The following is a 53,600-nucleotide window of genomic DNA, read 5'->3' as shown; positions in this document are numbered from 1 at the left end:
CTCAGTTCACCTATGAGCGATGCTCCTATTATCTATTTTGACAACTGGGTTTTATCTGATTATCAGGAAGAAAGCAGTTTAGTTATATGATAGGTTACTTGGCTGACCTTGTCATTTGCTCAATCTGATCCCACATTTCTTCAGGAACCATCTCCAACCCATTAAATTGTCCGGCACCTTTGATCCACTCTCCGCCATCTATGGTTATGATTTCGCCATTTACATAAGCTGAAAAATCGGAAACCAGATAAGCACAAAGATTGGCCAGTTCCTGATGTTCTCCATTTCTTCCCACAGGAACCTTTTGTGCAGGATCGAATTTTTTCTGCAAATTTTCGGGCATCAATCTGTCCCAAGCACCTTTGGTAGGAAAAGGACCTGGCGCAACAGCATTCAACCGGATTTTGTATTTTCCCCATTCGGCAGCCAGGGAGCGCGTCATTGCAAGCACTCCTGCTTTGGCACATGCAGAGGGTACTACATAGGCACTTCCTGTAAAGGCATAGGTTGTTAATGTATTGAGTACCGTTCCGGCTTGTTTTTCTTTTATCCAGTGTTTGCCAAATGCAAGGGTATAATTAATTGAACCCTGCAAAACGATTCCAATAATAGATTCAAAAGCGCGATGCGACAATCTTTCTGTAGGGCTGATAAAATTTCCGGCAGCATTGTTCACAAGCACATCTACTTTTCCAAATTCAGCAATGGCAGCATCTCTTACTTTTTCTACCTCTTCATAGTTGCGCACATCCGATTGCAGAGGCAAAACTTTACCACCGGTTTCTTTTTCCATTTCTTTGGCAGTTTCTTTCAAACGGTCAAGCTTTCTGCTGGTAATAACCAAGTTTGCACCCAGTTTTAAAAAGTAAGTCCCCATAGATTTTCCGAGGCCGCTGCCTCCACCTGTAATTAAAATTGTTTTGCCTTTTAGAGCATCATCTCGCATCATGGGTTGCTGATAAGTGTTCATTGTTTTACATTTTTTAGTGTTAATTCAGTATCTATCTTTTGTTTTTATAAACTCAAAAGCGAGCAAAGCTGCAAGTCTTGCTGTTCGGTCGTCAATATCGTATTTGGGATTGAGTTCGTATATCCCCAAAGAAAGCACTTTTTCTTCAGAAGCTGCAATGGCTGTCATTTGCAAAACTTCTGAAGGGGTAAAACCTTCTGCTGCAGGGGCTGATACGCCAGGAGCGTATGCTGCCTGTATAGCATCTAGATCAATACTGAGCACAATTTTATCCACCCTTTTAGAAAGTGCTTTTAAGACTTTATTAAACTGTAAAACTTTATTGGCTTGTCTTAACTCAGGAAATGTATGCACTTCTATATTTTTAGCCTCTGCATAATCCCAAAGCTCCTGCCCATTACAGTGTTCTCCAATACCAAACTCCACTAAGTTTTCACCTTTAATTACTCCCTTTTCTATTGCCATATAAAAAGGAGAACCGCTTAAAATTTCAGGGCTGGGTTTTCGAAGATCAAAATGCGGATCGATATTGATACAGCCCAGTTCGCCACTGATAGAATTTTTAACTCCTGATAAATGTGGGTATGCATAATCGTGACCACCCCCGATAAAAATACTGTATGGAGATTTTTGATGTCCTCTACTAAGCTCAGTCGCTACTTTTATATGGGTTGAAGCAATATCTTTTTCAGGGCTTATTAAATTTAATTCAGCCAATACTTCGGGCCATTTCCCTCTGCTTTTTGTCTTTTTAAAAAAATGTTGAAATATTTCCGGTCCTTTTGCTGCCCCAATTCGTCCATTATTGTTAGCAACTGCTCTGTCATCTTCACAGCCAAGAAGGAAAAATGATTGCATGATTTTTTTTGCTAAAACTAATAAAAAAGCCCATTGATCTTTAGCATGATTTTTATTTAGTTAAATTTTAGTTAAAAAACTGTTAACTTCATTTTTCTAAAAAAAAGGGTTTGCCCTTTTTACTTTATTTACTAATAACTCAAACCAAAGGTGAAATGAACCAAACAAAAAACCTGTTGATTTGGATTTGCTGTGTTTTATTATGTCTTAACAACTCTACAGCCCAAGTCAACCTTAACGGACAACTCGATAATATCGAGGAATTTTCTACAATTATTACCAAGGATGTTGTGATGCCGGATGGCACTGTTTTAAAGACTGATGTCTTTGTGCCTGTATTGCAGGATTGCCTTACTGTAAGCTTTGAAGCTTCAGAATTTCCATTGCCAATTCCTGATTTAGACCCTGTTGTTACATTTGAAGTAATCAAGCGCGGTACACAATTGTTTATTTATGAGGATTTCAATGGGCAACCAGTAGATTCGGTTGAAGATAGAAATGCTTACCAGTTGCCTTTTATCTTCACAAGAACACCTTATAACAAAAAAGGAGATATTACAGGCAGGATTATTTCCATTATGGGTTATGCCTATGCTTTACAGGATATGCGCGGGCGCTATTCTTCAGAGGGAGTTTATATGCCTATGCTTTCTGACGGGTGGAATAAAAATGCCTATCACAACAATTATGGGCATGTTTTGGACCGTACAGACTTAGCCGACAAAAGAAATGGCAACAAACATGAAGACGGATACTGGAGTATTCAATACATTTTGAATGATCTGGAGAGGTTTTACGATGTGGACAGGGATGGTGTTATGGATACATTTAAATTTTGCAATGGAAGTGTTGGGATGTTTGGGGCATCAGCCCTTGGGAATACCCAATACCAAGCAGCTGCAGCGCATCCTATTAATCCAGATACTGCTGGCTTAAAATGTTTATTGCCAATTGTAGCCACAAATGAACATTACAAATATACAGGCTTTCAAAATGGTGTTTTAAGGGAAAGAATTGTTACAGGATGGATAAGAGGTCAAATTTTTGATGTAGAAGATGATTCTATTCAATTTGACAATGACGAGTTTAATGATTTACATACTCCATTTGACTACGGGCTTCCCAATAAATTTGATGCAGCTAACCTGGCAATTGATCACTTTATAAGTGTTCGGTATGAATCTGGTGATGGTAATGGTCTCGGCCCTGCTGGTTATTACCCCAATTCACCCGGTCGTACTGAAATGGATGCAAGTTTTGCTCCTGTAAATGCCCAAGGAGAATCTGTTGTGGGTGCACTTAATCCAAATGGATACGAAGGCATTCAAGAACCCCTTCCCAATCTTAATTATTCAAGATATACCAATATGGATGTTCCTGCCTATCACTTGTCAGGTTGGTGGGATATTTTTACTGATGGACAGATAGATACCTGGCGTAAAATGAGAGAAAATATTCAAGGAAAAAATAAAGGTCTGCAAAAACTTGTAATTGGTCCCTGGGCACATCAAACTATTGGTGGTACAGAAACTGGAGACATGGTATATAAAGACAATGTTGCTGATATCATGGGGTTTGATCTTAGTGATATCGATATAGACAAGATTGAAGTTGATAAAGTACTTCAATCCGAACTTATCTCCTGGTTTAGATACAATCTTAATTATAATAACTATGCAAATATTGGTTTACCAACAGCTTTGATTCCCGAAAGTAATGATTGGCAAGAAATTGGAGATAGTATATATATCAGAATTCCAGCTGAAGATTATAAATTGCCATTTAATGGTTTAATCAACTTATTAATTGGAGAGGGAGAATTGCCTGGAGTTCCAATTGAATTAAATATTAAAGGCAATATTCAGAATATAAGTTATGATGTTCCTGCATTTGACGAACCACTTTTGCCTGAATTTACAGGTTCAGAAATCACATCTGCTATTGATTCTGTCGATTATGAAAGTATTGCTGATGTTAGATTTTACGTTGTGGGCCCCAATAACGATGGTAATGCTGATAACGAAGCACTTGGTAATTATTGGTTTCATACAGATACTTTCCCAATAGTTAATAATATTGAATGGAGGGATATGTATTTACATAAAAATGGTGATCTGAACACCACTTCTCCTACAGAAAATGAAGGATATAGTATTTATATACACGACCCTGATAGCCCTGTAAAAACGCATGGTGGCGGAAATATGATCGTAAGTACTCCTGATGGGGACAGAGATAGTCAGGGGCAGATGAATCTTGCCGACCCACGCTATTCACCATATACTTTAAACCATCCTGGTGTAGTTCAGTACAGTTATGAAGTAACTCAGGATTCTATGTGTATTATAGGATTTCCAAATGCCACTGTTTATGCTAAAACAAATCCCGGAGGAAAAGTATCAGGCCCTACTGATACCGATTTCTTTGTGAGAATTTTAGATGTTTATCCCGATGGCCGGGAGTACTTTGTAGTTGAAGGCTGTGTAAATGCAAGAGGTAGAGATTATGCAAGGCAATTGCTCGAGGGACCAGAAGACCCTAATATCCCTTTTACCAATATCGAGATTGGGCAAATTTATGAATACCGATTTGGACTAATGCCTATTGCTTATACCTGGGGAAAAGGACATAAAATAAAAGTGCTGATCAGCAGTAGCAACCACAATCGCTATCAAGTTAATCCCAACCTTCCTATAGAAGAAGGCGAATTTTTCAGACGACAACCCAATGATGGTAAAACATATGTTTACCAAGGCGAGGAGATGGAGCCCAGAATTGCAGTACAGCGCATTGCACATTCCCCTGAGTATCCTACTAAAATTACTTTACCTGTTTATAATAAGAATTACACAAATATTGTAGATAATGTGTATAATTCTGATTTTGAACTTGATGCAATGATTTATCCAAATCCAAGTTCAAATATGGTTAATATTTACATGAACGCCTCTGAGGAATACACCCTCATCATCAATGACCTGATGGGGAAAGTTGTGTATGAAAGCAGGTTCAGTGACAATACGAACCTTGATGTCAGCAATTTTGACAAAGGCATGTATCTGGTAGATATTCGCGATACTAGAAATCCTGAGCAAAGGGTGATGCGTAAAATTATTGTTCAATAAATAATTTTTCGCAAAGCACACTTGTCGTCTATGCTCAATTTATCAATAAATATTTTTTTTTGGAAAAAGGGGATTCCCCGAAAAAATGAACCGTTCATCATGGAGAAATTTGTTTGTATTATAGCGCTACTGTCGCTATGTTTAAGTCAATCTATTGCCCAAAATACCCTAAGAGGAAAAGTACAGGACGAGCAAACTAAAGAAGCACTTGTAGCTGTGAATGTTCTTATCGAAGGCAGTAATAAAGGAACAGTTACTGATCTTGAAGGTAATTTCGAGCTCAATATTGGAGATGTAGACCGCGTTGATATACTTATTTCTTACGTGGGTTATGAACAGAAAAAAATTACATTCACTGTGCCATTTAATGAAAATGTAACTATTAACCTGAGACCGGCTATTATTCCAGGGCAGGAAGTTGTAGTAACAGCTTCTCGAGTAAGCGAATCACTTATGGAAGCTCCCTTGGAAATTCAAAAAATGAACACTTCAGACATTAAAACTTCTGCTTCAGGTGATTTCTATGAAAGTATGGGCAGCCTTAAAGGAGTGGATATGATAATGGCCAGTGAAGGGTTTAAGGTATTTAATACTAGAGGTTTTAATACTACTGCACCAGTCCGTATTGTGCAGTTCGTTGATGGAGTGGACAATCAGGCACCGGGACTTAATTTTCCTGTAGGTAATTTGGTAGGCGCACCTGATATTGATTTGGAGAGTGTTGAGATAATTTCCGGACCCGCGTCTGCACTTTATGGCCCTAATGCATTCCAGGGTGCAATAAGTATGAAAACAAAGAATCCATTTGATTACCAAGGAGTCAGTGCCCAGGTCAAAGGAGGGAATAGAGGGTATTATGATATTCAGGCGCGCTATGCACAGGCATTTGGAGAAAAGGAAAAATTTGCTGTAAAATTAACTGCCGGTTACATGGAAATTGATGACTGGGAAGCTAATGATTCAGTAGCCAATCGTTATGGGGATATTGAAACAACTCAGGATCTTACAAAGATTTTATATGAACTTGCTGAAGATGAAACCATTGACCCCGAAGACCGCGAAACCTATATTAAATTAACTACTGGGTATCTGGACTTTGCACCTGAGGCTGCTCCCGGGAAAAAAGAAATTCACGCACCCGGATACGATGAAGTTGAAATAGCTGATTATCGTACAAAAAGTTTGAAAATTGCTGCAGCAGCCCATTATAAAATAAATGATAACCTTGAAGCATCCTATAACTATAAATTTGGTAGAGGTACAGGTATTTATCAGGGGTCAAACCGCTATAGCATCAACAATATCACTTTTCAGCAACATCAACTTGAATTGAGTGGAAAGTATTTTACAATTCGCGGTTATACCACAAAAGAAAATGCCGGGGATTCCTACGATATGGTGTTTACTGCTAATAATCTTTCCAGACAAGGTGTCCCTGAGTGGATAGGTGAATACCTCAGTACTTATTTTGAACAATTGGACACCCTTACAGATTTCGATCCTGACGAAACGGATATTGAAGATGTAGAATACGCAGACTCTGTTGCAAGAGTTGCTGCCGATGGGGCTTGGTTTCAACCCGGTACACATGAGTTTGATTCAATTTATCAAGCAACAATCAACAATCCAGATTTGCAAGAAGGATCAAAATTTGTTGATGAATCTTCTCTACAGCATATTGACCTTCAATTTAATCCTTTGGCATGGAAAGGGGAATTGTGGACAAAAGAAATTGATATTTTAATGGGGGGGTCTTTCAGAATGTATCAACCTAGATCATTTGGTACTATTTTCAGAGATACCCTGGTAAATCCTGCGGATACACTGGAAAACGGAAACCCCGACACTGATGCTGAATTTGTTAATCTTAACACCTATGAGTTTGGTATGTTTACCCAGATATCGCGTGAGTTTTTTGACGATCACTTGAAATTGATCGGTTCAATTCGCTACGATAAACACCAAAATTTCAATGGGCAATGGTCGCCCAAAGGATCTATACTTTTCAACTGGAACCAACACAATTTTCGTTTATCAGGACAGTCTGCTTTCCGGGCACCAACACTTCAAGATCAATATATTCAGCTCGATTTAGGACCAATTAAATTGCTTGGAAATATTAATGGATTTGAAAATTTGTACACATGGGAATCTGTACAGGATTTTAACGCCATGAAAGATTCAACTAAACCAAATTCTGCAGGGGTTGAAGAATATGTTGGAGAAATAGATCCTTCCTTGCTCGACTCAATAACTTTGCAGCCTGTTCAACCAGAACAAGTAAGAACTATTGAATTGGGATACAGGGGTGTATTTTTTAAGAAATTCTATGTCGATGCAACAGTATATTATAACTGGTACAAAAATTTTATCGGGGATATTCGTGTAGTTCGTCCATTAGGGGATGGAAAAGCCGGTGAGCAAAGCGGAGAAGATGCCATTATTACTGAAGAATACGAACTTTACCAGATAAAGGTAAATGCAAAAGAAACTGTTCGTTCATGGGGATTTTTGCTGGGCTTGTCTTATTATTTTGGAAAAGGCTACAGTGCATCTGCAAATTATACTTATGCAGATATCAATACTGACGACCTGACTGACCCAATTATTCCAGGGTTTAACACCCCAAAACACAAAATGAACCTGGGCGTACAGGGCAAAATGATCTGGAAAGGCTTGGGCTTTAACGTAAATTGGAAATGGGTTGATGATTATTTCTGGGAAAGTTCTTTTGGTGATGGACAGGTAGAAAGCTTCAATATATTGGATGCACAGTTGAACTATCAATTGCCAGACTATTATCTCACTTTTAGTGTTGGTGGATCAAACCTTACCAACCAAAAATACAGAACTTCATATGGTACACCTCTTATCGGTACTAGAGTTTATGCTTCAGTTTTGTTTGATATGAATTTCAAACGATAAGCTGGAACACATATAATTATCGAGCTCAGGTTAATAAGAGGGATGTCATAAAGGCATCCCTCTTTTTAGTAAATATTATTTGAGAGCATTACCAAAGTACAGGCATTTTCCGTAGTAATGCCATTTTCATTAGCCAGTTTTTCAAGCGTAGGGTTTTCTGCTCCGGGATTGAAGATGATTCTTTTGGGCTGCCATTTTAAAATTTGATCGTAATACTGCTTTTGATTTGCAGGGTTCAAATATATTGTCAAAGTATCTATATCCTGCCATTCTTTCACTGTGTTTTCAATAAAGACATCAGCTACTTTCCCTTCTCTTTTCCCCAGCGCTAGTACCGGATGATTATAGTTGCGAAGTTTTTTAATCGCTTTGTTTGAATAGCGATGTTCATTTTCAGATGCACCTAATACTAAAGTTTTCTTACCCATAATTTTTGATCTTTCCAATACCTAACAAGAAAATACGCAAAAAAGCTTAAGAAAATTGAAACAATTTCCAAAAGATAGGGTAAAAGGAAACAACAAACCAAACCAGGCATAATGGAAAATCGAACTGAACGAATGAACCGCTTATTGGATAGATTGAATGTTCAACTTGCGCTTAAAAGAAGAAATCGAAGAAAGCCAAAAACAGCTCATAAAAAAGAACAACTACAACACGCTTCTTTGATCTGTAAATTATTTAACAAATCACTTAAAGTGAAATTAAAAGCAAATTTTGCTTCCAGGGAAATGATAATTGTTGATTTCATGGTTTTAGAAAATTTTCTAATCACTCCAAATGATAATTTTATAGACCTTGTGAATATTGATGAGATTACTTTTGTATAGAATAATGCCATAGAAAAAATATTTTTTTCTAAAGACACAATGATTTATTTGGAATTATTTGTAACTTATTATGCCACTTTTCGGTATAATAAATAAAATCTTTGTGCCTATGGAAAATTTAATGATCAACAAAATTGAAAAAGAGCAAGTAAAAGAACTTGAATTTTTCAAAGAAAACACACAGCGCAACAAGATTGAGAGAAAAAAAATCCACAATTTATTGTACATGGGTATGTTGCTGGGCAATAGCTATCGGCATAAAGTAAAGATAATCTTTGAAAGTATGGACGGGCGCAAAATGGTTGAAACAACAATTTGGGCAACTACTGAAAACAACGTGATATTAAAGGGCGGCACTACAATTCCCGTTTCAGCAATTGTCGATATTCATCTTTGTTAAATTTATTAAAATCAAAGGTATTATTAACACTATCTTATTAGCGTAATACTGCCTTTTATGTTCTTAACTTCTTGGTTAGAACCAAGAAAGGAGTACACTGCGCTATAGGTATATACGCCAATATAGGATTCTGTTCCGTTTGATAAATTGCCATCCCAGGAGAATTCTGGATCATCTGATTCGAAGACCAATTCGCCCCAGCGATCAAATATTCTAAAGCTAAAAGTCCGAACAGAATTGAAATTTCCATAAATCCTGTACAAATCATTTTCACCATCGCCATTGGGGCTGAAAGCATTTGGGAAAAATAAATTTCTGCTATCGTCCACTTCTATAAAAACAGAAATATCCCTAGAGCAAATAATACCTGTTTGATTATCTGACATCACTTCTATAGCTCCCCTTAGCGAATCGGAAGCAGTAAAGTTAATACCGGGATCATTGCAATTATTACAGCTAATTTCTGTGGATTCCCAGATATAATTGGCCATTGGGTCGTAATTTGAACTGAAAAACATTTCCAAAGTCTCGCCCAGTTCCATTTCTGGATTTTCAGGTTCATAAGAATAAGCAATACTATCTGGCCGAGTCAATTCTACGGATGTACTTGAGCTACAGTTGTTTTCATCCAAAACTTCAAGGGAATAGCTTCCTGCCGGAAGATTATTTGCGGTTGTTGATGTTTGCGCATTTCCATTTACCAAAAGTTGATAAGGAGCAGTGCCACCTGAAGGATTGATACTTATTGTACCATCATTGTTTTCAAAGCAAGAAACATTTTGTGTTGAAATGGTAAATGTCAGTGAATCGGGCTCATTGATGACTACAGATACGGTATCTGCACACCCAAAAGCATCTTGTACAGTAATAGAGTATGCTCCTGGAGATAAACCATCAATGGCATTTGTGGCATTCCCAGTCTCCCACTCATAATTATAAGGCGATATGCTACCACCGCCACTAACTCTTGCTGAACCATCATTTGCGCCAAAGCATGTAATATCTTCAGACTGTGTTTCAGCACTTGGATTAAGTACTGTCAAAATAATATTCACCAAACTATCACATGCAGATTGGGAACTCAATTCATTAAGGTATTCGCCTTCAGAATCTACACTGCGGCCGTCTGGCAATATATAGTTCTCGCCTAAACAAATGGTATCAAATACATCAGTTTGAAAGACAGGCATTAATACTAGCGTAGTTACAATTAAGCTATCACAATCCTGAACAGAACTAAGCATGGTATTATAGACACCTGCGCTGTCAACAGCATTTCCATCAGGTAAAATATGCGATTCATTCTCACAAATCATAATGTCTAAACTATCGGTAAATATGGGATGAACAGTCAGATTAATTGTAATGACGCTGTCACAGCCAAATTGATTTTGAAGTGTATCTAAATAGGTATCCGATGAATCTACAATTCCTCCCGAAGGCAAGGTATAGGTTTCATTTTCGCATATTTCAGGGTTGACAATACTTGCGGAAATAGGATTTACGATAAGGTTGGTTATCACTGTACTATCACAGCCATTTATGGAACTAAAGTCACTATTATAAGTGCCTGTAGCATTGACTGGATTTCCATTTGGGAGCATAAAAGTTTCTCCCTGGCAAATGGTATCGAATAATTCTGTTGAATAAACAGGATCAATACTTAAATCTGTGACAACAATGCTGTCGCAACCATTTAAATCACTAATGGTGTCATTGTAAATACCAGCGGAATATACTACAGTACCACTTGGAAGCGAAAAACTGTCATTGGCACAAATTGAAACATTTTGATTGGAAAGCGGCCTATTGGGAATGACTATTTCCTGCAAACTAGTATCTACAATACAGGCCAAATATTTGATCAATGCTACATTATAAGAGCCGGGAATAGTGTAATTATGAGAGGGGTTAAGTTGTGTAGAAGTGTTCTGAGGGCCAGATATAGGATCGTCAAAATGCCAGCGTACAGAATCAAAAAATGTGGTATTTCCGCTAATGGTAAAATCCGTAGGCTGACCAATACAAGTACCTGAATAGTTAATGGCCAATGTAGTATCAAAAAAACTTTGTATGAATGGAGGCAGTCCTAAAATTGCATTTCTGCCTTGGAGGTTAACAGCATTAGGCTGTACATTACAACCAGGACCAACTACATTGGGGTTATTGATGGCTGTTAGAAATGGTCTGCCATAATCTGGAAGATAAAGTTTCTCATCAGGACCCTGTTGAATGGCTCCGCCTCGGTATGGAGTTCCGGTTCCTGGGACAGCCCCTAAATTTTGTGCTGAATTTATAATATCAGCTGGGGTTCCTGCCTGTAAATTCCATTGAACCAATGCCCCCCCTTGGATGGACAATCCATAGAGTAAATTATTATTTGGGGAAAAAGCAACACCGTAGCAAGATCCACCCTGACCTAAATTTATCGGATTCGATACTATCCCGGTAGATCTATCAAAATCATATAATTCAAAACCTACAGTGCGCATTGCTGAAGCTAGTTTTACTCCATTTGGCGAAGCGGTTAAATAACCCCAGCCTGGAGCCCCTTCTACTGAGCCTATATCTGAAATTACAGGGGAATTTACTCCATCACAATCTACCAGATAGGCATAATACCTGTTGTTGTTCAGTCCATGAGACAATACCCATACATCTAAGCCATTATCGTGTTTAACTGCTGTTAATTTTTCAACAGAAGGAGCAAAAAGTAACGTGTTCTTATTCGCTGCAATTACATCACCATTTCCATTATCTAAAGTCATATCTACTTCAGAATACCTAAAGCCGTTAGGGCCACCTGCGCCATCTACTGTAAATACAATAAATAAATTTGGATTTCCTGGCTGAGGCACAATTAAACCTGATTGTGCAGCCGTGGGATTTCCAAACAATCCAAAGCCATTGGGCATTTGTTGATGGTTGCGGTTGTATACAAAAATACCATCTGTATAAAAAATCAGGTTGCCATTTTTGTCAGATATCGAGGCACAACCCTCAATTGTGTTTAGTGCACCATTGGTTAAGGCTACTGGTGCTCCACCGTTAAAATCAACTCCAGCATTGCTTCCAAAATACCAGATATTTGCTTCCCCTTGAGCAAAGGTGCATTCTGAAACTAAAATCAAGAAAACAACTATGATAAATCTCATGTCTGAATATTTATTATACCTGATCACCCTTTGAATTTCATAAATTTACAACATTAAGCAGCAAATATTGAAGATTTGATACCACACAAAATCCCAATTATTGACATTGAGCCATTATTTGCCTCTAATAGTGATTCTGGATCTTACAATAAAACTATCAAGGAAATAGCCCAAGCTTGTAGGAAAAATGGCTTTTTCTATATTTCTGGCCATTCCATTTCTGGAGATCTTCAAAACAAGCTAGAAGCACTTAGCAAAGTATTTTTTGAACTTCCGCTTGAGGAGAAAATGAAAATTTCCATGCAAAAAGGTGGAAAGGCCTGGCGTGGATATTTTCCAATTGGCGATGAATTGACATCCGGCAAGCCCGACCAGAAAGAAGGTTTGTATTTTGGTAGCGAGCTGGATAGCACACACCCAAAAGTAAAAGCTGGAATTCCACTACATGGCTCAAACCTTTTTCCTGAATATCCTTCAGAGATGAAAGCGTTTGTTTTGGAATATATGTCCAAGCTCGAGCAAATTGGTCACGCTTTGATGAAAGGCATTTCGCTTAGTGTTGGACTTGAGGAAGATTTTTTTCACAGGAAATTTACATACGATCCCACTTTGTTGTTTCGTATTTTTCACTATCCTGCTCAGGAAGAAGCATCTGAAAATTGGGGTGTTGGTGAACATACCGACTATGGTTTGCTCACTATTTTAAAACAAGATACATCTGGGGGATTGCAGGTGAAAAGTAAAGGTCAATGGATAGATGCGCCTCCCATAGAGAATACCTTTATCTGCAATATTGGCGATATGCTGGATAAAATGACAGGGGGATTGTACAAATCCACACCACATCGGGTGCGGAACACTTCTGGCAAGGGTCGCCTCTCATTTCCATTTTTCTTTGACCCTTCATTTGATGCTGAAATCAAAAAAATTGTCACCCACAATCCCACACAAGATGATTACCAACAGCGTTGGGACAAAGAAGATGTGCATGCCTTTGGTGGTACTTATGGGGAATATCTATTGCAAAAAGTAGGCAAGGTGTTTCCGGATTTGAAGGATGGGTTGAATTAAAGGATTCATAGGTAGTCTGTCAAATGTAGCATCAAGGCATGCCTGTCAGAGTAGCTTGGTAGCCACAAGGCATGCCTTGTGGCTACCAAGTCTTTGAAAGAGAGTCTCTTTCTTTGCTTTCTAAATGAATATCGCAATTCAACAAATACACCAAAATACAATATTTATAAAATTATCATTACATTTATTTCTCACTAATCAATAGTGTTTTTTATAAAATGGGCAACTACAAAAACAAATATAGACCCTCTTCAGCAAGAGCCCAGTGGTGGGATTATAGCTGGGCAGCTTCTTATTTCATTACCATTTGCACCAAAGAACGGGAACATTTTTTCGGTGAGATATCAAATGGGAAAATGCAATTGTCACATGTAGGGGTAATTGCAGATATATGTTGGAATGAGATCAAGAATCATGCGAAAAACATAGAGCTTGGCAAATATGTAATTATGCCAAATCATGTGCATGGCATATTGATATTGAAAGGTAATGATATGTTGGGTAATTCTGGCCCAAAAGATATTGACCCTGTAGATCCCGTAGAGACAAGGCATGCCTTGTCTCTACGGGATCTACCAAACCAACAGAACCAAGACCTAACAAAAAAATCCATTGGACAGCAAAGATTTCAAAACCAGGGAAAGAATACCATTTCATCTATTGTAGGCGGATATAAATCTGCAGTAACCAAACATTGCAATCGTCTTGAATTTGGTTTTGCCTGGCAATCCAAGTTTCACGATCACATTATAAGGGATGAAGCGGAATTTCATAAGATCAGTATATACATCGAAAACAATCCCGCTAATTGGAAAGACGACAAGTTTTATGATTGATTTTGGAACAGAAAACTTAACCGTGTTTTATCCTATTTTCTCTACAGCCTCTCTCAAAACCTCACACTTTTTAAGTAAAGCTTCCATTTTGTCCAGGTGCAGCATATTTTTTCCATCGCTCAGTGCTTCTGCGGGATTGGGATGTGTTTCAATGAAAAGTCCATCGCAGCCAACGGCAATTCCAGCTCGGCAAATGGTTTCGATCAATTCTGGCCGACCACCCGAAACACCGCTCTGTTGATTGGGTTGTTGCAAGGAGTGAGTGGCGTCCATAATTACCGGGCAATTGAATTTCTGCATTTCAGGAATAGAGCGGAAATCCACCACCAAATCCTGATAGCCAAATGTAGTGCCGCGCTCCGTTAGCATTACTTTTTCATTACCGCTTGCCCGTACTTTTTCCAGTGCAAAACCCATTGCATCGGGTGCAGCAAATTGCCCTTTTTTAATATTCACCCATTTACCAGTTTTTCCTGCTGCTTGCAATAAATCCGTTTGTCGGCAAAGAAAAGCGGGGATTTGCAAATAATCGGCAACTTCTGCTGCTTCTGCTGCTTCATGTGCTTCATGAATATCCGTAAGAATGGGAAGTTCCAGTTCTGTTTTTACTTTTTCTAAAATCCTGAAGGCTTCATCCCTGTATATGCCGGTGAAATTTTCCAGGCGGCTGCGGTTGGCCTTTTTGTAGGAGCTTTTAAACACATATTCCCAGCCCAGTTTTTCTGCAAGTGCTTTTACATGCTCCGCTACCTGCATCACTACAGCTTCATTTTCAACCACACATGGCCCTGATATGAGTATAAATTTTTTCATTTTTTTCTTCTGATTTGCTCACCAAGATACCCCCCGTGGTGTCGTTTTTCGAAATCTGCTTTTGTAATCCCTTTTTCTTCCATCACCAGCATACAAAGCACATCACCCAGTGCCAGCATTGCAGTAGTAGAGGTAGTGGGCGCCATTTCCAGGGGACAGGCTTCTTTCATATTTCCAATATTGAGGATTAAATCTACTTCTTGCTTGATTTCGGCTTTGGGATTTGAGGTAATTCCAATCACTTTTATCTCTGGGTGCAATTGTTTTGCGAGAAAAATCAATTCCAGAATTTCCCGGGTTTTTCCAGAATTTGAAAAAACCAAAAGCAGATCCTTTCTGCCCAAAATTCCCAAATCACCATGTTGCGCCTCGCCCGGATGCAGAAAAATAGCGGGCGTACCTGTTGAGGCAAAGGTGCTCGCTACTTTTCGTGCGATAATTCCCGCTTTGCCCATGCCGCTTGCCACTACTTTCCCCTTGCAATTGCCCAGCCATTGCAGTGCCGTTTCCAAATGATCGTCAAGTGGAATGTTTTTGATCGCTTCGCTTTCCTGAAGCAGAATTTCTTTTGCCCTGTTTATTCTGGAAGCCATTTTCCTTTTTCCCAATCTCGTGAATTCACTACTTTATCATCAATAAAAACATCGTAAGGTGGTTTGGTCAGACGCAATTCATGATATTTGGCACCGGCAGCTTTTAGCTGTTTCTCTGTAAGTTCCGTCCAGTCCAGCCCGGATTTCATTCCGCGCGCAGTCCAGTAAACGATGTAATGTCCTTCATCGTACAACTTGTTCACCCTTTCAATATTTTCCTGCATGGGCGTGGATTTTTCATAGTCCGTACCTTCTGTATGCATCACCGTATTGTCAATATCTACAAATATGTCCATAATGAGCCCAAAAATAGGGCTTTTTTTTGGCAGCGGGAACCTCACTGCAGTTCCTGAACAACTTTCCAATCAAGCTATCTCCGATTTTTAGTTCAGCGAACTTTTTCTGTTTGGTTTTAAACTACCTATATGTAGCTAAACTTAAAAATCAAGCTAAATTAGAATTAGTCTAAATCAGTCATTATAATCAATTTAATATTTTGTTAAACTTTGATTGTCAAATATTAGAAAGTTATTGTTAAAAATATATAGTTAAAAAACTAAAACGTATTGTATGTGATAAATTTACGAGTATATTAATGCATTGTTCATTCATTGCTTTAGCTAAAACGAAGAAGTAGCTTTGTGTCTGTAATGCAAGAAGATGCTATAATAGAAACTGCCATTTGCTGTTATCATTGCGGTGATGAATGCAATGATGACGTTTTGTATAAAGACGAAAAAGCATTTTGTTGCAGGGGGTGTAGTACTGTTTACACCCTTTTAAAAGAACATGAATTATCCGATTATTATCAGATAGCGTCTGCTCCAGGCATAAAAAAAAGTAAGGAAAAAAGAACAGGAAAATATGCATGGCTTGATGAAGCTGATATTCGGGATGAATTGATCCGGTTCAACAATGGCACATTGTCTACTGTGGTCTTTAGAATTCCTTCCATTCATTGCTCTTCTTGCATCTGGTTGCTTGAAAATTTATACAAACTTTCAGAAGGTGTTCAGTCTTCTACCGTGAATTTTATGCGGAAAGAGATAAGCATCCGCTTTGATGAAAAAGTAATCAGCTTGCGGCAGCTGGTAGAATTGGTGGACAGCATAGGCTATGAACCTGAAATCAATATTGAAAACAAAGACAAGCAAGCAGCACATATCAACAGAGACCGAAGTCTGTTTTATAAAATTGGTATAGCAGGTTTTTGCTTTGGCAATATCATGTTGCTAAGTTTTCCCGAATATCTTGGTTTGAACCATATTGGAGGCATTGCTTTTCGCGAATTGTTTGGTTATCTGAATTTGCTGCTTGCACTTCCGGTTTTTTTCTACTGTGCAATAGATTACTATCGTTCTGCCTGGACAGGCCTTCGCCAAAAAGAACTCAATCTCGATCTGCCCATTACACTTGGAATTATAGCATTGTTCGGAAGAAGTGCTTATGAAATTTTATCCGCTACGGGCTCCGGCTATATGGATTCACTCGCGGGACTGCTCTTTTTTATGTTGATTGGCAAATGGTTTCAAAGTAGAACTTATGAGCAGTTGTCCTTTGAGCGCGATTACAAAAGTTATTTTCCAATTGCAGTCACCAGGTTGAATAATGGCAAAAAAGAAAACATTGCGATAGAGAAGGCAGAAGTAGGAGATATATTGAAGATTTATCACGAAGAATTAATCCCTGCCGATGCTTATTTACTCGATGATAAAGCAGCAATAGATTACAGTTTTGTAAGCGGAGAATCCGATCCGGTAATGATTAAAAACGGGCAAAGTATTTTTGCTGGTGGTCGCCTAAAAAGTCCTTCTATAAAAATTCGTGTAAAAAACAAAGTCAGTCAGAGCTATCTCACTTCTCTGTGGAATCAGGAATCAATTCAACAGACAAACAAGAACGAACGCTCCCTTGCCGATAAACTGAGCCGGTATTTTACTCCTGCAGTGCTTTTTATTGCTGTTCTCACAGCTATTTACTGGGGAATGGAAGACTGGGGAAAGGCCGTTTTGGCTTTTACATCTGTATTGATTGTCGCTTGTCCCTGTGCGCTTGCTTTGTCTTCACCATTTACACTGGGCAATGCTATGCGCATGTTGGGCAGAAGTCGGTTTTATCTTAAAAATCCCTGGGTAATAGAACGCATGGCAGAAGCGACCCATATTGTGTTTGACAAAACAGGCACGCTTTCACTCAGTGAAAATGCAAAAGTTGAATTTATTGGCAATGAACTAAGCTTAGAATTGAAAGCAAAAATTGCTGAACTCTGTGCACAATCAGCACATCCTGTAAGCCGCCTGATTGTCGATTATCTGGGTGTACAAAATGGTGCAGCAAGTCTCTCTCACTTTCGGGAAATTCCCGGAAAAGGCCTGGAAGCATTGTTAAACGGAGATAGAGTTAAAGTGGGGAAAGCTGCATTTGTAGGGCTTGATGACCGTAAAGCATTAAATGCCAAAAGTTATGTTTCTGTCAATGGAGCAACGATTGGTTACTTCACCCTGGCATATCAATATCGAAAAGGACTTTCAGGATTAATCCGAAAATTAAAAGACAGGTACAAACTCTCATTGCTTTCGGGTGATCACGATACGGATAGCACTCTTTTAAGAAAATGGTTTGGCGAAGAAGTGCCTTTGTATTTCAGGCAAAGCCCGCATGACAAATTCAGGTACATTGAAAGGCTTAAGGAAAAAGGAAATAAAGTCATTATGGTAGGTGATGGCCTCAATGATGCCGGTGCATTGATGAAAAGTGATGTAGGCATTGCGGTAGCGGACAGCATCAATAATTTTTCTCCGGCCTGTGATGTCATAATGGATGGAACAGAGCTAAATAAATTGGATAAATTTTTGAATTATTCGAAAAAGAGTATTGCATTGGTGAAAGTGGCTTTCATAATTTCTTTGCTCTACAATACAATAGGGATTGGATTTGCAGTTGCGGGAATGCTGTCTCCTCTTTTGGCAGCAATATTAATGCCGCTTAGCTCCATTAGCATTGTGGCATTTGGAACTTCATCAACCTGGCTTTTGGCTAAAAAACACAGATTGCAAAACCCGATAGACAAAGTGAATATAAACAAGAAATATAACACGGAAAGCAATAGAAATATTGAGCAGAAATTAATTCAACAAGTTTGAATACAATATAAATGAGTGCAATAATTGTTTTAATTCTTATAAGTATAACTGTCGCACTGGGCTTTTTAATTGCCTTTTTCTGGGCAGTAAAAGATGGTCAGTATGACGATGAATACACTCCTTCTATAAGAATGCTTTGGGATGACAATAAGCCCTCCAAATCAAAAGAAAAAGATAAAAACTTAAACGCTAATACAAAAAAGAAGCAATGAACGCAGTTGAAAAATTCCATTATGACAATAGGGTTGTCAAATACTTTGCCATAGCCACTAGTTTGTGGGGTGTTGTAGGAATGTTGGTAGGCTTGATAGCTGCCATACAGCTTATCAATCCGGCTTATAACTTTAATACAGCCGAGATCACTTTCGGAAGAATACGACCACTGCATACCAATGCTGTGATTTTTGCATTTGTGGGCAATGGCATATTCATGGGGGTGTATTATTCACTTCAGCGACTGTTGAAAGCTCGGATGTTTAGTGATGCACTGAGCTATATCCACTTCTGGGGCTGGCAGGCTATTATAGTTTCGGCTGCTATTACACTTCCTTTGGGACTTACTTCTTCTAAAGAATATGCAGAATTGGAATGGCCAATTGACATTGCCATTGCACTTATCTGGATCGTGTTTGGACTCAATATGTTTGGCACTATTTTAAAAAGAAGGGAGCGCCATTTGTATGTAGCCATCTGGTTTTATATTGCCACCTGGTGTACAGTTACCGTACTGCATGTTGTCAATTCACTGGCCATACCAGCCGAATTGTTTAAAAGTTATTCTGTGTTTGCCGGAGTCCAGGATGCACTGGTACAGTGGTGGTACGGGCATAATGCCGTAGCATTTTTCCTTACCACACCCTACCTTGGATTGATGTATTATTTTGTGCCAAAAATTGCAAATAGGCCGGTATATTCCTATCGGCTCTCGATCATTCACTTTTGGGCACTTATTTTTATCTATATCTGGGCGGGGCCACACCACCTGCTTTATACTTCATTGCCGGATTGGGCGCAGTCGCTGGGTACGGTATTCTCAATAATGCTGATTGCCCCTTCATGGGGGGGTATGCTCAATGGTCTGTTGACACTTCGCGGTGCATGGGATAAGGTACGAAGCATGCCCGAGCTCAAATTTTTGGTTGTTGCACTCACCGCTTATGGCATGGCGACTTTTGAAGGGCCGATGCTCTCGCTGAAAAGCGTCAATGCCATCAGTCACTATACCGACTGGACCATTGCCCACGTGCATGTGGGAGCCCTGGGCTGGAACGGTTTCCTCACATTTGGGGTGCTGTACTGGCTGATACCGACCATGTTCAGAACAAAACTCTTTTCTACCAAACTGGCCAATCTGCATTTTTGGATCGGTACGCTGGGTATTGTGGTTTACACGGTTCCGCTCTATTGGGCCGGGCTTACACAAAGCCTGATGTGGAAAGAATTTACAGAAGAAGGTTTCCTGAGATATCCCAATTTCCTGGAGACGGTTACACAGATATTGCCCATGTATAAAATGCGCGCTATTGGTGGTGCTATATATTTGACAGGAGCACTTATTATGCTCTATAACCTGATCAAAACAGCAAGGCAAGGCACTTTTGTAGCGAATGAAGCAGCCGAAGCACCACCACTTGAAAAAGAACACAATGTATCGAAAGGCGACCACTGGCACAGATGGATTGAAAGACGCCCAATGCAAATGTTGCTGTTCAGCACAATTTTAATTCTTATTGGTGGGATAATTGAAATGGTGCCCACATTTATGATCAAATCCAATGTGCCGACCATTGAATCGGTAAAGCCCTACACACCACTGGAGTTGACAGGCCGGGATATTTATGTTCGGGAAGGCTGTAATACTTGCCACTCTCAGATGATTCGGCCATTCCGCTCAGAAACAGAACGCTATGGTGAATATTCTAAATCCGGTGAATTTGTTTATGATTTTCCCTTCCTGTGGGGCTCAAAACGCACCGGACCTGATCTACACAGAGTTGGAGGGAAATACCCCGATTCCTGGCATTTTTATCATATGCTCGACCCGCAAAGTATTTCTCCCGGATCCATTATGCCGGCTTATCCCTGGATGTTTGACGATGAATACGATAAATCAAGTATTGCCTCAAAAATCAGGGTGATGCAGACGCTGGGAGTCCCCTACCCCGAAGGCTATGATGAAATTGCTGCTGATGAAATGGACAAACAGGCCAAAAAGATTGCCGACAACTTTGCGCTAAATGAAATAGACATTGCTTATGATAAAGAAATCATTGCATTAATCGCCTATTTACAAAGATTAGGGACAGATATTAATGCTAAAGAAGAAAGTACAAATGAATAGTTATGTATAAAGATGTATTAAGATCAATTCAAGATATAGGACTTTTTCCGGTCATATCATTTGTTTTGTTCTTTCTTTTCTTCATAATCATGATCCTGTGGGTAATGATGTATAAAAAAGATAAGATCAAAAAAATGGAAAACCTCCCTTTTGATGAAGGTCAATCAAAAAAAGAAAAGCAAAATCATGAAACGTCCAATGAAAAATAAAACCCTCTTTACTTGCTTGCTGATATTTTCAGCCTTGAATCAAGCTTTTGCACAGGCAGATAGCCCCATTCCCTTTTCTGAAAAATATGAGGAGCAAATCATATTAGGCGCTATATTGTTGGCGCTTTTAATTGTTTTTTTCACGGTAATTGTCATGTTCTCCCAGTTGATGGGTGAAATAAGTGACATGAGAGAAAAGATACTTAAAGAGCGCGGCCTGTGGAAAGAAGATGAAGTGCCTGTCGTGGATAAATTCTGGCAAAATGTAGAAGAGAAACTCACCGACATTGTTCCCGTTGAGCAAGAGCATGAAATAGAAATGGATCATGATTATGATGGCATCAGGGAACTGGACAACAACCTGCCACCCTGGTGGAAATGGCTTTTTTATGTTTCAATCATTTGGTCGGGCGTCTATTTGTTTCATTACCATGTTTCTGGCAGTGGTGATTTAATGCTGGATGAATACGAAAAGGAAATTGCACAAGCTGAGGTAGCTCGTGATGAATATCTGAAAAAAGCTGCACAAGGGGTGGATGAAACAAATGTGACTGTTCTGAATTCGACAGCAGACCTGGGCAAGGGGAAACAAGTTTATATGATCAATTGTGCGGCTTGTCACGGTGCTGAAGGCGAAGGTGGAATTGGCCCCAATCTCACGGATGATTATTGGTTGAATGGTGGAGGCGTAAAAAACGTATTTGAAGTGATAAAGTACGGAAGACCCCAGAATGGTATGATTTCCTGGCAGGCACAGCTAAAACCTTTGGAGATGCAACAGGTCGCCAGTTATATATTGAGTATGGATCCTGCAGATCCATCTATTGCAAAAGAGCCAGAGGGCGAATTGTGGGAGGAAGAGGAAGCAGAAGTGCCTGAAGAACAGGAAGCTGATGCAGCAGAAGGGGAAATTGCAGAGCCTGAGGTGGAAAAAAACAAAATAGAAAATGAGAACGAAATTTAAATAAAACTGTTCTGAATTGAAATAGCATTATGGCTGAAAATACTGAGAAGGAAGATTTCAGAGACAGTATTTCTACTGTAGATAAATCGGGAAAAAGAATCTGGGTATTCCCCAAAAAACCTTTTGGCAGATATTTTAATGCACGTGCATGGCTGAGCTATTTTCTGTTGATCTTTTTCTTCACCGCTCCTTTCATTCACATCAACGGGCAGCCCCTTTTGATGCTCAATATTTTCGAAAGAAAATTTGTCATTTTTACCTTTCCCTTTTGGCCGCAGGATTTTTTCGTATTTGTCCTGGCAATGATTACACTCATTGTATTTATAGTACTGTTCACTGTAGTTTATGGTCGTTTGTTTTGTGGCTGGGTTTGTCCGCAAACCATCTTTATGGAAATGTTTTTTAGAAGAATTGAATATTGGATAGAGGGAGATGCCAATCAACAGCGAAAATTAGACAAGCAGGAATGGAACAGGGATAAAATCATAAAAAAGGGAGGCAAACACATTATTTTTTTGGTCTCCGCTTTTGCCATCGGCAATACTTTTATGGCATACCTGGTAGGGCGGGAAAAATGGTTGCAAATCGTTACAAGTTCACCCATAGAGCATTTAGCCGGGTTCTTTGGTGTAATTGTTTTCTCCATGGCATTTTATGGTGTTTTTGCATTTTTGAGAGAACAGGTTTGCACTACTATTTGCCCATACGGACGGCTACAAGGGGTGCTGCTCGACCGCGATTCCATAGTAATTGCCTACGACTGGCTGCGCGGAGAACCCCGTGGCAAACTTAAAAAGAACGAACCCGATCCAAACCTGGGAGATTGTATCGATTGTAATTTATGTGTACAGGTTTGCCCTACAGGAATCGATATCAGAAATGGAACACAACTGGAATGCATCAATTGCACGGCATGTATTGATGCCTGTGACCATGTAATGGACAAAATCGACAAGCCTCGAGGTTTGATTCGCTATGCCTCATACAATAATATTGCAGAGAAAAAACCTTTTGCATGGTCGCCCCGAATGCTCGGATATACCGGTGTTTTAATTGTTTTGCTCTTTGTACTTACAGGGGCACTTTTGACACGTACAAGTGTGGAAACTACCTTGCTGCGTGCACCGGGAACTTTGTTTAGAGAATCTTCGGAAGGAAATATCAGCAATATATATACGCTGCAAATGGTGAATAAAACTTCACAAACTTTTGAAGTGGAATTGAAACTTGAAGGTATTGATGGAAAGGTTACTGTTGCAGGTGGAACTCCTTTGGTCGAAGCGCAATCTATGTACGATGGAGCAGTGGTGATAGAAATCCCGAAAGAAAAATTAGAAAGCAGGAAAAATAAAATACAAGTGGGTGTATATAGAGACGGGAAAAGCATCGATATTGTGAAAACGCAATTTTTAGCACCTTAAAATAAAAGTAGGGGCGAATGGCCGTGCGCCCCTACTTTTATTTTAGACGGATTTGATTTAAAAATAAGATATAATGAATTTTCACTGGGGCTATAAAGCAGCCGTTTTTTACTTGAGTTTTGTTGTGTTTATGCTTGTTTTGGTAGCGAAAGCAGTCAATCAGGATTTTGATTTGGTCACCGAAAATTATTACGACAAAGACCTTTCTTATCAGCAACAGATCGACAGGTCCCAAAACTCTAAAAACCTACAACAACCCTTGAAGATTATATTTGATAGGGACAAAGCCCAACTGACATTCACATTTCCCGAAGATATGGATGATGTAAATGGCGAAATACATTTGTACAAACCCGATAAAGCAGCATACGATCTAAAAATACCTATTGAAAAAAATGAGGCCGGAGTTCAATTCATAGATTTTTCAAAGCAGGCAGAAGGTTTGTGGCGTGCCAAGGTACATTGGTCTGCAAATGGAATTGATTATTATGACGAAAATGTTTTCGTAAAACAATAGATCATGTTTGTCTGGACAGCTTTTGTTTTTGGTTTGCTCAGCAGCGTACACTGTGCCGGAATGTGTGGCCCTATTGCCTTGGCTTTGCCGGGAAAGAAATCCGCTTCAAGAGCCCGGTTTTTCCTGGGCAGGATACTCTACAATTCAGGCCGCCTGACTACTTATACCCTTGCCGGCTTGTTGATCGGGCTTTTGGGCAAGGGCATTTCAATTGCCGGTTATCAGCAAAGCCTTTCCATTGCCATTGGTATCGTACTGTTGCTGATTGCCGTGTTTTCCATTAACCCGGAAAGCATTACCCAGAAAGCATACTGGATGCGGGGATTTTACACTTTTATCACTAAAAAGCTGGGCGGTTTGTTGAAAAACCCCAATGCCTTTTCCTACTATTCCATTGGTATTTTAAATGGCTTTTTACCCTGCGGGGTGGTCTATATTGCCCTGCTGGCCGGACTGGCAGCAGGAGGGGTGTTTGAAAGCGGGTTGTATATGTTTGTTTTTGGCCTCGGCACCTTCCCCATGATGCTTGTGCTCTCCCTTGCAGGCGGCATGGTGCAAATGAAATTCCACAAAATACTGCGCAAGGCCATGCCTTTTGCCATTGGCTTTTTTGCCGTTTTACTGATCCTCAGGGGACTCAACCTCGGCATTCCCTACATCAGTCCTGTGCTGGGAGATGGGGTGGAGGTAGAGAGGTCTTGTCATTAGGTAACGGTTCTCTGATAATATGCCATCATGATCACTTGTCACCTGCATTATTCACGTTAATTTATATATGTTGTCTTTCCAGCCCGAAGGTCTAAGGTGCACTGGAGTATATTTATGCAATTCTTCTTTCCCAAAAAAAGGAATAAACCTGGATGAGTTAGCTAGTAAATTTGCTGAGTTTTCATAACAGTAATAGCACCATGCAATTTTCGAGATTGTATGCCCTTTTTCAGTTTTGTAGTATATTTCAGTTTTCAATCTTTTATAATAGCATTTGTCAACGCCTTCAAATTCATCAAGTGCTAATATTCCCTTTTTGTCAATTTCAAATAATTCACCTTTTATCTTATAACTATTGGGATAATTCTTACTATGAATCATAAATGGAGCGTTCCATTTACCGGCCTGTAATAATGGATATTTGAATTTTGTTCTTGCATCTGCAATGTAGCAAGCTTTTGCTTTCACCATAATAGAATGATTCGGAAAGCCTCGCTTTAAAGTCCCATAACTAAATACCAGATTGTTTTCAGGATGTAAATTCATGCATGAAAATGATTATACAGACAAGACAAGTATTTACTAGATTTATAGTTCAATTACAAACACTTTATTAATTGCAGGTAACGAGTGTATAAAGACAATCGTCATCTATTTAGTGTTTGTCTATTAAGTCAGAGTCTGCTTCAGAATGTTCGAGTTCGAGGCTTGCGTAGTCCTGAAAATCAAGAGTTTACTTATGTAAATGACTGTTTTCAGGGCAAGCGTAACGAAGAAATCGGACATTATGGACAGACACTATTTAGTTCATTAATAACTAACTGCTTACAATAGTTTGTTGATCGAGTATGTCTATTAATTTTGCTTAGAAAATCTTGCTATCTACAAATGCTTACATATACCACTAAGCGTTTAATGCAGAATTAAATCAATCAACAAGTTAAGCACATGGACAAAAAAAGTCGTATCTTGCAGCATAATTCTTTCCACCACAAAAGGCATTCGCCTTTTTTTAATTTTAAAAACACTTAATGAATTTTGAAGACTTCAAGCTTAATCATGCATTGCTAAAAGCACTGGCAGATGAAGCTTACAAAACACCAACTCCTATACAGGAGCAATCCATTCCTATTGTAATGAAAGGCAAAGACCTGTTGGGTTGCGCCCAAACAGGTACCGGAAAAACAGCTGCATTTGCTGTGCCTATTTTACATTTACTGGCTAAAAATGAAAGCAAAGCGGGTTCTAAAAATATCCGCGCATTGATTGTTACGCCTACCCGTGAACTGGCAATCCAAATAGATGAAAGTTTTACAGCTTATGGCAAATACACCGGGCTGAGAAACACAGTAGTATTTGGCGGAGTAAAACAGGGACAGCAAACCCAAAAGCTCAGAAAGGGCGTAGATATCCTTATTGCCACTCCGGGCAGACTACTCGATTTGCAGCAACAGGGATTTATAAACCTTCGCAACTTGGAAATATTTGTACTCGATGAAGCAGATAGAATGCTCGACATGGGTTTTATCCACGATGTGAAAAAAATCATCAAATTATTGCCGCAGAAAAGACAAACACTGCTTTTTTCGGCCACCATGCCGAATGATATTGTGAAACTCGCGCAAAGCCTTTTAATCAATCCCGAAAGAGTGGATATAACTCCTGCTGTTTCTACAGCTGATACAGTAAAACAATACGTATATTTTGTCGATCAAAAAGACAAAAAGGCGCATTTATTGTATTTGCTGGAAAAGGAAGAAATCGGTTCGGTGCTGGTTTTTACACGCACCAAGTATGGAGCCGACAAACTGGTGAAAATTTTGCTGAAAAACAATATCAAAGCTGAAGCCATTCACGGTAACAAATCGCAAAATGCACGTCAACGTGCACTCAGCAATTTCAAGGATGGCAAAACCCGCGTACTGGTAGCAACAGATATTGCCGCTCGCGGTATTGATGTGGACGGGTTGTCACATGTTATCAATTTTGAAATCCCCAATATTTCCGAAACCTATGTGCACCGAATCGGCAGAACAGGCAGGGCGGGATTAAATGGCAAGGCGATTTCCATTTGCTCTGCCGATGAAATGGAAGATTGGATCAATATTGAAAAATTAGTGGGGCATCAAATACCAGAGTTGAAAAACCAGTCTTATCCGGTAAGCAATCCTGATGAATACGACCGCACTAAAGTGTGTCCTTCCAAAGGAAAATCAAAAACCTCTAACCAAGGAAGGTCAAAAAAGCCGAACTGGGGAAAGCGTAGAAATGCGAGACAAAGCAGGTAGGCTCAAAAAGCTATCTGTGAGTATCATAAAGATCAGTCCACCAGCGTTCCAACCCTTAATTTTTTACAAACTTATCCCGCACTAATTCCCCACCACTTATTTCCACCTGGTAGAAATAAATGCCGGGTGAAAGTTCGCTGGTGTTGATAGGGCTTTGTTTGCTGTGAATTATGTTTTTACCACCAATATCGATGATTTGGATATTTTGAATTTGATGATTTTCGGATGTCGTTTCAATATGGAGGATGTTTTGGGTGGGGTTGGGATAGACAACAATCCCTTTTCCATTTGAGCTTATGTCATTTATTGACGTACAGGTTTCTACTTTTACAAATACACTATCCTTTCTTTGATTACAACTGGAAGTTGTATTGTCATCTGTAATAGTAAGCGTGTATTTCATATTACTGTCTGGATTGGCAGTAGGTTGTGCTATACTGGAATTGTCGAGCCCCTTAGTAGGCGACCATGAATAGCTCAACCCTGCAATAGCCGGTGTACCCAATTTCACACCATTCATATAACTTTTGCAGAGCAAAGTATCATTTCCTGCATCTGCCTTGTAAATACCCGTGGGACCGAGGTTGTAATTGGGCATGTGAGGTAACGCAAGAAAAGCATAGGAACTGTCTGCTAATTCAAATTCAAATGGATTAAAATCACAGCTCGTTCCTTTTCTATTCGGAAAATTGATAAAGCTTAAATGATTATTATACTGATTAAATTTCGTTAAACGAAAATCTCTTTGGCTGTAAGAAACATAAATTTTATTGTCAGGCGCTAATTTTAATTGGGTTAATGTAAAATCATTTAGACCTATACTTGAATCTGACCAAATAGTGATTTTGTCATTGTTATTTAGGTCAAACTGCATAAGTTTTGAAGAGTAAGGACTGCTATTGGATATTATAGTATTTACGTATAAAAAATCTGAGTTTGGTGAAAACTCACAATCGTAAATCCAACTTAACTTATTACTATCTAAATTTTTATAGTTAAATAGTTCACCTTCACATCTATCAAAATCAAAAAGCTCCAAAACTTGATAATACGTGCCGTAAAAAGATAATTTGTTTCCGTATTTTGATATTGTGATACTTCCATCTGGATCGGAAGGTTTATCACAGTAAAAAGGGCCAATATCTTGACTAAATGGCCCTTTAAAGCCATCAGTAGTTAATAAAAAAGTAATGTATGTGTTTGTACACGTTCCAACTTTTGGTAGCTCTCTGGCAATTATCCACCAATCTCTTCCATTGGAATGCTTAACTGCATTTATACCTTCAAAAATGTCTTGAGTGCCCAATGGAATGTCTTTTTGTATAATCCTACTACTATCTAAGGATACATCTATTAAACTGTAATAAAGATTAGCACAAAGTGAAACCATAGGGTCACAATTAGGATTATTATACCTAGATCCTGTATAAATCAAATAGTACTGCTCTCTGTTAGTTTGATGAGGAAGAAAAAAGGCACCATTTAAATAAGAATTGCTAAGTATAATATCTGAATTGTCTATTCGTGTGCCTTCACTATCAAACATTTCAATACTAAAATCTGTTGAGTGTTTTCCTAAATACAATATCAAATTTCCTGAACTGTCAGATATTGATGCTGCTGTTGCATAACATTGATCAATATTAGTCTCAAAAACCCTTGGATTATTCAAGTCATTGAAATCTATGCCACAGTTATAACCAAAAACCCAATTTCTATCATATTTCTGGGCATAAGAAAATGAGAGGAACAATAAGCTAAAGATTACTATCCAAATAAATTTCATTGCATTGCTTGTCGAAAACCCATGATTTACCATTCAATGAATTTAAAATATTTATTGGATTATTTGAAATCTAACTCTGACAGGATTTGAACCTGCTTGCCGTTTTAGGCAAGACCCTGTTAGAGTTAGTTCTGGGCGCAAGATTTGACTTATACTCACATGCTTTTATGAAAGTGAGCCAGTATCAAAAGATAGTGATTTGTTGTACCTTTAAGTATGATCAAATCAGCATATCTGGACACATCGGTTTTTGGAGGGTATTTTGACGAGGAATTTTCAAGCAAAACGATTCCGTTTTTTGAACGGATACTTGACGAACATATTCAAAATTAACCTTCAAGAGGGATATACTCCAATTGAAATACGTACACCTAAAGAAATAGAGAGATATGATTAACCAAAAGATCAAAACGCAAAAAGGTTTGGTAAAAAAACTGAGAGCAATAAGAGACAAATTCAACAAAGAGATTCAGGACATGACATTAGAAGAGGAAAAGAAATACCTTGAAAAAATGTGTGCTAAGTGGAAAAACTCCCCTCAACATCAGATAAAATAAATGTGCTTGCCATTATAGGCAAGACACTGTCAGAGTTTGTTCTGGGCACAAAAACCTACTCCGGCAATACCAGTGTACTTATTAGTGGATAATGGTCAGAGTATGGATAGCGAAGCACATCAATACTTTTGACTTCAAATGAAGTGTCGCAAAGAATAAAATCTATGCGTACTTTGGGAAGTCGCCCTGTGATAGTACCGCCCCGATAGGTGCCGCCCAGACCAAAGCCTTTTTCCAGAAATGGATCTTTCATACCCGATTTTATATGGCGATAAGGAAATGAATTGGGCGTATCATTGAAATCACCACAAATAATGCTCTGCAATTTGTTTTGATTCAAGTCATTTTTAATGGCTTTTACTTGTTGCAATCTTTTGGTATAGGCAAGTTTTGCTTTATAGAGCAGGTTTTGTATTGCGCCCAGGTTTTGGTCGATTTCATTATTTCTGTTGAGCCTCGTAAGGTCTGCTTCTTTTACGTGATAAGAGTGTAAATGCGTATTATAAATACTGATGCTTTTTCCATTTACATCTATATCACTAACCAGGCAAAGGTTTAATCTATTGTCTGTTGTACCGATTGTGCGATTGTTTAAAATTGGATATTTGGAGAAAGTAGCCAGCCCCCAATGTTTGCCCCCTGGAAGTTCTATTCCTTTGTGAAAATAATTGTATTTGTAATGCTCCTGAAGCACTTTGTAAGTGTTGAAATTACTGAAAGCATTTTCAGTGTAAAACTCCTGAAGGCAAAGTATATCGGGGTCTTCTCTTTTAATGAGTCCCAACATAGAATCTTTGGTTGCCCTGTTATTGGTCCAATTGTAGAGATCAAAAACATTGACATTATAGGAGATGATTTTAAGTGTTTCCCCTTTGTTTTGCAATGCTGTTTTATTGGGCGAAAAAGCTACATAATGTTTGATATTTTGCCAGGAGCCAAGAATAAACAAGAGCGGAATTAATGCAAAAGGCCATTTTACAAAAAGGCAAAAAACCAGCAGAACAAATTCACCAAACAACAATACCGGAAAAGCAAGTGCCAATAAACCTGTCCACCAAACAAATTCATAAGATGAATGTACCGCAACAATAGAAATTGCAAGCAATAAGCTCCAGCTCAGGACAATAAAAAGCAAAACATATGTCAGAAAGCGCTGTAACATTATTCTTCTTTACTGACCTGGAATAAAAATGCTTTCTCTTCAGCAGTGAGACTATCATAGCCCGAACTGGAAATTTTGTCCAGAATTTCATCAACACGCTCCTGCCTGTTTTTTGAGTCTTTCTTTGCAGAGCTGCTTTTAACAGTACTGCTTTTTGGGTTTTTATAGACTACTCTGGGTTTGCGTAGTCTGCTTAGTGAGCTAAAAACCCCACTTATTTTATCCATCAAATTATTGAAAGGAATGGACCAGTCATTGCCCGTTTGCATTTGCCGCACAAAGAGATAGCCGAAAACCGCACCGCCCAGGTGGGCAATATGGCCACCGGTATTGGCCTGCGGAATACTAATCAAATCAATTAAAACAAGTACCAGGGCAATGTATTTGATGCGCACACTGCCCAAAAAAAGCAGGTGCACCGAATAATCAGGAACCAGGGTGGCCGCTCCTACAACTATGGCAAGCACACCGGCAGAAGCGCCCAGCGCCTGCACATAAGGCACAGAAGACTGTAAACCCGGAAAAATATTATAAGAAGCAATGAGTAAAATCGCCCCGGCCAGTCCGCCCATAATATAGAGCGGAAGTATTTTCTTTTGTCCTACAAATTCACTTAAAATCCGACCAAACCAATACAGCCATAGCATATTAAACAGCAGGTGAAAAAACCCGAAATGGGTGAACATGTGAGTAATCAGTGTCCAGGGGCGATAAAGCAATTGCATGAGGTCGGCAGGAAGCATTACCCACTTGAGTATATTGCTGAGAAAAAGGCCGGCAGCACTTTTTTCCTCGCTCAGCAAAAAGGCAAAAACATTGATAATATTCGCCAGTAAAAATACAATTACATTAATGAGAATCAGTCGGCTGATAATATTGCCGCTGTTCAGCTCCATTTTAAAATCTTCCCATAAACCTGTGCTCTTTCCGTACATTTATTTGCAATTGAATTGTTTGGCTTATCAGCTTTTTGCTAATAAAAACTATTGCCTTTCTTTTGCCAATATTTAATTAAAATAAAGCCAAATACCATGCCTCCAACATGCGCAAAGTGCGCAATATTACTACCTCCGCTAAAAGAGCTGAAACCCGCATAGAGTTCGAACGCACCGTATAAAAACACAAATATTTTAGCTTTAATTGGAATAGGTGGGAAAAGCAACATCAGCTGTGTATTGGGAAACAAAAGCCCAAAACCGATCAACACACCAAATACCGCTCCGGATGCTCCTACCGTAGGAATATTGATTAGACGGTACAATTCCTGGCCGGCCAACCCAGCGGCTTTTTGCTGTTCTATGTCCCAGTATGTAACTCCAGAATGCAAAGCAGCAGCACCAAGTCCGGTGAAAAAATAATAAAATAAAAAACGGCTCGAGCCCCAGGTCATTTCCAGGCGTGAACCAAACATCCACAGGGCAAACATATTGGAAAAAATATGCAGAAAGCCCCCGTGCATAAACATATGAGTGATAAATTGATAAGGCTTGAAAAATTCAGACTGCAAGGAATGCAAACCCAAAATTCTAATTAGGCTGATATCAAAACCTTCTGCTACAACAGTGCCCAGGAATAATAACCCGTTTATAATTAATAGGTTTTTGACTACGGGAGGTATGGAATTATACATAGTTTATGCTTTAGGCTGTGCCTGTTGTGTTTATGATTCAAATCTTTTTTCGAGTTCCTGAAAATCTAAAGTAATAAAAGTCTTTTTACCATTGGGTGCCAGGTAGGGTTGTTCGCATGCAAAAAGCTCATCAACCAATTGTTTCATCTCTTCAGCTTCCATGAGTTTGCCCTTCTTTATGGCCGATTCATGCGCAAGTGAACGCGCCAGGCTTTCTCTCTTGTCCAGTTTCAATTCTTGCAGATTTTGTTTGTAATTTTCTATCAATTCTTCCAGCACAACTTGTTCTTCATTGGTTCCAATATCTGCCGGCACTCCGTGAACCACAAAAGTATTTTTTCCAAACTCCTGAATGTCAAAACCCAGCGCATTAATATCGTTCAGCAATTCCAATACCAGCGAGCTGTCTTGTGCTGAAAAAGTAACCGTCTGTGGGAACAATTGTTTTTGTGTGGCTACTTTTTTCTGCTCAAAAGATTGCATCAGTTTTTCGTAAAGAATGCGCTCATGTGCCAGGTGCTGATCGATCAAAATACAGCCAGACTTGATGGGCGAGAGAATGTATTTTCCGTGCAATTGATAGGGCTGTTTGCGCTCTATGCTTTCTGAATGTGGCATTCTTTGAGCTCCGGCATCATCCCATGAGCTCTTTAATGTCATGGATTGTTCCTCCTGATGACTTTCTGTTTTTACGCCATCAAATAATTTCTCCCAATTTCTCAGATTGTTATTTTCACGCTGAGAATCCTGCGTTTTCCAGGCATTGATCTGGTGGGCGGTATTCAGTCCCTGTCCACTTTTTCCTGCAAATTTTTCGGGATTAAAATTGTCCGAAGAAGAAAGTCCCGGATTGCCCTGAATGCGGTTGAAACTCTGCTCCTGTTCAAAGTCCAAAGTTGGTGTTACACTGTATTTGGCCAGTGCGTGTTTAGTACTGGCGCGCACAATATTGTAGATAGCCCGTTCATCTTCAAACTTCACTTCCTGCTTGGTGGGATGCACATTGATATCCACTTTTTGCGGATTAATTTCCAGAAAAAGCACAAAGAAGGGGTAATTCCCTTTGGGAATCAGATCGTTGTAATTGCTAAAAACCGCATGGTTGAGATAATTGTTTTTCACAAAGCGGTCATTGATAAAAAGAAACTGGTCTCCCCTGGTTTTTTTTGCAAATTCCGGTTTGCCAATAAATCCATAGAGCTTTACTATATCTGTTTCTTCTTCTATGGGCACAATGCGTCCGTTGGCAGCATTGCCAAATATAGAAACAATACGCTGTCGTAAATTGGCAGAATTGAGATGAAAAAGCTCCAGCCCATTGTGCTGCATGGTAAAATGAATGTCGGGATGAGCAAGGGCAAGTCGGGTAAACTCATCAATCATGTGGCGGGTTTCCACCGGGTTTGATTTCAGGAAATTTCTGCGTGCCGGCACATTGTAAAACAGGTTTTTCACACTAATGCTTGTTCCTGCCGGGCATTGGCAGGGCTCTTGTGTGATCAGTTCCGAGCCTTCAATAATGATTTTGGTGCCCAATTCTTTATCGTGCTGTCGCGATTTCAGTTCAACTTTTGCTACGGCAGCTATAGAGGCCATTGCTTCGCCCCGAAAACCCATCGTACGTATGGCAAAAAGGTCATCCACCGTTCTGATCTTGGAAGTGGCGTGGCGTTCAAATGACATCCGCGCATCGGTTTCCGACATTCCCGTGCCATCATCCGTTACCTGTATCAATTGTTTTCCCGCATCTTTTATGATCAATTGGATATTCCGCGCACCGGCATCCACAGAATTTTCCATCATTTCTTTTACCACAGATGCAGGTCTTTGCACAACCTCTCCTGCAGCTATTTGGTTGGCAATGGCATCTGGCAATAAATTGATCAGGTCTGACATGAAATTTTACTTAAAGATAATTATACGCTAAAGATAATCCAGGCCGCAGTAGCTACGAGTATTGCAAGAATAACAGCAAAACGGATTCTCGATTTTTTAATTTCATGTTTGGCATTTAAATTCATCGATTTTTCCCGCGCTCTTTTAAAACTGTTTTTGATCTTTAGCTCTCGGAGTTGTTCCTCGGTGTTTTCCAGTTTGCTTTCCATTTCAGCCGCACGCACGCGTTTTTCAAACTCCTCCCTGTCGGGGTCGTAATAGCGCGGAATGAAGTTAAAGCGCTGGTATTTTGGAGCCTTGAAAAAAGCGGTTTTGATATTAAATAGCGGCATACTGCAAATTTACGATTCTATTGTCAGAAAGCTAAATTACAGAAACTCACCTGTAAATGGTATAAAGGTGTTTTTTGTAAATTCGGTGCGTTTACTGCCTTGTTTTATGCAAATTTGATCAGTAATTCACCAGATTTAGATTTTTTAGTTTTTGTTGTTAGACTGGAAAAAAGGTGGTTCTATCCTATTTTTACGCAATATGCCCAAATTTCTGATTCTTTCTTTATTGATCTATTTATGCTGTGTATTGCACACACAGGCTCAGGATACTCATTTTTCAGTCCATTGCAAATTAGCATACCAGGCTTTGCTTGATCTCGATTTTGAAGAATTGGAATTGCAACTCGCAAATGAAATCAAACAAAATCCTGAAAATTTGTTTGTCCCATACCTCAGGCATTACGGGCTTTTTGTGAAATATTACGTACAGTCCGGTTCAATCAAATTTGAAACGCTTTCTGCCCGGCTTGAGAAAAACAAATCACTAATACAGCAAAACAACACTGCCAACGGCTATTGGAGAGATTATTTTAATGCTGAAACACAATTACAGGAGGCTTTAATACAACTCAATGAGCAGAATTACCTAAGTGGATTTTTTCAATTGCGCAGTGCTTATCTTTTCAGCAAAGAGGTGGTGGATCGTGCGATCATTGCCCATCCTGCGGAAAAAACGCTGGCTATCTGTGAGGCGATTTTTAGTGCTGTACCTGAGCAATATCAATGGATATTAAAGCTACTGAGCATAGATGCGGATTTGTCAAAGGCAGAAGATAAACTTTATCGACTTTCACAGAATCCGATGTTTTATTTCAGGCAGGAATGCACCTTGTTAAGTGCAGCGCTGGAATTGCATCTGGGGGGTAATGCTGAAAAAGCTTATGCATTGTTGAAGGATGAGCAGAATAGCCAACCACCCCTTTTTTACACTTATCTATTGGCCAATAGTGCCAATTATGCTGGGCAAAACGATACAGCCCTTGCATTGCTGAAAAATATTTCTTTTGAAGAATACCAGCGATTTCCAATGCTGTTTTTGTTGCGGGGAAAATTGTATTTGCAAAAACTGGATTCGGCTGCCGAGTTGTGGCTCAGGTATTTTCTAGATTACAACAAGGGTGAAAACTTCGTGAAATCTGCTTTGCATTATTTATCCTGGAATGCATTAATTCACAATAATTTAAAAGGCTTTGGAAGCTATCAGCAAGCTGTTTTAAACAGAGGTGCTGAGTCAAATGAAACAGACCGGGCAGCACAAAAGGCCGCTTTAGAAGCTGTTAATCCCGATGTAGAATTGCTCAAAGCACGTTTGCTTTTTGACGGAGGCTATTATCAGCAGGCATTGGCTATCTTAAAACCGGAAAACAAAAATATCTCTACAGAAAAGCAATATCGCCTGGGGCGTATTTATCATGCATTAGAGCATACGGAAACTGCCCTTTTTTATTATGAAAAAGTAATTGCTGCTTCAAAAAAAGAGGGTTCTTATCTGCCGGCCAACAGTGCCTATCTTACAGGTAAAATTTTTTTAGAAAAAAAAGATTATGATCGGGCTAAAATTTACTTTGAAAAAGTATTTGAATATGAAGATCACGCCTATAAACTCAGCTTGGATCATAAAGCAAAAAATGCATTGCGCCAATTGAAACAAGTCAACAGGGAATAATGCAATAAATTTTACCCGGCCTGCGTGTCAAATTTTGATTTAAGCCAAGACGGATTAATTTTGACCTATGATCAAAGAAAACCACTCACTCAAAGCATACAACAGTTTCGGTATTGATGTATCCGCCCGCTATTTTGTAGAGATCACTAAAGTGGCACAATTAAAAGTATTATTAGAAAGTGATCTGTTTAAATACAATGCACGGCTTATTCTTGGAGGAGGCAGCAATGTATTGCTTACTAAAGATTTTCCCGGGCTGGTGCTAAAATTATCTATTCGTGGAATAAGCATTGAAAAGGAGGCTGCCGATTTTGTTTGGCTGAAAGCAATGGCCGGTGAAGTTTGGCATGATGTAGTGCAGTACAGTCTTAAAAATGGTCTGGGCGGATTGGAAAATTTATCGCTGATTCCAGGACAGGTAGGTGCTGCACCCATGCAAAATATTGGGGCATATGGTGTGGAACTTGAATCGGTTTTTGATCACCTGGAAGCCATTGAAATTTCAAGTGCGGAAATCAAAAAATTTCACAAAGACGATTGTGCATTTGGCTATCGCGAAAGTGTATTTAAAAATATTTACAAGGACAAGTTTATCATTGTTTCCGTAGTTTTTAAGCTTAGTAAATCGCAGGATCAGGTAAACATAACATACGGAGCTATTCGGGATGTTTTAAATAAAAAAGGCATTACAAAACCAGATGCCAAAGCTGTAAGTGATGCTGTAATAGCTATCAGACAAAGCAAATTGCCCAATCCCAAAGAGCTGGGAAATGCCGGTAGTTTTTTCAAAAACCCGGTGATTGAAAAACAGCAATTGGAACGCCTAAAAGCAGATTATCCTGAAATACCGAGCTATGACCTGGGCAATGATCAGTTTAAAGTTCCTGCGGGATGGTTGATAGAGCAATGTGGTTGGAAAGGGAAAGTAGTGGGCAATACAGGTTCACACAAAAAACAGGCATTAGTACTGGTGAATTATGGCAATGCCAGCGGAAAGGAAATAAAAACACTGGCAGATGAGATCCGAAAATCCGTCTATGATAAATTTGGCATTAAAATCACTCCCGAGGTGAATATCATTTAAATTTATTCAATTAATACCTCCAGCATTTAGCCATCCAAACAGGGTATAAACCTGAGCTCGATAATTATTTAAGAGCTGAGCAATAAATAATTTCCGAACTCAAGTTAATAGCGACAAAAATTATTGCAAGTTTCAAGGCTCTCGTCACATGACCATTTCCGCGATATTGAATCATTCATCTTTTGCGAGCTTTGTGCTTTTCTCCTAACTCAGGTTATTATTTCAACAACAACTTCTTCCTCAAAACCGTATCCTTCTCACTGTTTTTATTCCAGTAATCACTTTGGATAGTCGCTTTTCGTGTAGCAGTGGTTTTGAGCATTTGCCCGCCATCCTGATATTCTTCAGAAATCAATTCTATTCGGTAAGGATGCTTGCTTTCAAATAGAATGCGCAATGTTCTTTCCAGTTCAGGATAAAAGATCTGGTATTCTGATAAACTATCTTTTTCAGTAAGTTTTGTTTCAGCAATTTCCGCTTTAATGTCTGTATGCTTAAAACGCTGGAAAAAACTTCCGGGAATCATTTCAATTTCCCCCTGCGGCAGCATTTCCGGATTGATGCGAATGCGATTGAAAATGGCATCTTCAAGATATGTCTTCCCGAGCGTAAATTGAGTGTCGCCTTCAGCAATAAAATAGGAATGCAATTGCACTTCAAATTCATCTTTCCACAAATCGATCAAAGTAAAGCTGTGACCGCACCATTCCTGTGAAGAAGTGCTGCTGCGCAAAGTTCCTTCTTTTTTACCCAGTTCAACTGGTGTGAATACAGAATTCATCATATTGTAAGGATAAATACCGGTAGTAAAAGCTTTTGTGCGGTTCATTTTCAGCACTTTCACAGCATCGCCAGGATTGGCTTTTGGATCATCCAACTTTTGATGTTTGGAGGCAGAAAGATCTTCAGTTACAAAAAGTAGTATTTCCTCTCCTTTTCTGATTTCCCCATATCGCGCCTGCTCCAATTTGTAACTCGAGATCTCGGCTTTGCCCTGAAACCAGTAGCCTTTGAAATTTTCAGTTAGTGTGGTTGTTTTTGCTTTTTTCACGGGCTGATTTTCACAAGCCAGAAAAAGCAGTGGAATTATTAAGCTGAAATAAATTTTATTGAACCGCATAGATTGATTTTTTTGCTTGCATATAATTTAATGTCCTGAGCTTTTAAATAATTTCTGAGCTCAGGTTAATAACAAATTTACAACCTAAAGTTCAGGGATTTAGCTCAATGATAAATTGTACCTTTGCAGCTAAATTGAGTACTATGATAGAATTTGAACGTTTTACGCTGGACAATGGGCTCCGCGTAATAGTTCACCCCGACAAAACCACGCCAATGGCAGCGGTGAATATGCTCTACAATGTCGGTGCACGCAATGAACTGGAAGACAAAACTGGATTTGCGCATTTGTTTGAACACCTGATGTTTGCCGGCTCAAAACACGTATCTGATTTTGATGTGGCGCTCCAGATGGCGGGTGGAGTGAGCAATGCTTTTACAAATAATGATGTTACCAATTACTACGATATATTACCTGCAAATAATCTTGACCGCGCACTGTGGCTGGAGAGCGACCGACTTATGCATCTGAATATCAATTCCAGGAGTCTGGAAGTTCAGCGCAAAGTAGTTATAGAAGAGTTTAAAGAAAATTACCTCAATCAGCCCTATGGAGATATCTGGCATTTATTGAGCAAACTGGCCTATAAAGTACATCCTTACAAATGGCCAACAATTGGCAAAGAATTGAGTCATATTGAACATGCAACATTGGATGATGTACAGCAATTTTTTGCAGCACATTATCGCCCGGACAATGCCATTCTGGTACTTGCGGGAGATATTGATTTAGAAATGGCCAAATCACGGGTTTTTCACTGGTTTGGAGATATTCCTGCCGGGAAAATGCAAAAGAAAAACATCCCTGCCGAACCCATACAAACAGAAGCACGACTACTTGAGGCCGAAGCCAATGTGCCGTTAAATGCCATTTACAAAGCATGGCATATGGGGCCGAGAGACAGTCAGAACTATTACGTGATGGATCTTATTACCGACTTACTTTCAGAGGGTGATTCTTCACGATTTTACAGCGCCCTGGTGAAAGAATCCAAAGCATTTGTAAGTGCTGATGCTTATATATCCGGCAGTTTCGACAATGGCCTGGTCATTGTTGAAGGAAAATTGGCCCCCGGTGTTTCTATGAAAATGGCTGATGAATTGCTGACTGATCAAATAGAATTGCTAAGAGAAAAAATTGTAGAAGCGCGGGAACTCGAGAAGGTGAAAAATAAGATAGAAGCCTATTATGCTTTCTCTGAAATCAATTTGCTGAACCGGGCAACCAACCTGGCATTTTCAGAATTATTGGGCGATGCAGACCTCATCAATCACGAAATGAATGCTTACTTAAAAATTGATGCAGCAGAACTGCAAAAAGAAGCACAACAAGTTTTCAGCCCGGAAAACTGCTCCACAATTTATTACTACTCAAAAAAATAAAAATGCTACAGCAGACAGATAGAAGCATCGCTCCACTTATTCAGGATATTCAAAAACTGGATTTGATTGAGCCTAAAATATATAAACTGGACAATGGCATTCCGGTCTATGCTTTTCACAGTGATATTCAGCCGGTATTAAAAATCAATGTGTTGCTCGATGCAGGAAAGTGGTATCAAAAAAAACCGCTTGTTGCTTTTTTAACCAGCAGAATGCTGCGCGAAGGCAGTAAAAATAAAAATGCCGCGGAATTTTCAGAAGCCTTAGACTTTTACGGAGCAACATTCAAAAGCAATTCGGGAATGGATGTTGCAGGATTAAGTATCAGTATGTTGAGTAAACATGCGGATAAAATTTTGCCATTAATCGAAGAATTGATTTTGGAACCGGGGTTTCGAGAAGAAGACCTGAATTTATTGATCAGTAATGAAAAACAGGGCTTTATGGTTGATCGCAACAAAAACGATTTTGTAGCCGACCGGCATTTCAATAAACTTATTTTTGGGCAAAAACATCCCTATGGACGAATCTATGATATAGAAGATTACACTGCTGTGCAGATTGGGGATATTCGAGAACACTACAATAAATTTTACAATTGGAGTGATGCAAAAATACTAATTGCAGGGGCCGTTACTGAAGAGAGTATTGCGCAATTGAATAAAACCTTCGGGCAATTTGATAAAAAAGAAAGCAACACAATCAGCAAACCTGAAGCAAAACTCTTTCAACCTGAAAAAGTACGTTTTTCAATTAAGGAAGCCCAACAGGCCGCGATCAGAATAGGTACCCGCAGTATAGACAGAAAGCATCCCGATTATTTGAAATTTTCATTTGTCAATACATTATTCGGAGCGCATTTCAGTTCCAGGTTGATGAACAATATCAGGGAGGATAAAGGTTATACCTATGGAATTTATTCTTACTCCAACAATTACTTAAATGGCAATGCCTGGGAAATCAGTACAGAAGTTGGCAAAGATGTAACTGATGCTGCCTTGAAAGAAATATACAGTGAAATGGAGCGTTTGTCCAGTGAAGCTGCCTCTGCCGAGGAAATGATGCTGGTAAAGAATTATCTTTCCGGCAGATTGTTATCTGCACTGGACGGAGCTTTTAAACAAGCCGCTTATTACAAGGCACTGCTTATTTTTGACTTGAATTATGGTTATATTTACAACTTAATAGATACCATACAATCAATGACTACAGACGATGTTATGGAAATTGCATCTAAGTATATGCAAATCGAAAACATGACAGAACTGGTAGTTGAATAAGACACTTTGAACAATGAAGCATTGGATTTTCATCATAGCAATTTTTTTAAGTATATCCTCAATGGCGCAAGTCATAGATCCTCCGCAAATCAATTGTGTAACCACAGATGAAAACAACGGGGACGTAAGCATTAGCTGGACTCCTGCTGCATTGGATCCATGCGGTCCATTCGAACGCTATGTTATTATGGGTGCTACAAACCCTGGTGGTCCTTACCAGGTAGTGGGTACTATTACAGATCCAAGCACTGTTTCTTTTGTACATACCGGAGCCAATGGAACAGTTGTAGATTGGTACTATATTATGTTTACAGAACAGGATTGCATGGGTGCAACAATCGATACTTCAGCAGAATATTCCGAAGAGGTTTTTTATTCTCCTACCCTGGAATACGTAACTGTAAATAGCGATGGAGAAGTAGAAATCCACTGGGAGGCAAGCAGCTCTTCACAAACTGTGGGTTATATTATTTCTTACTTTACAGGTTTGGCCGGAAATCCTCCATTGCCGCAATACAATGCCATTGATACAGTAAATGGACGCACGACAATAATTTTTACAGACAATGGCGCAGATCCTAATTCACAATCATACTCCTATAGTATCCAGGGCGTGAATGGTTGTGGAGACGAAACTGCTTATGAACCCCAGCACCAAACTGTCTATCTTAGTCAACCAACTTCCGCAGATCCCTGTGACGGAGCATTGATCCTCGAATGGAACAAATACATCAACTGGTCTGAAGTGCTGGAATATCAAATTGTATATTCTGTAGATAGTGCAACACCAGAAACTATTTCCGTAAATCCCGAATCTATGTTTCCTTCAGGATCGGCTGATGATGTGCGGGCACAATACGATTTTCCGCTTGATAATATCTCCGGCAATCAAATCTGTTTCAATATCCACGCAATTCATGAGGATGGATCGCCTGTATCTGTGTCCAATGAACTTTGCCTCTTTTTAGACCAGGTGAGTTCCACAGCCTATAATTACCTGACAGGATTGACCGTAAATGCCAATGATGCCGTAGAACTGGACTGGGTGATCGATACTTCTGCAGATATCTCTCAGTTTTTGATCAAAAGAGGAAAAGATCAAAATACCACAGCTATTGATTCTTTAGCTGCCGGAAATCCTGTTGCTTTTTCAAATGATTATACCGACCCTACAGCAATATCTCAACGCTTTAGCTATTACTACACTGTAGGTAGTATTGATGATTGTGATCTTGAAAAGGAATCTACCTACGGCAGAACCATGCTTTTAGAAGAAATTGACAATGCCTCTCCCGTAGAAAATGATTTGCGCTGGAATGCCTTTGAAATGGAAAACGCCACTGTGCTCAGTTATAAATTGTTCAGGATAAACTCAAGGGGAAATGAGGTTTCGCTTCAGGACTTTTCACCATCCGAAGACCTTTTTTATAAAGATGAGGTAGGCACTCAGCCTTCTGATGATGGCCGTTATTGCTATGTAGCTGAAGCGCGCTATCAATTGAATATTCCGGGCTTGAGTATTTCAGAGATCAAAGAAAGCCGTTCAAATCAGCTGTGTATAGAACAGCCACCAGTAATTTATATCCCCAATGCATTTGTGCCCTCGGGAGAAAACAGCACTTTCAAACCGGTACTGCTTTTCAGGGAACTGGCCTTTTATGAATTTATGATCTTCGATCGCTATGGCAAGCGCATCTTTCAAACAGAACGGCAAATTGCCGGTTGGGATGGCTCTTACAATGGTGAAAAACAACCCATGGGCGGTTATGTCTATTACCTGCGTGTTGAAACCCTGGGCGGCCAGGTGGAAGAACGCAGAGGGGTGGTGGCTTTGATTCGGTGATAATTCTTCCTGCAATAAGCCAATTCATTCCACATTTCCTATCTTCAACAACTGAAATTTCTTTCAAAGAAAAACACATTTTGTGCTGCAATACGATATCGGGAATTTAGGCAAGAAGGAGCTATTGGAGCTGTACAAAGCCATTCTATTGCCCAGGCGCATAGAAGAAAGAATGCTGCTTTTATTGCGACAGGGGAAGGTCAGCAAATGGTTTGCCGGAATGGGACAGGAAGCCATTGCGGTGGGCGTGGCAGAAGCCCTGAAACCTGATGAATGGATCATGCCGCTGCACCGCAATCTCGGAGTGTTTACTTCCAGGGGAATAGATTTGCAAAGATTGTTTTCCCAGTTTCAGGGCAAGGAAAGCGGATTTACCAAAAGCCGCGACCGCTCTTTTCATTTTGGTGTACCCGAACTGCACATTTCCGGTATGATCTCGCACTTGGGGCCACAAATGACCATTGCCAATGGTACTGCCCTGGCGCATTTGCTCAAAAAAGAAAAAAAGCTAAGTGTGGCATTTGTGGGAGACGGGGGCACTTCAGAAGGCGATTTTCACGAAGCACTGAATATCGCCTCTGTGTGGCAATTGCCCTGCATATTTATCATTGAAAACAATGCTTATGGTTTGTCAACCCCGGTAAATGAGCAATACAACTGCAAACACCTGAAAGACCGTGCTGTTGGTTATGGCATGCGCGGCCTGCAAATTGACGGCAACAATATATTGGAAGTTTATCACACAATTAAAAAAATCGGGAAGGAAATAAGAGCAAAATCCGAGCCTGTACTGATAGAATGTATGACTTTCAGAATGCGCGGACATGAGGAAGCATCGGGTGTGAAATATGTGCCTGAGGAATTGATGGAAGAATGGGCAGTAAAAGACCCGGTAGAGAATTATGAGAACTTTCTGATTAAGGAAGCATTTTTGAGTAAGGAAAAAGCAAAGGAAATCAGGGAAGGAATAGACCGGGAAATTAAAAAAGCCTGGGAGCGGGCAGAAAAAAAAGCTTTTCCCGAAGCCAATACACAAACAGAGCTGAATGATATCTATCGCAGTTATACTTTCAAAAAATCAGCTCCCGATTCTGAAAGTAAAAACATGCGTTTTGTCGATGCCATTTCTGAGGGTCTTGATGAGGTCATGAAAAAATATGATGAGTTGGTAATTATGGGCCAGGATGTGGCGGAATACGGAGGTGTTTTTAAAATCACACAGGGATTTGTAGAGAAATACGGGAAAGACCGCGTGCGGAATACTCCGCTTTGCGAATCGGCCATTTTGGGGGCGGCAGTTGGACTTAGCCTGGAAGGAATGAAACCCATAGTGGAAATGCAGTTTGCCGATTTTATCGCTACTGGATTCAATCAGGTGGTAAACAATATGGCCAAGCTGCATTATCGCTGGGGGCAGAATGTTGATTGTGTGATTCGCATGCCCACAGGAGCCGGGGTTACTGCCGGGCCTTTTCATTCCCAGTCGAATGAAGCATGGTTTTTTCACACGCCTGGTTTGAAAATCGTTTATCCAGCAACTCCTGAAGATGCCAAAGGCCTGCTTATTGCTGCCGTTGAAGACCCGAATCCGGTTTTGTATTTTGAGCACAAATTCCTTTATCGCAGTTTAAGTGCTGAAGTACCTTCGGGCTATTACAATACTGAAATTGGCAAGGCCAGAAAAGTGCGGGAGGGAAACGAGATCAGCATTATCTGCTATGGACTTGCCGTAGTTTGGGCAGAAGAGATCAGCAGGGAGTTTGAGGGAAATTCAATAGAGATTCTGGACCTGCGCAGTTTGGCACCATTGGATTATGAGGCCATAAATGAAACAGTGAAAAAAACCGGAAAAATTTTGATCTTGCATGAAGATACTTTGACAGGAGGCATTGGCGGGGATATCAGCGCCTATATTTCAGAACATTTATTCGAATATTTGGATGCTCCGCCCAGGCGCGTGGCGGCTTTGGATACACCTGTTCCTTTCACTGGAAATCTTGAAAATAACTTTTTACCCAAAACACGTATAAAAACTGTATTGGCAGAATTGATCAATTATTAGTTCTTTTGCCCCTCGATGATGAAGAAAAGTTTAATAGCAATTTTACTCCTTAGCGGAGGGATTATTTTGATTGCATCCTGGGATGCCTTGTTTGTGAATGCAGAAAAAAACCGGCAGCAGCACCAGGATATTGTGGAAGCCAACACGGCTCGAAAGCCCGGACACCTGGAAAGAATCCAAATTTTTATTGAGACGCAACGTATCAAGGAAAAAGAGGAATGGCTGCGCCATCATTTTGAGAGATTGTATAAAAGGGGCTTGCTGAATGGCAGTGTATTGGTGGCAGAGCGTGGAAATCTTTTGTTTAAAGGTGCCTATGGTTACAGCAATTTGCATAGCAGGGATACGCTTTCTACTAAAACTCCTTTTCAATTGGCTTCTGTTTCCAAGATGTTCACAGCCACTGCCATTATGATGCTGAAAGAACGTGGCGTGCTGGATTACGATTCTACCCTTCAGAATTATCTGCCGGATTTTCCCTATGAAGGAATCACTGTAAGGCATTTGTTGAACCACCGTTCGGGCTTGTCGAGGTATATGTCGCTGGCACACAGCAACTGGGATTTTGATGTGCCGCTGACCAATGATGCAATGTTGGAGCTTTTTAAAAAATATGAGCCCTCAACTTATTTCAGTCCGGATAGGATGTTCAATTACCTGAACACCAATTACGCTTTGCTTGCAAATATTGTTTCAGAAGCAAGTGGAAAGCCTTTTGATGAATTTGTGAAAGAAGAAATTTTTAAGCCCTTGAAAATGGACAATGCATTTGTGTATAATGTAGAGAAAGTGGCAGAACCGGAAAGCGTGGCTATGGGACACCATTCCTGGAGAAAGCGCCCCATAAAAATGACAGATGATTACCTGAATGGGGTAATGGGTGACAAAGGAGTTTTTGCAAGTGTGGAAGACCTTTACAAATTTGATAGAGGATTGTACTCTGAAAAATTGATGTCGGCAGAAACTTTAGAGGAAGCCTTTCTTCCCGGCACCAAACGCAGACGCTCTGACAGCTATGGTTTCGGCTGGCGCATAAAAACAACGATGCCCGGTGTGGTTTATCATTTCGGATGGTGGCGCGGCTATAAATCCTGTTTTATTCGCGATTTGGACAATGAAATTGTAATTATCGTTTTAAACAACAGAGTGCGCAGCCCATCCTCCAACAGCTACTGGGAAGTTCTGGATTATCTACGCGAATTTGAGGTTGAGACTTTCCCTGAAATTGAAAGCACTGAAGGTCAGAATGAGCCATTGTGATTAATGAAATTAAATTTTTAAAAATATCCCAAATCGGGAAACTATTAATGCTTTTTGACAATGGATATTAAACCAATTAAGACAGAACAAGACTACAATGAGTCAATCAAAAGAATTGAAGAATTGTGGGGAGCAAAAACGGATACACCTGAGGGCGATGAACTGGATTTGCTAATTACTTTGGGTGAAGCATATGAAATGAAACATTACCCCATCGCACCTCCTGATCCTGTTGATGCCATAAAATTCAGGATGGAACAAATGGGGATGTCTAAAGCAGATATGGTAAAATATCTCGGTAGTCAAAGTAGGGTGAGTGAGATTCTGAATAGAAAAAGAAACCTGACTTTGAGAATGGTGAAAATACTCTATAAGGAACTGAGAATACCTGCTGAAATATTATTAACCTGAAAATCCTGGATGACGCTACTTTTTTAAAGCGTTTAAAAAGAGCAGAAGCAATCTACTATATCAAAATAAACCTTTGTCCTCCAAATAAATAACCTCAAGCAAAGTTTGCCCCACAGCCTTTAGCGTTTCAGGGCTGATGATCTCCATATTATCATCATGGGTATGCCAGAAATCCCCAAACTGAATTCTTTTGTGGGGTTTCAGATCAATAATATCTATGGTAGGGATTTTTGCTATCCGTGTAATGTAAAAATGATCGTCAATGATGGGGCGTGTTTCCTCCAGAATAAAATAGCGCCCGAAGCCCAGTTCAATGCTCTTGTTCCATATTTTTCGGTTCAATGTTGGGGCAAATTGCATGGAATGTCCCTCCAGCCTGAAAGTGGCATCTTCAGCCCCGACCATATCGAGCAAAATGCCATACTTTGCCGTATAATTTGATCGGTGTTTGTTTTTAGCCCAATACTGCGAACCCAGGCAATAGGAATCGGACATGCGTGGATTTTTCATATCCACATCGGGCTGTCCATAATCTTCGGCATCCCAGAATATAATATCTATTCCTATTTCTGGCTTTTGTTGGCTGAGCTGCCGTGCAATTTCCATCAATACCCCTACTCCGCTTGCACCGTCATTGGCGCCATCTATTGGTTTTTCCCTGGCAGCAGCATTTGGATCCTGATCGGCAAAAGGACGGGTGTCCCAATGCGCACTCAGCATAATGCGTTTTTTGGCCTGTGGATTAAATTCAGCGATTATATTTCTCGCCTTTAAAATCTCACCATTAAAGGCCTTAAGCTCAGCTTTTTGCACATGTACATTGTCTGCCCAGCTTTCCATCTTGCTGATCAACCAATCACCACAGGCTTTATGTTCTGCTGTATTGGGAACGCGCGGGCCAAAGCCCACCTGTTTGTCTACAAAATAATAAGCCGAGTCGGCAGAAAATTTTGGTACATCAACTTTTGGTTGTGCTGCTTTATCTGATTTTTGGGCAGATGATTTTTGATTGTTTCCTTTGTCTGAAGCACAGGCAAAAAACAATATTAGGCAAGCCGCAAGGATATTCAATCTGTAATTTCCCAACTTGTTCCTTCTTTTGAATCTTTCAATTGAATATTCACTTTGGCCAGATCGTCCCTGATTTTATCGGAGGTGGCAAAGTCCTTTTTAAAACGCGCTTCTTTTCTGATATCAATCAGCAGGTTCATCAGTCCATCAACAACTTCTTCATTTCCTCTCTCCATCGGTTTCAGCCCAAGCACATCAGTAACCAGGGCATCAAATTTTTTCTGTAGTGTTTCAATTGTTGATTTGGCCAATTGCAATTTACGCTCACTCAACTTATTGATTACCGGTGTAATGTCAAAAAGCCGGGCAATGCATTGGGCCGTATTAAAATCATCGGCCAGGTGCGCTTCAGCCTGCTCCAGCGATTCAAGCACATTTTTATCCTCAGTACCTGCATCTTTTTCATTTCCGGTTTCCAGTTTCATCAGTAGCTGATGGGCCTGCATCAATCTCTTTAAACCTTTTTCTGCGGCTTGAAGGGCTTCATTGGAAAAATCCAAGGTGCTTCGGTAATGTGCCTGAAGCATAAAAAAGCGCACTGTCATTGGGTGGTATGCTTGCTCTAATAATTTGTGTGTGCCATTGAACAATTCTTCCAGATTGATAAAATTGCCTAGTGACTTGCCCATCTTTTTCCCATTGATGGTGAGCATATTGTTGTGCATCCAATAGTTGCAGGGTGGTTTGCCACAAGCACTATTGCTTTGGGCAATTTCCGCTTCGTGATGTGGGAATTGTAAATCCATGCCACCACCGTGAATGTCAAAAGTCTCCCCGAGATATTTGGTGCTCATGCTTGTGCATTCCATATGCCAGCCGGGAAACCCGAGGCTCCAGGGCGATTTCCACTTCATAATGTGTTCCGGGTTGGCTTTTTTCCAAAGGGCAAAATCTTCGGGGGCTTGCTTTTCATCCTGGGCGTCCAGGGTTCTAGAGCCTGCCTGTAAGTCTTCCAGTTTTTTGCCGGACAATTTTCCATAGGGATAGTCCTGTGCATATTTGCTTACATCAAAATAAACAGAGCCATTTACTTCATAGGCATAGCCATTGTCCAGGATTTTTTGCACCTGCTCAATTTGCTCCATAATGTGTCCGCTGGCACTGGGCTCGATGCTTGGTCTTTCAATATTTAAAGCATCCATGGATTCGTGGTATTTTATGGTATAAAACTGCACCACTTCCATAGGCTCTATTTTTTCCAGGCGCGCCTTTTTGGCAATTTTATCCTCACCATCATCGCTGTCGTTTTCCAGGTGGCCTACATCGGTGATATTGCGTACATAGCGCACTTTGTAGCCTAAATATTTAAGGTATCGATATACAATATCAAAAGTAACCGCAGAACGGGCGTGTCCCAGGTGGGGTTCTCCATACACGGTAGGGCCGCACACATACAGTCCTAAAAATGGTGGATCAATGGCTTTAAATACTTCTTTCTTTCTGGATAAACTGTTGTAAATCTCTAATTCCTTCGGCATGGCTCAAAGATAATTTTTTTCATTCTTATGTTGGAGTACTATGTTTAAATTAATGTGCGTGTTTTTTGCTTTGTCGATAAAATAAAAAAGCTGCCTCAAAAAAGTTTTTGAGACAGCTTAATTTTACCTGCAATTGTATTTTTACTCGATAATCGAGATTTGAACCTGCCCGACTAAGCAGGCGGGTGCTCCGAGGCTTGCCTCGTAATCAAAAATATTTTTTCCAAATAAATGCCTCGTGGGCTTGCCCCGAGGTTGTTTACTGTGGTGCTTATTGAGGTTGAGCAGGCTGTTGTGGTTGCTGCTGTCCCATTAATTCCTGAAACCTGGCTTGTAAATCAGGACTGTTTTGCAAACTCTCACCGATTTCACGGTACCTATTTTCAGTAAGGCCGTTGTCTTCTATTTTTTGTTTCATTCTTTTTTCTGCATCGCCCTGTATTTTTTCAAGTTCAACAATAGCATCCTGAAATTGCTTGAGTTCTTCCTCTGTAACATCAGATTCCATATCTGGAGATTGTTGTGATTGTTGTATTTCGCTAAATCGCTCTACTTCTAAACCACCTGCTTCAACTGCGCTTATCATTTCTTGTTGGATGGTCTGATTGATTACTTGTATTTCATTTAAAGCAGCAACGAATTGCTTCAGTTCCTTGTCATCCACTTTAGTGATTTCTTGCTGTTGCATTTGGTATTTCTCGTCATCAGAATCTTCATCATAAACTTGTTCACCTGCTGTTTCATCTTCATTTTCTTGTTGCCCTTCAGCAGGAGCTTCGTTTTTTGGTTCTTCGTTCTCCTGGTTTGATTTGTCATTTCCCTGGCAGGCAGAAAAAGCAACAATACAAGACAAAACAATGGCTAAGTAATTGAATTTCATTTTAAGCTAAATTTTAAATACTAGTAAATTAGTAAGATGAGTAAAATAATTTTTAAAGTGCAGTAAAGTTAAGAAAGAATAGCTTAGGGGTAAAATTTGAGTGAACATGAAGTGCATAGGTCACTTTAAGACTATTTTGTCCTCCCGTCTACAATTTTATCGTATTCTATATCATTGGGTTCCCAGAGCTCAATTTTATTGCCTTCAATATCCAAAATATGGACAAATTTCCCATATTCAAAACTTTCTATTTTGTCCAATATTTCAACGCCTTCTTTTTTCAATACCTCTACCAATGCTTCCAGATTTTCTACCCTATAATTGATCATTACAGGGCTATCAGATGGTTCAAAATATTTGGTATCATTGGAAAATGGACTCCATTGCAAAAATCCTTTTTTCTCAGGGGCATCGGCTTGTCGCCATTCAAAACTGGTTCCATACTGATCGGTATTTAAGCCCAGATGCTTTTTATACCAGGCTTTTATTTTATCGGGGTCTTTGCACTTAAAGAAAATCCCGCCAATTCCTGTTGCTCTTTTCATTGTGTTGGTTTTTTAAAAATTATATTGTCTGATTCCATATCCTTACTTTCAAGATAGGATTGAATTTCATTAGCCGCTACAGGTTTAGTCTTAGCATCATTTAAGATAATGTGTGGTATAAACCCGGCTTCAAGCAATAGTTTGGTGGCCTGAATATGGGCGGTATTATGTCTTGTTTCTTTTAGGTATTCCATGGCTATAATAAGCTGGTGGTTATTTTCCAGTGTTGACTTCATACCAGAAATCACCTTGTCTTCTGCACCTTCCACATCAATTTTTATAAAATCAGGTTTTAAATTTAAAGGTTTTAAAAATGCATCCAGGGTATTTCCCTGCACATTGATTTTTTGTGCTTTGTTTTTATTTGTCCAGGCTGAAGACTCAAATTGATCGGGCATAAGTGTGTTGTATTCTGAATAAAGGACCGGAAATTCATAAAAAGTAACATCTTCCTTTTTATCCGTACAGGCCATATTGAAAAGCAATAGATTTTCAGCGTTGCTTGCATTTTCCTTTAGAACTTCAAAAATAGATTTTGAAGCCTCTATGCTGACCACTTTTCCCTGCTTGCCAACAATTTTAGAGGCCAGTAAAGAATAATAGCCGAAATGCGCCCCAATGTCTATAAAAACAGCATTGTGCTGAAGGTTTTTGCAAATAAATTTTGCCAACTTAATTTCTGAACTATGACTTTTTGCGCCCAATAAATAAATATCAGTTCCTGCGGGTAAAAGTACATTTATTGTAGTGTCAAAAAAACTCTTGCACGCTGTGAGTTTGCCTTTTTTATTCAGTGGGTAAATCAATTTTCCAAAAAATAAGGCATTGAAATACTTAAGCGGATTATGCAGCAATCTCTGCAATTTAGAACCCTCGGCCAATTTTTGGACGCGCTCTATTGCTGTTGTCAGATTGCGGTTTTCTGTCACTGCTTTTGGTTTTATACCGGGTCGAGCAAAACTTTCCAGGCTTCGAGCAATTTGTTTTGGGCAATAAGTGTTTTAGCTTGTTCCTCTGCATTCCCCTCAACATTGACTTTAATGTTTTCTAAATCTTTTTTAGCAGGAATTTGCTCAAAAGAAGCCAATTGCGCCAAATCACTTCCACTGAGTATTTTACTGTTTCGAATATTTTCCGGCAATTGATCAAAACCCATGCTGATAGTAGTAGGCGGTTGATCTATGCTGAAAATTGAATCGCCATTTACCCGAACATATTCTCCGCCTCCCAATCTCCCACAGATATCCAGTTTTGAGGAATCAATTTTGCCATCAGCTTTAATCAGGGACTCATCTAAATGGATATGCTGCACTTCACAGATAATTAAATTGGGTGCTCCTCCTCTTAAGCTTACCGGAACAATTTGATTGACTTTACACTCAAACTGCACCGGGGATTCTGCTACTCTATAGGGTTTTATAGATTGTGATTCCAGCATTGTTAGCCCTGCTTTTTCAAATTCATTGATGTCTGAGCCATATTCCACACTGGTAATTGACATTTGTCGTACAATATCATAGCTGACCATATTGATCACTACTTCCGGCACTTCCATTAAATTGTCAAAAGTGTTTTTTGTTGTTCGGTCGCGCCCTCTTCTATTGGGCGAAAAAATAAGTGTGGGCGGATTGGAGCCAAACACATTAAAATAGCTGAAAGGCGCAAGATTTACTGCTCCTTCTTTATCTATTGTACTGGCCCAGGCAATGGGTCGTGGCGTTACAGTACCGGTTAATAATGCGTATAATTCTCTGTTGCCAATACTCTTGGCATCAATACTTTTTAAGTTCATGTTTTGAGTTTTTTCATAATTGAAAAATTGCTTTGCTCTGCTTTAATGATATTGTCAAGCCGGCCAAGTCCCTCAATTTCAAGGCTAATTGTGTCTCCGGCTTTGAGCCATTGTTCTTTATAATTTTCATCTAATCTTTTTCCGGTACCATTTAATTCGAGAAAGCATCCTGTTCCTACAGTTCCAGAGCCAATTACATCCCCCGGAAGCAATTCTACCCCATAGGAGCAGCGCTCAATTATTTCTGCAAAGGTCCAGTGCATATCGGCCATGTTGCCCTCAGATACTTTTTTGCCATTAACATAGGCCTTCATTTCCAGATCGTAGCAATTTCCGGTATGTCCTTCTTTTGGTTCAACGAGCCTGTCTTGCAGTTCATCCGGTGTGACCAAAACAGGGCCAATACTGGTGCAGAAATCTTTGCCTTTTGCGGGGCCTAAATTGAGTTTCATTTCCTGCATTTGTAGACTGCGGGCACTGAAATCATTCATGATCATAAAGCCTGCAATGTATTCATCGGCTTCTTCTGCCTTGATGTTGCGGCCTTCTTTTCCAATTACTATGGCTACTTCCAGTTCAAAATCCAATTTATCGAAATGATCAGACATAAACTCCAGTTCGCCTGGACCTGATACTGCATTATGGTTGCTGAAGTAAAAAACCGGGAATTGATCAAATTCAGGAATCATATCCAGCCCCCTGTTTTTTCTGCCGGCAGCTACATGCTGTCGAAAAGCATAAGCATCTCTCAAACTACTTGGGAAAGGCACAGGAGCAAGTAAATTTAAATCTTGCAGCTTTAATTTGGATTTGTAGTCAGCAGGATTTTCCTGAATTTTATTGTTGAGCAATTGAGCGCGCTCAATGGCTTCACTTCCTTCAAAAAGTAAATCACTCATATTGGTAGGTAGTGCCTTGTCCAAATCAGTGAGTTTGTAGACGGCATCATTGCACAAGAGCCCCAATTCATCTTCATCGCGGCTGTTTAGGTATGAAATCAACTTCATTAATAAATACTTTTTTGCAAAGGTAGAGAATATATGTTTGCAGCCTTCGAAATTCGGTATGTTGTAATTGGCAATTTATTTAACTGAGTTCGATAATTATTTAAGAGCTCAGAAATTCACTAAAATGTAATAGTCAAGGCGCATTTGAGAAGGTCTATCGGGATAAACCAAGCAAATGCAACGCTGCAT

Annotated in this window: 45 protein-coding genes; 23 read left to right on the top strand and 22 right to left on the bottom strand. The window is 39.7% G+C overall.

Going from position 1 to position 53,600, the window contains the following annotated elements; all coding sequences use genetic code 11:
* Positions 1-94: 94 nt before the first annotated feature.
* Complete coding sequence (locus WD048_14945) at positions 95-970, bottom strand: SDR family oxidoreductase (protein ID MEX0813514.1); 876 nt, start codon at positions 968-970, stop codon at positions 95-97.
* Positions 971-994: 24 nt separating this feature from the next.
* A complete protein-coding gene (locus WD048_14940) occupies positions 995-1,828 on the bottom strand; it encodes a formimidoylglutamase (GenBank protein MEX0813513.1) in 834 nt (277 codons plus the stop codon).
* A gap of 155 nt (positions 1,829-1,983) precedes the next feature.
* Between WD048_14940 and WD048_14935 the strand changes: the two genes are divergently transcribed.
* Together WD048_14935 and WD048_14930 are read left to right on the top strand one after the other, a co-directional pair.
* Positions 1,984-4,953, top strand: coding sequence for a CocE/NonD family hydrolase (locus WD048_14935; protein MEX0813512.1), 2,970 nt, complete (start codon positions 1,984-1,986; stop codon positions 4,951-4,953).
* 99 nt (positions 4,954-5,052) lie between these two features.
* Positions 5,053-7,878: a TonB-dependent receptor gene (locus WD048_14930; protein MEX0813511.1), complete on the top strand. Its 2,826-nt coding sequence runs from the start codon at positions 5,053-5,055 to the stop codon at positions 7,876-7,878.
* Positions 7,879-7,943: 65 nt separating this feature from the next.
* On the opposite strand, the gene WD048_14925 is transcribed toward WD048_14930, so the two are convergent.
* Positions 7,944-8,306: a CoA-binding protein gene (locus tag WD048_14925; protein ID MEX0813510.1), complete on the bottom strand. Its 363-nt coding sequence runs from the start codon at positions 8,304-8,306 to the stop codon at positions 7,944-7,946.
* A gap of 111 nt (positions 8,307-8,417) precedes the next feature.
* Between WD048_14925 and WD048_14920 the strand changes: the two genes are divergently transcribed.
* Both WD048_14920 and WD048_14915 read left to right on the top strand, forming a co-directional pair.
* On the top strand, positions 8,418-8,708 hold the full coding sequence (locus WD048_14920) for a hypothetical protein (protein MEX0813509.1): 291 nt from the start codon (positions 8,418-8,420) through the stop codon (positions 8,706-8,708).
* A gap of 109 nt (positions 8,709-8,817) precedes the next feature.
* On the top strand, positions 8,818-9,108 hold the full coding sequence (locus WD048_14915; protein ID MEX0813508.1) for a hypothetical protein: 291 nt from the start codon (positions 8,818-8,820) through the stop codon (positions 9,106-9,108).
* 29 nt (positions 9,109-9,137) lie between these two features.
* Here the strand turns inward: WD048_14915 and WD048_14910 are convergent, their stop codons facing one another.
* Entirely contained in the window at positions 9,138-12,263 is a 3,126-nt protein-coding gene (locus WD048_14910; GenBank protein ID MEX0813507.1) for a gliding motility-associated C-terminal domain-containing protein, read from the bottom strand.
* Positions 12,264-12,338: 75 nt separating this feature from the next.
* Here WD048_14910 and WD048_14905 point away from each other — a divergent pair, with 75 nt between their 5' ends.
* A complete protein-coding gene (locus WD048_14905) occupies positions 12,339-13,334 on the top strand; it encodes a 2-oxoglutarate and iron-dependent oxygenase domain-containing protein (protein MEX0813506.1) in 996 nt (331 codons plus the stop codon).
* 218 nt (positions 13,335-13,552) lie between these two features.
* Positions 13,553-14,170 (top strand): transposase, encoded by a 618-nt coding sequence (locus tag WD048_14900; GenBank protein MEX0813505.1) that lies wholly within the window; start codon positions 13,553-13,555, stop codon positions 14,168-14,170.
* A 27-nt stretch (positions 14,171-14,197) separates the two neighbouring features.
* On the opposite strand, the gene kdsA is transcribed toward WD048_14900, so the two are convergent.
* Genes kdsA through WD048_14885 form a run of 3 tightly spaced genes read right to left on the bottom strand, consistent with a single transcriptional unit; the run spans position 14,198 to position 15,872 of the window.
* The gene (gene kdsA / locus WD048_14895) at positions 14,198-14,983 is read right to left on the bottom strand and encodes a 3-deoxy-8-phosphooctulonate synthase (GenBank protein ID MEX0813504.1); all 786 of its coding nucleotides are present in this window, start codon (positions 14,981-14,983) and stop codon (positions 14,198-14,200) included.
* Positions 14,980-15,576 carry an SIS domain-containing protein gene (locus tag WD048_14890; GenBank protein ID MEX0813503.1) on the bottom strand — a complete coding sequence of 199 codons (597 nt, stop codon included), beginning with the start codon at positions 15,574-15,576 and terminating at the stop codon, positions 14,980-14,982. Before WD048_14890 ends, kdsA begins: the two co-directional genes overlap by 4 nt.
* The gene (locus WD048_14885) at positions 15,561-15,872 is read right to left on the bottom strand and encodes a hypothetical protein (GenBank protein ID MEX0813502.1); all 312 of its coding nucleotides are present in this window, start codon (positions 15,870-15,872) and stop codon (positions 15,561-15,563) included. Before WD048_14885 ends, WD048_14890 begins: the two co-directional genes overlap by 16 nt.
* A gap of 354 nt (positions 15,873-16,226) precedes the next feature.
* Between WD048_14885 and WD048_14880 the strand changes: the two genes are divergently transcribed.
* From WD048_14880 to WD048_14850, 7 genes are all read left to right on the top strand, one after another.
* Positions 16,227-18,719, top strand: coding sequence for a heavy metal translocating P-type ATPase metal-binding domain-containing protein (locus tag WD048_14880; protein ID MEX0813501.1), 2,493 nt, complete (start codon positions 16,227-16,229; stop codon positions 18,717-18,719).
* A gap of 11 nt (positions 18,720-18,730) precedes the next feature.
* The gene (gene ccoS, locus WD048_14875; protein MEX0813500.1) at positions 18,731-18,931 is read left to right on the top strand and encodes a cbb3-type cytochrome oxidase assembly protein CcoS; all 201 of its coding nucleotides are present in this window, start codon (positions 18,731-18,733) and stop codon (positions 18,929-18,931) included.
* Positions 18,928-21,060, top strand: a complete 2,133-nt coding sequence (gene ccoN, locus WD048_14870) for a cytochrome-c oxidase, cbb3-type subunit I (GenBank protein MEX0813499.1) — start codon at positions 18,928-18,930, stop codon at positions 21,058-21,060. Before ccoS ends, ccoN begins: the two co-directional genes overlap by 4 nt.
* A 198-nt stretch (positions 21,061-21,258) precedes the next feature.
* Positions 21,259-22,233, top strand: a complete 975-nt coding sequence (locus WD048_14865; GenBank protein ID MEX0813498.1) for a cbb3-type cytochrome c oxidase N-terminal domain-containing protein — start codon at positions 21,259-21,261, stop codon at positions 22,231-22,233.
* A gap of 29 nt (positions 22,234-22,262) precedes the next feature.
* A complete protein-coding gene (gene ccoG, locus WD048_14860) occupies positions 22,263-23,654 on the top strand; it encodes a cytochrome c oxidase accessory protein CcoG (protein MEX0813497.1) in 1,392 nt (463 codons plus the stop codon).
* Between the two features lie 73 nt (positions 23,655-23,727).
* Positions 23,728-24,171 carry a FixH family protein gene (locus tag WD048_14855; GenBank protein ID MEX0813496.1) on the top strand — a complete coding sequence of 148 codons (444 nt, stop codon included), beginning with the start codon at positions 23,728-23,730 and terminating at the stop codon, positions 24,169-24,171.
* A gap of 3 nt (positions 24,172-24,174) precedes the next feature.
* A complete protein-coding gene (locus WD048_14850; GenBank protein MEX0813495.1) occupies positions 24,175-24,879 on the top strand; it encodes a sulfite exporter TauE/SafE family protein in 705 nt (234 codons plus the stop codon).
* A gap of 51 nt (positions 24,880-24,930) precedes the next feature.
* Here WD048_14850 and WD048_14845 read toward each other — a convergent pair whose 3' ends face one another.
* On the bottom strand, positions 24,931-25,425 hold the full coding sequence (locus WD048_14845; GenBank protein ID MEX0813494.1) for a gamma-glutamylcyclotransferase family protein: 495 nt from the start codon (positions 25,423-25,425) through the stop codon (positions 24,931-24,933).
* Positions 25,426-25,910: 485 nt separating this feature from the next.
* On the opposite strand from WD048_14845, the gene WD048_14840 reads away from it, so the two are divergent.
* A complete protein-coding gene (locus tag WD048_14840; protein ID MEX0813493.1) occupies positions 25,911-27,167 on the top strand; it encodes a DEAD/DEAH box helicase in 1,257 nt (418 codons plus the stop codon).
* Positions 27,168-27,222: 55 nt separating this feature from the next.
* Here WD048_14840 and WD048_14835 read toward each other — a convergent pair whose 3' ends face one another.
* Positions 27,223-28,953 (bottom strand): T9SS type A sorting domain-containing protein, encoded by a 1,731-nt coding sequence (locus WD048_14835; protein MEX0813492.1) that lies wholly within the window; start codon positions 28,951-28,953, stop codon positions 27,223-27,225.
* A gap of 389 nt (positions 28,954-29,342) precedes the next feature.
* Between WD048_14835 and WD048_14830 the strand changes: the two genes are divergently transcribed.
* Entirely contained in the window at positions 29,343-29,510 is a 168-nt protein-coding gene (locus WD048_14830) for a hypothetical protein (GenBank protein ID MEX0813491.1), read from the top strand.
* Between the two features lie 55 nt (positions 29,511-29,565).
* On the opposite strand, the gene WD048_14825 is transcribed toward WD048_14830, so the two are convergent.
* Genes WD048_14825 through WD048_14805 form a run of 5 tightly spaced genes read right to left on the bottom strand, consistent with a single transcriptional unit; the run spans position 29,566 to position 34,530 of the window.
* Positions 29,566-30,672, bottom strand: coding sequence for an endonuclease/exonuclease/phosphatase family protein (locus WD048_14825; GenBank protein MEX0813490.1), 1,107 nt, complete (start codon positions 30,670-30,672; stop codon positions 29,566-29,568).
* Positions 30,672-31,607 (bottom strand): rhomboid family intramembrane serine protease, encoded by a 936-nt coding sequence (locus WD048_14820; protein MEX0813489.1) that lies wholly within the window; start codon positions 31,605-31,607, stop codon positions 30,672-30,674. Before WD048_14820 ends, WD048_14825 begins: the two co-directional genes overlap by 1 nt.
* A gap of 38 nt (positions 31,608-31,645) precedes the next feature.
* Positions 31,646-32,302 (bottom strand): rhomboid family intramembrane serine protease, encoded by a 657-nt coding sequence (locus tag WD048_14815; GenBank protein ID MEX0813488.1) that lies wholly within the window; start codon positions 32,300-32,302, stop codon positions 31,646-31,648.
* Positions 32,303-32,332: 30 nt separating this feature from the next.
* A complete protein-coding gene (gene mutL, locus WD048_14810; protein ID MEX0813487.1) occupies positions 32,333-34,198 on the bottom strand; it encodes a DNA mismatch repair endonuclease MutL in 1,866 nt (621 codons plus the stop codon).
* A gap of 20 nt (positions 34,199-34,218) precedes the next feature.
* Entirely contained in the window at positions 34,219-34,530 is a 312-nt protein-coding gene (locus WD048_14805) for a hypothetical protein (protein ID MEX0813486.1), read from the bottom strand.
* 199 nt (positions 34,531-34,729) lie between these two features.
* On the opposite strand from WD048_14805, the gene WD048_14800 reads away from it, so the two are divergent.
* Positions 34,730-36,196 (top strand): hypothetical protein, encoded by a 1,467-nt coding sequence (locus tag WD048_14800; GenBank protein MEX0813485.1) that lies wholly within the window; start codon positions 34,730-34,732, stop codon positions 36,194-36,196.
* Positions 36,197-36,263: 67 nt separating this feature from the next.
* Positions 36,264-37,280, top strand: a complete 1,017-nt coding sequence (gene murB / locus WD048_14795; protein MEX0813484.1) for a UDP-N-acetylmuramate dehydrogenase — start codon at positions 36,264-36,266, stop codon at positions 37,278-37,280.
* 217 nt (positions 37,281-37,497) lie between these two features.
* On the opposite strand, the gene WD048_14790 is transcribed toward murB, so the two are convergent.
* Positions 37,498-38,400: a hypothetical protein gene (locus WD048_14790; GenBank protein MEX0813483.1), complete on the bottom strand. Its 903-nt coding sequence runs from the start codon at positions 38,398-38,400 to the stop codon at positions 37,498-37,500.
* Positions 38,401-38,543: 143 nt separating this feature from the next.
* Between WD048_14790 and WD048_14785 the strand changes: the two genes are divergently transcribed.
* The 6 genes from WD048_14785 (at position 38,544) to WD048_14760 (ending at position 46,638) form a co-directional block, all read left to right on the top strand.
* A complete protein-coding gene (locus WD048_14785) occupies positions 38,544-39,782 on the top strand; it encodes a pitrilysin family protein (GenBank protein MEX0813482.1) in 1,239 nt (412 codons plus the stop codon).
* 2 nt (positions 39,783-39,784) lie between these two features.
* Entirely contained in the window at positions 39,785-41,062 is a 1,278-nt protein-coding gene (locus tag WD048_14780; protein MEX0813481.1) for a pitrilysin family protein, read from the top strand.
* A 61-nt stretch (positions 41,063-41,123) separates the two neighbouring features.
* Entirely contained in the window at positions 41,124-42,905 is a 1,782-nt protein-coding gene (locus WD048_14775; GenBank protein MEX0813480.1) for a T9SS type B sorting domain-containing protein, read from the top strand.
* A gap of 82 nt (positions 42,906-42,987) precedes the next feature.
* Positions 42,988-44,967, top strand: coding sequence for a dehydrogenase E1 component subunit alpha/beta (locus WD048_14770; protein MEX0813479.1), 1,980 nt, complete (start codon positions 42,988-42,990; stop codon positions 44,965-44,967).
* A 15-nt stretch (positions 44,968-44,982) separates the two neighbouring features.
* The gene (locus WD048_14765; protein MEX0813478.1) at positions 44,983-46,227 is read left to right on the top strand and encodes a serine hydrolase domain-containing protein; all 1,245 of its coding nucleotides are present in this window, start codon (positions 44,983-44,985) and stop codon (positions 46,225-46,227) included.
* Between the two features lie 60 nt (positions 46,228-46,287).
* Positions 46,288-46,638, top strand: coding sequence for a helix-turn-helix domain-containing protein (locus tag WD048_14760; GenBank protein ID MEX0813477.1), 351 nt, complete (start codon positions 46,288-46,290; stop codon positions 46,636-46,638).
* A 60-nt stretch (positions 46,639-46,698) separates the two neighbouring features.
* On the opposite strand, the gene WD048_14755 is transcribed toward WD048_14760, so the two are convergent.
* The 7 genes from WD048_14755 to WD048_14725 all read right to left on the bottom strand — a co-directional run bounded on the left by WD048_14755 (position 46,699) and on the right by WD048_14725 (position 53,411).
* The gene (locus WD048_14755) at positions 46,699-47,724 is read right to left on the bottom strand and encodes a M28 family peptidase (GenBank protein ID MEX0813476.1); all 1,026 of its coding nucleotides are present in this window, start codon (positions 47,722-47,724) and stop codon (positions 46,699-46,701) included.
* The gene (cysS, locus tag WD048_14750) at positions 47,706-49,187 is read right to left on the bottom strand and encodes a cysteine--tRNA ligase (protein MEX0813475.1); all 1,482 of its coding nucleotides are present in this window, start codon (positions 49,185-49,187) and stop codon (positions 47,706-47,708) included. Before cysS ends, WD048_14755 begins: the two co-directional genes overlap by 19 nt.
* A 271-nt stretch (positions 49,188-49,458) precedes the next feature.
* A complete protein-coding gene (locus tag WD048_14745; GenBank protein ID MEX0813474.1) occupies positions 49,459-50,067 on the bottom strand; it encodes a DUF4168 domain-containing protein in 609 nt (202 codons plus the stop codon).
* A gap of 131 nt (positions 50,068-50,198) precedes the next feature.
* Positions 50,199-50,612: a VOC family protein gene (locus WD048_14740; protein MEX0813473.1), complete on the bottom strand. Its 414-nt coding sequence runs from the start codon at positions 50,610-50,612 to the stop codon at positions 50,199-50,201.
* Complete coding sequence (locus WD048_14735) at positions 50,609-51,541, bottom strand: FkbM family methyltransferase (GenBank protein MEX0813472.1); 933 nt, start codon at positions 51,539-51,541, stop codon at positions 50,609-50,611. Before WD048_14735 ends, WD048_14740 begins: the two co-directional genes overlap by 4 nt.
* An 11-nt stretch (positions 51,542-51,552) precedes the next feature.
* Complete coding sequence (locus tag WD048_14730) at positions 51,553-52,404, bottom strand: flavin reductase family protein (GenBank protein ID MEX0813471.1); 852 nt, start codon at positions 52,402-52,404, stop codon at positions 51,553-51,555.
* Positions 52,401-53,411 (bottom strand): fumarylacetoacetate hydrolase family protein, encoded by a 1,011-nt coding sequence (locus WD048_14725; protein ID MEX0813470.1) that lies wholly within the window; start codon positions 53,409-53,411, stop codon positions 52,401-52,403. Before WD048_14725 ends, WD048_14730 begins: the two co-directional genes overlap by 4 nt.
* Positions 53,412-53,600: the final 189 nt, after the last annotated feature.

This window comes from Chitinophagales bacterium (assembly GCA_040877935.1).
Lineage (GTDB): Bacteria > Bacteroidota > Bacteroidia > Chitinophagales > CAIOSU01 > JBBDNB01.
Note: the sequence above shows the minus strand (reverse complement) of the source record. Positions and strands in the feature narration are given on the sequence as shown.

Coding starts and splice junctions, on each gene's coding strand:
- WD048_14945 (MEX0813514.1), bottom strand. CDS start 970: ATGAACACTTATCAGCAACCCATGATGCGAGATGATGCTCTAAAAGGC.
- WD048_14940 (MEX0813513.1), bottom strand. CDS start 1,828: ATGCAATCATTTTTCCTTCTTGGCTGTGAAGATGACAGAGCAGTTGCT.
- WD048_14935 (MEX0813512.1), top strand. CDS start 1,984: ATGAACCAAACAAAAAACCTGTTGATTTGGATTTGCTGTGTTTTATTA.
- WD048_14930 (MEX0813511.1), top strand. CDS start 5,053: ATGGAGAAATTTGTTTGTATTATAGCGCTACTGTCGCTATGTTTAAGT.
- WD048_14925 (MEX0813510.1), bottom strand. CDS start 8,306: ATGGGTAAGAAAACTTTAGTATTAGGTGCATCTGAAAATGAACATCGC.
- WD048_14920 (MEX0813509.1), top strand. CDS start 8,418: ATGGAAAATCGAACTGAACGAATGAACCGCTTATTGGATAGATTGAAT.
- WD048_14915 (MEX0813508.1), top strand. CDS start 8,818: ATGGAAAATTTAATGATCAACAAAATTGAAAAAGAGCAAGTAAAAGAA.
- WD048_14910 (MEX0813507.1), bottom strand. CDS start 12,263: ATGAGATTTATCATAGTTGTTTTCTTGATTTTAGTTTCAGAATGCACC.
- WD048_14900 (MEX0813505.1), top strand. CDS start 13,553: ATGGGCAACTACAAAAACAAATATAGACCCTCTTCAGCAAGAGCCCAG.
- kdsA (MEX0813504.1), bottom strand. CDS start 14,983: ATGAAAAAATTTATACTCATATCAGGGCCATGTGTGGTTGAAAATGAA.
- WD048_14890 (MEX0813503.1), bottom strand. CDS start 15,576: ATGGCTTCCAGAATAAACAGGGCAAAAGAAATTCTGCTTCAGGAAAGC.
- WD048_14885 (MEX0813502.1), bottom strand. CDS start 15,872: ATGGACATATTTGTAGATATTGACAATACGGTGATGCATACAGAAGGT.
- WD048_14880 (MEX0813501.1), top strand. CDS start 16,227: ATGCAAGAAGATGCTATAATAGAAACTGCCATTTGCTGTTATCATTGC.
- ccoS (MEX0813500.1), top strand. CDS start 18,731: ATGAGTGCAATAATTGTTTTAATTCTTATAAGTATAACTGTCGCACTG.
- ccoN (MEX0813499.1), top strand. CDS start 18,928: ATGAACGCAGTTGAAAAATTCCATTATGACAATAGGGTTGTCAAATAC.
- WD048_14865 (MEX0813498.1), top strand. CDS start 21,259: ATGAAAAATAAAACCCTCTTTACTTGCTTGCTGATATTTTCAGCCTTG.
- ccoG (MEX0813497.1), top strand. CDS start 22,263: ATGGCTGAAAATACTGAGAAGGAAGATTTCAGAGACAGTATTTCTACT.
- WD048_14855 (MEX0813496.1), top strand. CDS start 23,728: ATGAATTTTCACTGGGGCTATAAAGCAGCCGTTTTTTACTTGAGTTTT.
- WD048_14850 (MEX0813495.1), top strand. CDS start 24,175: ATGTTTGTCTGGACAGCTTTTGTTTTTGGTTTGCTCAGCAGCGTACAC.
- WD048_14845 (MEX0813494.1), bottom strand. CDS start 25,425: ATGAATTTACATCCTGAAAACAATCTGGTATTTAGTTATGGGACTTTA.
- WD048_14840 (MEX0813493.1), top strand. CDS start 25,911: ATGAATTTTGAAGACTTCAAGCTTAATCATGCATTGCTAAAAGCACTG.
- WD048_14835 (MEX0813492.1), bottom strand. CDS start 28,953: ATGAAATTTATTTGGATAGTAATCTTTAGCTTATTGTTCCTCTCATTT.
- WD048_14830 (MEX0813491.1), top strand. CDS start 29,343: ATGATTAACCAAAAGATCAAAACGCAAAAAGGTTTGGTAAAAAAACTG.
- WD048_14825 (MEX0813490.1), bottom strand. CDS start 30,672: ATGTTACAGCGCTTTCTGACATATGTTTTGCTTTTTATTGTCCTGAGC.
- WD048_14820 (MEX0813489.1), bottom strand. CDS start 31,607: ATGTACGGAAAGAGCACAGGTTTATGGGAAGATTTTAAAATGGAGCTG.
- WD048_14815 (MEX0813488.1), bottom strand. CDS start 32,302: ATGTATAATTCCATACCTCCCGTAGTCAAAAACCTATTAATTATAAAC.
- mutL (MEX0813487.1), bottom strand. CDS start 34,198: ATGTCAGACCTGATCAATTTATTGCCAGATGCCATTGCCAACCAAATA.
- WD048_14805 (MEX0813486.1), bottom strand. CDS start 34,530: ATGCCGCTATTTAATATCAAAACCGCTTTTTTCAAGGCTCCAAAATAC.
- WD048_14800 (MEX0813485.1), top strand. CDS start 34,730: ATGCCCAAATTTCTGATTCTTTCTTTATTGATCTATTTATGCTGTGTA.
- murB (MEX0813484.1), top strand. CDS start 36,264: ATGATCAAAGAAAACCACTCACTCAAAGCATACAACAGTTTCGGTATT.
- WD048_14790 (MEX0813483.1), bottom strand. CDS start 38,400: ATGCGGTTCAATAAAATTTATTTCAGCTTAATAATTCCACTGCTTTTT.
- WD048_14785 (MEX0813482.1), top strand. CDS start 38,544: ATGATAGAATTTGAACGTTTTACGCTGGACAATGGGCTCCGCGTAATA.
- WD048_14780 (MEX0813481.1), top strand. CDS start 39,785: ATGCTACAGCAGACAGATAGAAGCATCGCTCCACTTATTCAGGATATT.
- WD048_14775 (MEX0813480.1), top strand. CDS start 41,124: ATGGCGCAAGTCATAGATCCTCCGCAAATCAATTGTGTAACCACAGAT.
- WD048_14765 (MEX0813478.1), top strand. CDS start 44,983: ATGATGAAGAAAAGTTTAATAGCAATTTTACTCCTTAGCGGAGGGATT.
- WD048_14760 (MEX0813477.1), top strand. CDS start 46,288: ATGGATATTAAACCAATTAAGACAGAACAAGACTACAATGAGTCAATC.
- cysS (MEX0813475.1), bottom strand. CDS start 49,187: ATGCCGAAGGAATTAGAGATTTACAACAGTTTATCCAGAAAGAAAGAA.
- WD048_14745 (MEX0813474.1), bottom strand. CDS start 50,067: ATGAAATTCAATTACTTAGCCATTGTTTTGTCTTGTATTGTTGCTTTT.
- WD048_14740 (MEX0813473.1), bottom strand. CDS start 50,612: ATGAAAAGAGCAACAGGAATTGGCGGGATTTTCTTTAAGTGCAAAGAC.
- WD048_14730 (MEX0813471.1), bottom strand. CDS start 52,404: ATGAACTTAAAAAGTATTGATGCCAAGAGTATTGGCAACAGAGAATTA.
- WD048_14725 (MEX0813470.1), bottom strand. CDS start 53,411: ATGAAGTTGATTTCATACCTAAACAGCCGCGATGAAGATGAATTGGGG.